This window comes from Caloramator mitchellensis (assembly GCF_001440545.1).
Lineage (GTDB): Bacteria > Bacillota > Clostridia > Clostridiales > Caloramatoraceae > Caloramator > Caloramator mitchellensis.
Map to the genome: position 1 here is coordinate 1 of NZ_LKHP01000014.1, position 45,966 is coordinate 45,966.

Consider the following 45,966-nt stretch of genomic DNA (forward strand, 5'->3'; position numbering starts at 1 on the left):
CTACCGCCGACACAAAGTTCGGCACACTCGGATAATTTTCAATTAGAAGAATTTATTATCCATGTAATATTACTTTTTTAACTGTTAGAATAGATGGTGCACTCATGCTTAGTTCATCTATTCCGTAATCTATCAACAAGGGAATCAAATTTACATCAGAAGCCATCTCTCCACACATTCCTGCCCACTTTCCCTCTCTATGAGCATTATCTATAACCATTTTAATCAATCTCAATACAGCTGGATGAGATGGTTCATAAAGGTTTGATACTTTTTCATTCATTCTATCTACGGCAATTGTGTATTGAATTAAGTCATTAGTTCCTATAGAGAAAAAGTTTACTTCCTTTGCTAATAAGTCTGAAATAATAGCAGCAGAAGGAATTTCAATCATAATCCCTATTTCTATATTGTTGGATATATTATATCCTTGATTAACAACTTCATTTTTACATTCTTCCAATATTTTTTTAGCCTTTATTATTTCATCCTGGCTAGATATCATTGGAAACATGATTTTTAAGTTCCCATAAAGGGAAGCTCTTAAGAGAGCCCGTAATTGTGATTTAAATAAATCTAACCTCTCAAAGCAAAGTCTTATGCCCCTTAAACCCATAAAGGGGTTCATTTCAGTTCCAACATCAATATATGATATTTTCTTATCCCCACCTATATCAAGAGTTCTAATTACTACAGGTTTATTATCCATCTTTTCTAAGACATACTTATAAGTTTCAAATTGTTCATCCTCTGTGGGGGGTGTTTCTCTATTCATAAATAAAAATTCCGTTCTGAAAAGTCCTATACCATCAGCTCCATATTTTAATGCTATTTCAATCTCGTCCTTTGATGAAATATTGGCTGCGATTTCAATTCGCTTGCCATCTCTTGTTATTGCTTCTTTATCTTTGTATATTAAAAGTTCATTTTTTAACTTGCTTTCTATTTCTACTTTTTCCTGATATTCATTTATTAACTTCTCATCTGGATTTATATAAATTATGCCATTAACTCCGTCTAAAATTATAAAATCCCCTGTTTTCAATATCTCTGCAGCATTTTCAATTCCTGAAACTGCTGGAATCTCAAGAGCTCTTGCAATAATAGCTGAATGGGATGTTTTCCCTCCAAGCTCAGTTATAAATCCCAAAACATATTCTCTTTTTAGTTGTGCAGTATCAGAAGGAGTTAAGTCCTTAGCAACAACAATACATCTTTCTTTCAAATCTTTTAAAAGATTCGAATCTTCTCCCTGCAATATCTTTATTACCCTATACCCTACATCTTTTATGTCTGCTGCTCTTTCCCTCATATATTCATTATCCATACTCAAAAAAATATTTTCGAAAATCTCGACTGTTTCTTTAATAGCATACTCTCCATTAATTCCCTCTTGTATTTTTCCTTCAATAGAACCTTTAAACTCTTCATCCTCTAAAATCATTAGATGTGCTTCAAATATCATGGCTCTTTCTTCACCAAAATTTTTTTCTGCATTTTCCTTTATTTCTGCTATTTCTTGCTTAGCTTTTTCTAGAGCTTTTTTGAATCTTAATAGTTCACTTTTAACATCTGTCACTTCATACTTTTCAATATCTTTTTTACCTTCCTTTAATACCAAAACCTTCCCAATTGCAATTCCAGTTGATGCTGCAACGCCTTTTAGCATTTCTATCGCTCCTTATTCAGTAAAAGTTGAAATTAGATTTACTATACTATTTATTGCATCATCTTCGTCGTCACCTATTGCTTTTATAATTATTTCATCTCCCTTTGCAACACCTAACGCCAAAACATTTAATATACTCTTTGCATTTGCAATTTTTTCATTTTTTGTTATAGTTATATCTGATTTATACTTATTAGCTTCCTTAACAAGCATACTTGCAGGTCTTGCATGAAGTCCAGTTGGATTATCTATTATAAATTTTCTTTCTACCATTTTATGTCCCTCCAAATCCTTTTACAATTTAAAAGGCAGGGGCTGCCTGCCTTTTATTTTGCTCTATCTTTTTGGTTTAAGTGCTGAAATCATAAGGCCTGTAACAATTGTTCCAATTATAATTGCTAAAGTGTAAAGCAAGAGTCCTCCAACTGCATTTGGTATTGGCAATACAAAAATTCCGCCATGAGGAACAGCAAGTGTGCACTTAAATGCCATTGAAAGTGCTCCAGTTACTGCAGAACCAACCATAATTGATGGTATAATTCTTAGAGGGTCAGCTGCTGCAAATGGGATTGCTCCTTCTGTAATAAATGAAATTCCTAAGAAGAATGCTGCTTTTCCTGCTTCTTTTTCTTCTACTGTAAATTTATCCTTTGCAAGTATTGTTGCAAGAGCAACACCTAATGGAGGAGTCATACCTGCTGCCATAACTGCCGCCATAATCATTGAAGGTTGTCCAGCAGCTAAAGTTGAAACTGCAAATGTATAAGCTGCCTTGTTAACAGGTCCTCCCATATCAAAAGCCATCATAAGTCCAAGAACAATTCCAAGTGTAATAGCACTACCGCCGCTCATGTTCTTGAGCCAGTTAGCCATTGCTGTATTAATTGCTGATACTGGACCGCCAATTATATAAATCATACCTAGTCCAACTATTGCTGTTGAAAGTAATGGTAATATAAGAACTGGCATCAATCCTTCCATAGTCTTTGGAAGTTTTATTACTTTCTTTAGCCAAGCAGCAACATATCCTGCTGCAAAACCTGCTATAATACCACCTAAGAAACCTGCCCCAAGTTTTCCAGCAAGAACACCGCCAACCATACCAGGAACTAAACCTGGTCTATCAGCGATTGAAAATGCTATATAACCTGCAAGAATAGGAACCATCAATGAAAAGGCACCACCGCCGCCGATATCCATAAGTGCTGCAGCCAATGTTCCTTTTTGTTCAAATGCCTTAATACCAAATACAAATGAAAGTGCGATTAAAATACCACCTGCAACTACAAATGGAATCATGTAAGATACGCCAGTCATTAAATGTTTGTAAGCACCTGTTAACTTTTGTTTAGATTCATTCTTAGCATCAAAAACCTTATCTACATACTCTTTCTTTTGCATTGCCATTGCCTTCTGAATTAAGCTCTTAGCATCCTTTATTGCATCCTTAACACTTGATCTGACGATTGGAAGATTAGAAAATTTTTCCTCCTCTACCTTGGTATCGACTGCTAAAATGACTGCATGTGCTTCTCTTAAGTCCTTTTCTGTGATTTCATTTTCTGCTCCTACAGAACCCCTTGTTTCAACCTTTATGTCTACTCCGAGTTCCTTTGCAGCAATTTGTAACGCCTCTGCTGCCATGTAGGTATGAGCTATACCTGTAGGGCAGGAGGTTACTGCTAAAATTTTCATAGTTTGAATCCCCCTTTTTATTTTAATTTAATTAAAAGCATTGACAACTTCTTCAAAAGTCATAGCATTTAATAATCTTTGTCGGACATCCTCATGCATCAATTTTCGAGAAACATAACTTAGTATTTGAAGGTGTGTATCTGATGATTCTTCTGGCACAGAAATTAAAAAGAAAATATGTGCAGGCTTCCCATCCAATGAGTCGAAATCTATGCCTTCCTTTGATATACCAAATGTTAAGCATGGTTCTATTACCGATGAATCTTTGCCATGTGGTATAGCAATCCCCATCCCAATACCTGTTGAAAATTCTTCCTCTCTTTTCAGAACAGCTTTAATAAATGCTTCTTTGTTTTTTAGCTTCCCATCATTGTCCAAAATAGATATTAACTCCTCTAAAACATCTGCTTTTGTTTTTGCCTTTAAGTTAAAGCTCATTCTGTTTTCAGAAAACATTGTTTTAATTTCCAATTTACATCCACCTTTCAATACTTACTTTTTTCATAAGTTCATCTACGTTCTCTCTACTAGGAGCTTTTGTTCCCTCTTCAATAATAGCAGCTGTAGCAGAAGAAACTGCTAATTTAAAAATTTCTTTATCCTCCATATATTTAGAAATGCCAAATGATATGGCAGCTACCATAGAATCCCCAGCTCCTACAGTGCTCTTTACTTCAACCCTTTGTGGCTTTGCATAAAAAACTTCATCCTCTATAATATAAAAAGCCCCCTTGTTTCCCATTGAAATTATTACTTTTTTTACCCCTTGTTTTATTATTTCCCTTCCAACAGAAACTATTGAATTAAAATCATCATCAAATTCATAAATCATTCTTAGCTCATTAATATTAGGTTTGACTATATCCGGCTTTGCCGCCAAACCATTTTTAAGTGCTTCACCATCAGCATCTAATATTATGATGGCCCCTTTTTCTTTTAGAATATTTATAAGGTTCATGTAAACATCATTATCAACACCCGCAGGAAGACTTCCTGATAGAACAAATATATCTCCTTCTCTGGCATAGCTTCTAAGTTTGCTTAAAAGTTCTTCTAAATCTTCAGGAGTAATAGAAAATCCCCTTTGGTTTATATCAGTATATATATTAGCCTTAGTTTCAACTATCTTAATGTTTGTCCTTGTTTCACCTGCTACAAAAACAAGATCATTCTTTATCCCCATAGAATTTAAACATTTAATAAACTTATCCTTGTTTTCATCACCTATAAAACCTAGAGCAATGCTCTCTCCACCAAGAGATTTTATAACCTTCGAGACATTTATCCCTTTACCACCTATGTCCATTATACTCTTTACACTTCTATTTACATGCCCCTTTATCAATTCATCCAAATAGATTGTCTTATCAAAAGCAGGGTTTAGCGTTACCGTATAAATCAAACTATCTACCACCTTTATTCTGTAATAACTTCAACACCTAATCTACTTAATTTATTTTTTTCATCATCTTCAATCTGATTTGTAACGATATAGTTTATTCTTGAAACTGGACAGATAAGTGAGAATGTAACTTCATTGAACTTTGAGTTATCTACTACAAGACAAACTTCCTTAGCATTTTCAATCATTGCTTTTTTAACGTTTGCTTCCTGCGAGTTAGGTGTTGTAACCCCATATTTAATAGAAACACCGTTTGCACCTATAAAGGCCTTGTCCACTCTAAATTGCCTAAGAGTATTCTCAGCAACAAAGCCAACCATAGCCTTTGTTTTTGGTCTAATTGTTCCTCCTGTTACAATCACTTCAATGTCATCTCTGTTTGAAAGTTCACTTGCAAGATTAACTGAATTTGTTATTATAGTAATATTTTTGGCAGTAATATATCTTGCAATATATTGTGTAGTTGTTCCAGCATCTAAAATAATTGTATCTCCATCTTTTATCAATTTTGCAGCAATCTTACCAATATAATCTTTTTCAAACAAATATTTATCCTGTTTTTCTATAAATGAAGGTTCAAAATTTGTATTTAGTGTATTTACAGCACCTCCATGGGTTCTTATTATTGTTCCCATGGTTTCAAGTTCATTCAAGTCACGCCTTATAGTCGATTCTGAAACATTAAAAGTCTTTGCAAGCTCAGAAACTTTTACGCTTTGTCCACTTTTTATCATCTCAGCAATCTTATTTTTTCTCTCTTCTGCAAACATTTAATCACCCTATCTCACTTTTGCTCATTTCAGTAATTATTTATGCTCATTTTTGCTCATTTATGATTAATTAAATTATAAATTGTCAAAAAATTTTTGTCAAGTAAAAAAACACGTCTTTTTTAAAAGACGTGCTTTTAATATTAATGCGTTGCACAAGATACATATGGGTCAAAGCTTCTGACTATTCTTCCGACTTCGGCAACATCATCCATTTTATCTACTCTTGTTCTTATTAATGCCCTTTCAACTATCCCATATGAATTATCATCTCGAGGAGATAAATTCCATGGGGAGGGCGTTATAATGTCGTAATCTTCTATTGTTTTATTTTCAATCTTAACATAGTGCATTAATGCTCCTCGCGTCGTATCTGTCAGACCTAGACCATCTGCAAAGTTAGGAATATTATACTCCCTTTTTTCAGTTGCCAACTCTATCCTGTTTAAAAGTTCATTCATTATTTCTAGAATCTTTTTTGTTTCAAGACTTCTTGCTACAATTCTATCCATTGTTGAATTGCCTCCTTTGTATTCGCCGCTTAGGACCATTCTTGCAAGGGGGCCCACCTCCATGGCCTTATTATTATACCTCGGCGATTTTACAAAGGAATATGCGTCAGGTTTATTAACGTCTGCTATTACTTCTCCATTTCTATTGACATACCATGAATATTTAATGTTTTCTTTTATTCTATCTACATTTAACTTATCTTTAACTCCCTCTATAATTACTGATGGTTTTACATAGTAATAATCATCATAATAATTAGAAATTATCCTTGCATCCTCTAATAAAAATTCATCTACAAACATAATCAGTTTTTTAACAATAGATTTTAACTCCTCTATTTTATATGCGTCCAAGATTATATTAACCATTCCAGGCAATGTCCCATGATTGTGTGGAGCTTTTCCCCCTAGAACTGCTAGTCCTTCATGGGCAAGTTTACTAAATTCTATGCTCCTAAAATAATCACTTGCTATCTTGTTGTTTATTTCAAATGGAAGCCTATAATCTGAATGGCATCTCCTATCTAAAGGACTTACTCCTTCAATTTTAACGTAATCTGGAACTGTAAAAAAATAAAAATGCCTTATATGGTTTTGTATTATATCAAATGCATGGATTAAATCTCTGATGAATATTGTATTTGGATTTGGGACTATGTTTAGTGCATCCTCAAGGGCAAGAGATGAAGCTATTGAGTGTGCTGCTGAACAGATACCACAGATTCTTTCAGTTATAAAGATTGCATCAAGAGGTGCTCTTCCTTTAAGAATCTTTTCAAAACCTCTAAAAAGATTACCATGTGTTTTAGCATCAATTATTCTATTATCATTAACCTCGACTTCAATACCCAAAAATCCACTTATTCTAGTTATTGGATCTATATTTATAACCCTTCCCATCTTGTCCTCCTATACCCTTACAAATGGTTCCATTCCGTCAGGGAAATGAGAATTTGCACATCCAATGCAGGGTGCATTATCACCTATAGGCCAATTAACGTAACTATTCCACTTTCTGGTAGGGCAATCAGTTCTCGTAACTAGACCTCTGCATTCCAACCTAAACATACAACTTGTTTCTCCTGTATTATTGGCAAATATTCTATTGTTAAAATATGTCCTTCTTGGACAAAAATCATGAATTGTCAAACCTCTGCTGCTTGCTTAATGGCCTCTAAAGCAGTTATTTTCCTTCCTTTATAATTAGCAATTACATTGAAAAATCCATCTTGCCTTGTTGCTATAGCCCCCTCAACAACCAAAATAAAATCCTTCTCCATTGCCTTTAAAAACAATTCAAAGGCTCCTTCACCTTCACAAGTCATTATGCTATTGCTGTATTCTAAATTAATCATCTCACTAAGTAAATACCCTAAATCGGGGTTTTTGCCATTCATAAGTGAAATCGTGTTTCCAAAACACCCCGTAGCTTCTATCCAAATAACATTTATCTTTTTTCTTCTACCGGTCTTTATTGCATTAACTGCTTCCATTGCTATATAATGAGCCATGTTATTCTTATTACTTAAAACTTCATTATAACAACCTAAATTGTCCCTCAAAATTTATCCCCCTAAAAATTACTAAAGGCTTAATGTGCCCACAACAGGAATTTTCTTTAACATATTTCTATCCCCATGGCAGTCGTTAAATTCCTTAGTAAAGTCGTTTCCTGCTAACAATCCAAAATGACTTGCCCCTCCCCAGGAGGCGATTAATGTTACATCATATACTATTCCATCAACTGCAACATATGCAGGTTTTCCATTTGTGCCATCAAAATTCTTTAACTCCTCTAGAGTAAAAATCTTATTTTCGCGAATACTTTTTTCTACTTCAACATATTTCAGCTTTTCTGATAACCCTTCAATAAAACGCATTGCTTCATATATCTTTTCTATTAACTTTTGTTGATAAAAGTTTCTTTGTATTGGGCAATAAGCTGTCCTCCAATTATAATGAAGTTCTTCAATATCATTCATAACTAATTTAAATTTTTGCTGATATTTCGATAAACTCACTTATACCCTCCGAAAAATTGATTAATATATTATATGAAAAAAACTAACAATAAATATCCTCAACTATTGTACTGTAGTTTATTAAATATTTGTTTGTAATTTAATGTTTATTTGGATAAAATATTATACGAAAAAACATTAAGGAGGACTAAGAATTGAAAAAGAAAGAGACATACGAAGTAATAATAAACGAAGTTCTTTTCCCAAACAAAGGAGTTGTTTACCTGGAGGATAAACCTGTATACATAAAAAATGCTTTAAAAGGTCAAAAAGTTCTTATAAGGATTGAAAAGAATAAAAAAGATTATGCTGAAGCCAAAATTATAGATGTTTTAGAAAAAGCATTATATGAAACATCCCCCCTTTGTAGTCATTTTGGTGAATGTGGAGGATGCTCTTATCAAACAATCCCTTATGATATGCAGCTTGAAATCAAAGCTAGTCAAGTTAAAAAACTTCTTGATGATGCTGGTATTAATTATGAATTTTTAGGAATACAAGGTAGTCCATTAGAAACGGCCTATAGAAACAAAATGGAGTTTACATTTGGTGACGATGGTAAAACCTTAGCACTTGGACTACATAAAAAAGGTAAATTCTATGAAGTTGTTGTCACAAGAGACTGCAAAATAGTTAATGATGATTTTAACAAAATTCTACTATCAACTTTAATCTATTTTGCCGAAAAAGAAATCCCACATTATAACAAAAGAACGCATGAGGGATTTTTAAGGCACTTAGTAGTTAGAAGAACTTCTAAAACAAATGAGATATTAGTAAACATTGTAACCTCTTCACAAATCAACTTCGACTTTTCAGAATATGTTGAAATGCTAAATGAACTTAAATTAGAGGGACAAATAAAAGGTATTCTACATACCATTAACGATTCACTATCTGATGTTGTCCAGAGCGATAAAACTCAAATACTCTATGGCCAAGATTTCATTACTGAAGAGATATTAGGACTAAAATTTAAAATTACAGCCTTTTCATTCTTTCAGACAAATTCACTCTCAGCCGAAAACTTATATTCATTAACAAGAGAATTTGCAGGTGAAACAAAGGATAAAGTTATTTTTGACCTTTATTCAGGAACAGGGACGATTGCTCAAATAATGGCCCCAGTTGCTAAAAAGGTAATAGGTATTGAAATAGTTGAGGAAGCTGTTGAGGCAGCAAGAGAAAATGCAAAACTTAATAATCTGGATAATTGTGAATTTATAGCTGGTGATGTTCTTAAAAAGGTTGACGAGCTTGATATAAAACCTGATATTATTATTCTTGATCCTCCAAGGGATGGAATACACCCAAAGGCAATAGGCAAAATAATAAACTTCAAGGCACCAAGGCTAGTTTATGTCTCGTGCAAACCAACATCGCTTGCAAGGGATTTGAAAATATTCGTTGAAAATGGATATGAGGTAAAGAAAGTAAAATGCGTTGATATGTTCCCACATACACCACACGTAGAAACAGTGGTATTGATTGAGAAGAAGTGACAATATTTAAAATGGGTTAGATTATTCTAACCCATTTTATTTTTTAAAAATGCGTATAACATAAAAAATTTGTTTATTTTCAATAATAATTTATTGATTTTCGATAAATACAGTGATAAAATATAATTAACAAAATATAGTGAGGTGCATTTTATGAGACGTGAAACACTATTTCTAAAAACTGTTATTTTTCTTATCGGAATTTTTGTTCTTGGGCTATGTGTAATTGGGTTGCCAATTGCTGCTATTGAAGCCGCAAGGATTTATCCAAAATTTATTTACATTCCAATCTTTGCAGGTTTATACTCTTCAGCAATTCCATTTTTATTTGCACTTTATCAGGCTATAAAAATACTTAATTACATTGATAAGAACAAAGCCTTCTCCGATTTATCGGTTAACGCTCTAAAATTTATAAAGCAGTGTGCAGTTATAATCAGCATTATTTATATTTCCATAATGCCATTTTTATATGTTATCGGAGAAAAGGATGATGCTCCAGGTATAATACTTATCGGGCTTATTATTATATTTGCTTCTTTTGTGGTTGCAGTATTTGCAGCAGTTTTGCAAAAACTTCTGGAAAAGGCAATAGAGATAAAATCAGAAAACGATTTAACGATATGAGGTGAATGAAATGTCGATTATAATAAACATTGACGTGATGCTGGCTAAAAGAAAAATGAGCGTCACCGAACTTGCTGAGAAGGTTGGAATCACTATGGCTAATCTTTCAATATTAAAAAACGGAAAGGCAAAAGCTATTCGCTTTTCAACCCTAGAGGCAATCTGTAAGGCGTTAGACTGTCAGCCTGGTGATATTTTAGAATACAGGAAGGATGATTAGTTTAAAATTTAAATTTGGGAGGTGTAACTGTGGGAACAAGTAATTTTATTCTAAAAAATATTGATAATCCTCATGAACTTGAGAGAATGTATAGAAATGACCCTGAACAATTTAGAAAGGAATTTCAGGACGCATGGAGTCAAAAAAATGATTCTGAGATTCTTTCTGTTTGGTATGAAAGATTGTATTTTAAGGATGATATAAGGATAGAAAATAAATTAACCGTTAAGAATAATTTTTGGGTTATGGGTATTCTAGCAATTTTATCAGGAATTAACATTAGGTTAATAATGCACTTTGTAGAAAAGGAAGCTATCGCTCCAGCAAACCTTGCTTTTGGATTAATTCCATTTATAGCTTTATATTTTTTATACAATACCTCACCTAAAAGAAGAATTGTTTATTCAATATTGTCCCTGTTTATAATTTCAATTATATATTTAAATTTGCTTCCGCTTGAAAATAAAGATAGCATAATTCTTTCTCAACTGCATCTTCCATTATTTCTATGGATATTATTAGGTCTATCATTTGCTGGAAATGAGTATAAATCAATAAGTAAACGTTTGGCCTATCTTAAATTCAACGGTGAATTCTGCATACTTTATGCCAGCATGGCAATCAGTGGTATGATTTTAGCTGCCTTAACAATACAATTATTTAATATTTTAGGAATGGATATTTCTGAAATATATTTTGAAAATGTTGTTTTATTTGGTGCTGCTGCTCTTTCAGTTGTTGCTTCGTATTTGATATTAAACGATATTAAGCTAACCAAAAATATTGCACCATATATAGCTAAAATATTTGCTCCCCTTTTATTAGCCACATTGATAGTTTACTTAATAGCAGTCGTATTAACCGGTAAGAATCCATTCCTGGACCGAAATTTCTTATTATCTTTTAATGGTGTTCTTGTTGTGGTATTAGCAGTCACTATATTTTCAATTACTGAAAATAGAACAGATGAAAAAAGGAACATTTCCGATTACATTAATTTTTGTCTAATTATCCTTGCACTATTAATCGATACAGTAGCTTTATCAGCAATAATATTTAGGCTTTCTTATGGAATTACACCAAACAGAGTTGCAGTTTTAGGTGCAAACTTACTCATTTATATAAATCTAATTTGGATTTTATCTTCCTATTTCCGTTATCTTAAGAATAAAACAGATTCTTCTCCAATAGAATATGCAATAGCAAAATATTTACCAATCTATGGACTATGGGCAGCTTTTGTTACCTTTGCATTTCCTTTAATTTTTCGTTAAAATTACTGCGTTCTAAAAAATAATTTAAAAACAGCAAATATTCCAAAGGAAATGATTGCAGTTCCTGAAAGTATGTTAATTATTTTTAAAGCCTTTATATTTATTTTTTCTTTAAAAATATTAACTCCATTGCTGAGAAGAAACCACCACGTTGTAGAACCTAAGAAAACCCCTGTTACCATTGTTGTTGCAGAAGCGTAATCAGCTTTCTCTCTACTTAAGCCCAGTCCTGCAAATATAGCCAAAAAAGACATTATCGTCATAGGATTTGTTAAGGTTAATAGGAAAGTAGATAAATAATCATCAATAAACTTTTCTCCTTCATTTGTTTTTTCAGGTTTTTCTGCAGGATTTGAAATAAAAGTTTTTATTCCAAGATATATTAAAAAAACTCCACCTAAAAGTCCTATAAGACGTCTTTGTCTAATTAGAAAATTTGATATAAATGTCAAACCAAAGGCAGCTATAAACCCATAGATTGCATCAGCTGTTGCAGCTCCAAGACCCGAAAAAAATCCTGATTTTTTTCCTTTGCTAAGAGACCTCTGTATGCAAAGAACACCAATTGGTCCAACTGGTGCAGCTACAGAAAAACCTACTATAAAACCTCGTATCAAATAGTTCATTAAACTTTACACTCCTTAAACTTTGATAGTTAACAATATTTTAAACAAAAAGAAGGATAAATTCAATTTATGTAGAAGAAATTAATTATTATTTATACTTCGAAAGGAAGATTTATATGGCTATCGAAAATGTTAGGGAACACCTAAAAAAATACAACAAAGATAATGATATTGTAGAATTAAAAACCTCAAGTGCTACAGTCGAATTAGCTGCTCAAGCACTAAACGTAGAACCTGCAAGAATTGCAAAAACACTCGCTCTAAGAAAGGGAGACGAAATTATTTTATTGGTTGCTGCAGGCGATGCTAAGATTGATAACACAAAGTTTAAGAATGAATTTAAGTCAAAAGTCAAAATGCTTGATGCAGATGAGACCTTTGAATGGACAGGACATAAGGTTGGGGGTGTTTGTCCCTTTGGATTAAAAAACAAATTACCCATATACCTTGATATATCATTAAAAAGATTTAATACAGTCTTTCCAGCATGCGGAAGCAGCAATTCTGTTATTGAGCTTACATGCGAAGAATTAAATATGCTTTCTTCAAGTGAAAAATGGGTGGATGTATGTAAAAATTGGGAACAAAAATAAGGGCAAATGCCCTTATTTTATTTATTTCTTAACACAGTTATAAATCCATCTAAGATTTCATAACTCATCTTAAATCCCTTGTTTAGGTAAAAATTAAGTGCATTTTCATTTCCATTTGAAACAAATATAAATATGTCATCAACATAATCAAAGGAATGTAACCACTCCATCGACTTGTCAAACAATACACTTCCAATCCCTTTATTTCTATACTCATCCTTTATATAAAACTGTGAAAGGCAACCGACATCTTCGCCCTTAACTGAATCAAAATCAAAAAATGCGTCGCAGTTTAAGGTTGCAAAATTGTTTGTGTAAATATACTTTGAAGCGATATTGCTATATGCATACCCTATAACATCTTCTCCATCTTTTGCAATGATTATAAAATTCTCTTTTGAACCCTTTAATGCAGGAATCATCCTTGTTTCAAATGACATACCGTCGAAAAACTCCGGATGAACCATTGCTAAAGATTTTTGATAAACCATAAGTTCATTGCACAAACCCTTTATTAACAGAATATCTCCTTCAGTAATCTTCTCGTATATAATGCCCATATTTATCCCCCCTAAATTGAATATTGATTTAACTTTAGCTATAATTATACCAAACGATATTATTAGAACAAGTATGCAGTATTTTCTGAGTAAATAATAAAAAACTGAGTATTGGAGTGGTTATATGTATAATAAACCATCATATAAAACTAAGTTTGAAAAATGCCCTTTAATATTTGCACTCGAGCTTATAGGTGGGAAATGGAGACTACCTATTATTTGGGCTTTGAGTAAACATGAAACCATAAGGTATAATGAATTAAAAAGAAATATTCCCGGAATTACAGATATGATGCTGACTCAATCATTGAAAGATCTTGAATCCTATGGAATAGTCATCCGTAAGCAATTTATAGAAATACCTCCACGTGTTGAGTATTCACTGACTGAAAACGGTAAAAATCTCATACCAGCGCTTAAAGCCCTTGCTAATTGGGGAAAAGATATGAAATCTTTTATCCTCAAGAATAATATAGAATAAAATAGGGGCATTTTGCCCCTTGTTGCTTTTATTAATTGATTAATCTTTTTACTTCTTCAGGTTTATTAGTCGGATTGTTGCAGACAAAATTTTTACAAATATACACCGTTGTTTTATCGTTTATCAAATTTTGATTTAAAGTATACTCTGCCAAGTTATGCACCCTTTGAGCTTCTTTCTCATCAATTGGTTTTAATAACATTACTTTGTTTGGCAAAAATTTTTCGTTAATAATTTTAACTATGTTCTTAGTTTCATTTGCTGATTTGTCCCCCACGATTACTATTTCTAAACCTTCTCCAATAGCAAATTCAACTCCGCATAGCAAAAATGAATATCCCATTGGCATTGATTTTATACTTTTTGAAAAGGCTCTATAAATTCCAAAGGCACTATCTTCCAATTCCGTCCTACCTGTTATCCTTGCAAGTCTTAATAGGTTCAGCATCATTACGGAATTACCCGATGGGATTGCACCATCATAAATCTCTTTATTTCTAATTAGGAGTTCCTCATTATCATTCGGAGTGAAATAAAAACCTCCTCTATCATAATCAGCAAAATACTTAAAAGCGTCCTCACTTAACTTCAATGCTGTCTCTAAATATCTAATTTCAAATGTTGCTTCATATAGTTCAATTATACCCCAAATCATAAAAGCATAATCATCGAGATTCCCATATACTTTCCACTGACCTTCTCTATACATGTGAAAAAGTCTTTTGTTTTTATCTAGGCCGCCCAAAATAAATTCCGTGGCATCCGTTGCTGCTTGTATATATTTTTCATTTCCTAATACCATATAGGCTTTAGATAAAGCTGCAATCATAAGCCCATTCCAATCAACAAGAATTTTATCGTCCAGAAGAGGCTTTTCTCTTTTTTCTCTTTCGTTAAAAAGTTTCTCCCTAATCTTTTCAAGCCTTTTTTCGATATCTTCTAATTGTAATTCTTCTCTAAGTTTATCTAAAGTCTGATTTTGATAAAAAATATTAACTCCCAATCTCCTTCCTGTAGCTTCATCTTCAAAATTTCCTTCTTCGCTTAAATTGTATACTTTTTCTATTATATCTGATTCTTCCTTATTAAGAACTTCCCTTATTTCTTTAATGCTCCATACATAAAATTTCCCCTCTTCACCTTCGCTATCTGCATCCTCAGCAGAAAAGAATCCTCCTTCTTTAGATTTCATCACCCTAAGAATATAGTCTATAATTTTTTCAACAGTATATTTATAGTCATCCTTTTTGGTAACCAAATAGCCTTCAGTATATGCCATTATAAGCATTGCTTGGTCATATAACATTTTTTCAAAATGAGGCAATCTCCAGAATCTGTCCGTAGAATATCTGTGAAAGCCATACCCAATATGGTCAAATATTCCTCCCAGTAGCATTTCATCCAGGGATTTTCTTACCATATCAAGAGCTTGTTTATTTTTTGTTCTATTATAATATCTTAAAAGAAACAAAAAATTATGCGGAGAAGGAAATTTAGGTGCCCTTCCGAAACCTCCATATTTTTCATCAAAGGAAGATATAAATTGATTAAGGGCAGAATCAGAAATCTCCTTATTAAAATCTTCGCCAGGACCTTCGTTCGAAAAAGTCTTTATACTTTCTGTAATATCATCGGCAGACTTTATTATTTTTGTCTTTTCCTTTTCCCACTTATCCTTAATTATAGCAATTAAGTCAAGCAGTCCCATTCTGCCAAATTTACTCTCCTTTGGTATGTAGGTAGCCGCATAAAAAGGTTTTTTATCTGGAGTCATTATAATCGTTAATGGCCATCCTCCTCCACCTGTCATCATCTGGCAAACACTCATGTAAATTGCATCAATATCCGGTCTTTCTTCCCTATCAACTTTGATGTTAACAAATGTTTCATTCATCAACTCTGCTACTTTCTCATCTTCAAAGCTTTCATGTGCCATTACATGACACCAGTGGCAGGTTGCATATCCTATTGATAAAAATATTGGCCTATCCTCAATTTTAGCCTTTTGGAATGCATCATCTCCCCACGGATACCAATCAACAGGATTATATGCGTGTTGTAGTAAATAAGGAGATTTTTCTTTTATTAATTTATTTGGAATACCCACTCTATCCATCATGTTTTCACCCCTTCAAAATTTTTACGTAATATCAAATTTATCGAATTTAGTTTGCCAAAATAAAAATTTTTAATTCTTTTTGAATTAACATTTTTAAATTAACATCTTGACTCAATCTATCATAAAATATTATTATGAGTATGTTTAAAGGAAAAAGGATATGTATTACCCTTATTTTTGCCCATATTTTTTCAATCAGACTAGGAACTCTAATGACTACTCTTTTACACCATTCATTTCATGTCCGTGCCCTTACTTAGCAAATATGTCCCCTTATGACTATGAATTCACAAATGAATATAATCCTGATGATATGCGCTTTGATGATTCAAGATCAGATTATTTACATCCTTCTCAGGATTATGGTTTAATTCAGCTTAAGGATTATGGCTCAAAGCCATATGTGGTAGACATTGAAAAAGCCACTAAACAAAATAATAATTTCCGTCTAGCTTTATGGACAGGAAAATATCTGCAGCTGACATTGATGAGTATTAACCCAGGTGAAGAAATAGGTTTAGAGCTTCATCCTGATGTTGATCAGTTCTTGAGCATCGAAGACGGTCAGGGAGTTGTAATGATGGGGGATAAGAAAGACAAGTTGGATTTTAAAGCAAACGTTTATGCAGACTATGCAATTTTGATACCAGCCGGTAAATGGCATAACTTGATAAACACTGGTGACAGACCTCTTAAGCTTTATTCCATTTATGCACCTCCAGAACATCCAAAAGGCACAATTCATAAAACTAAGAAAGATGCAGAGGCTGCTGAAAAGGAGCATAAATAGTTATGTTTAAATAGATAGGCTATTAAACCGTAACAAAACCTCTCACATGCAAGTATTATCTTGCTTGTTGAGGGGTTTTTTAACTTCTTAAAATCGAATATAATACACATATTTACTGCTCAATTATTAATAAAATTATTGGCAAAATGTTTAGTAATAAAGTAAGCCTTGATGTGCTGCATTTATTAACACCATCTATGAAAATATTAAATTATTTTCGAGAGTGAAAAAATAACTAGCTATAAAATTTAATATTTTATTGACTAACTGTTTACTAAACCAAAATACTTCCTAATATTCCTGATTCCTTAATGTCATTTATATTTTTTGAAGTTTTATTATATTAATTTAATTTTTAGTAAATAAAAAAGGGGCAATTTACCCCTTATAGTCAATCATTTCTTGTAAAAACTCCCCCTAAAATAGGTCTACCTGATGCTCCAGTTTTAGAATTACTCGGTATTATATATACTTGATTTCCTATTGATAAAAGAGGTGTAAGAATTATACTTCCAGTCCATAATCCCAGTGCTCTTTCTGATACTCTTGTAAGCCTAAAACCATAACCACCAATACCCGGAATACCCACAAATCCCTCATACTCATCAAAATTCCCAAATGTAGACGGCTCAGGTAAAGATGCTCCTGTAATAACAAGCTGATGTTGACCATTTAAAAGTCTTTGAACCATAGCTGAGCCAAAAGCATTTCGATTAACTTGATCCATCGGTTTTAACACTTGACAATAGGGGAATGTAAGTGCAACTGGAACACATAGCACATCACCAGGAAAAATAACACTAAAATCAGGAATGTGAGGATTATTTAAACTAATCAAATCTATTAAAACTCCTCTTTCTTGTGCTATTTTAAAAACTGTATCTCCTTGTTTTACCGTGTATCTTTCATATCCTAGAGGACAACTCTCGGGCACACGGATTTCTCCAGGTCCCGGCTTAACAGGAACACATAAAACATCCCCTGGAAATATTTTGTCTGGATCAGAAATATGAGGATTCTCAGCAATTAAAAAATCTACACTTACATTAAATTGCCTAGCTATCTTTTCCATCGTATCACCAGCAGCAACAGTATATCTTTGATAACCCACACGGCACCTTTCTGGGATTTGAGCACGCTTATTTTCTTTTGCATTATTGCTATTCTGATAATCCTTTTCTTTCTTCAAAATATCACCATAAATACTTTTTATACTCATTATATAATATGATAAAAGTTAATTTTATGTTTATATTTTTTTATTTTTCTATTGACAATTTAAAAAAACAAATTTATAATTTAAATCAATCCAGAGTAAAATAGTATGTTTTAAACGCAATGATCGGGAAAAGTAAGTTGTGCAAGTCATACAGAGAGGAATTCCTAGGCTGAGAGAATTCTATGATGCAGTATAACCGAAGTGCCCCCGAGAGCGTTAGGCCGAAATTCAGTAGGCTGAGACGGGTTCTCCCGTTATAGAGATATGGTGTGTTGGCACCTGAAGAATGAGATGGGCATTTTTTGCCTAATCAGAGTGGAACCGTGGAAGTAAACTTCTGCCTCTGTAATAGAGGTAGAAGTTTTTTTTATTTCATCCGTATCTAAAAAATAAAAGGGAGGAATTTAAATGAATGCATTAAAATATTTTGATTCTATAGCAAGCAATTGGAATCAAATGAGAAGCGAATATTTTGGTGAAGAAATAAAAAAAATTGCTATTGATACACTTGATATAGACAAAAAAATTTGTGCTGACCTTGGCTGTGGAACTGGATTTATGTCATTAGAAATTGCTAAAAAAGCCAACATCGTTTTCTCAATTGACATTTCAAAAAACATGTTGAAAGAATTAAAAGGAACAGCCGAGAAGAAAGGATTAAAGAATATTTATCCTATAAAAGGCAAAATGGACGATATCCCTCTTTTTGATAACTCAGTTGATGCTGCTTTTACAAATATGGCATTGCATCATATTGTTGACCCACAGTTGGCTATACTAGAAATGTATAGGATTTTGAAGCCAAATGGTGTTATTACAATTACTGATGTAGAAGAACATAATGGGTATTGGGCAAAAGAAGAGATGTTTGATGAATGGTTAGGTTTTTCTCATAGGCAAATTTATGATTGGCTTAAAAATTCAGGATTTGTAGATATTGAAGTGAAGAGCACAAATCTTTACTGCAAAGGTTATTCAAGTAAGGGTGAATTTACTCAAACAAAAATATTTATAGCAAGAGCAAGAAAGGAGAGATAATATGAAAATTGAATCATTATTGATACATGGTGGCGTTGACGGTGATGAACTTACTGGCGCTGTTAATGTGCCAGTTTACCTCACTTCAACTTACAAACAAGAATTACCTGGGGCTCATAAAGGGTATGAATACTCAAGAACAGGTAATCCTACCAGGTTTGCACTTGAAAAATTAATCTCTGACCTTGAAGGTGGCATAATGGGATTTGCTTTTTCATCTGGAATGGCTGCTATAACATCTGTGTTCATGCTATTGAATTCTGATGAAGAAGTGATCATTTCAAACAATGTTTACGGGGGAACTTACAGAGTATTAAACAAAATTTTTAAAAATCTTGGAATAAATTATAAATTGGTAAACACATCAGATTTAAATGACGTAAGAAACAGTATAACAGATAAAACAAAGATGATTTTTATCGAAACTCCTACTAATCCTTTGCTTTCCATTTCAGATATTGCTGAAATATCAAAAATTGCAAAGGAGCATAGCCTTTTGACAGTTGTTGACAATACATTTATGACTCCATACTTTCAAAGACCAATCTCATTAGGCGCTGACATAGTAGTCCATAGTGCAACAAAATATTTGGGTGGCCATAGTGATTTGGTTGCAGGATTGGTTGTAGTAAATAGTGACTATTTAGCAGAGAAAATACATTTTATACAAAACTCAACAGGCGGTGTTCTTGACCCATTTAGTTCATATCTATTAATAAGAGGTATAAAAACTTTAGCTGTTAGAATGGACAGACATGAACAAAATGCCAAGACAATAGTTGATGAAATAAAAAATATGACTGGCATTGATAAAGTGTATTATCCGACACTATTAGATGAAAAATCAATATCTATTCATAATAAACAATCATCAGGTAATGGTGCAATTATTAGTTTTTCAATTAATGAAAAATATGATTTAAAAAGGTTTTTACAAAACCTAAAAGTTATAACGCTTGGTGAAAGCCTTGGTGGTGTTGAATCTCTTATATGCCATCCTGCTACTATGACTCATGCATCAATTCCAAAAGAAATTAGAGATAGCCTTGGCATAACTGAAAATTTAGTTAGACTATCAGTTGGAATTGAAAACGTAGATGATTTATTAAATGATATAAAAAATGCTTTGAAGGAGGCTTTAATATGATTAAAGTAGAAAGTTTTGAACTTGACCATACAAAAGTAGTTGCTCCATATGTAAGAAAGTGTGGATTATTACAAGGAGAAAAGGGGGATTTGATTTCAAAGTTTGATTTAAGATTCATGCAGCCAAATAAAGAGGATATGCCAACATCAGCTATCCATACTATAGAACACCTTCTTGCCGGCTACATGAGGGAAGAGATGGATGGAATTATAGATATTTCACCTATGGGCTGCAGGACAGGCTTTTATATGATTGCCTGGGGAGATGTCTCAATTGATACAGTTAAGAAAGCACTAATTAATTCATTAAAAAAAATATTAGAAACAAAAGAAATTCCAGCGACAAATGAAATTCAATGTGGAAATTATAGAGACCATTCTCTTTTTTCTGCTAAAGAATATTCTAAATATGTGTTAGAAAGGCTGGTATAAATGAATTATTTAAATGATATCAAAGAGCTAATTGGCAATACACCTATTTTAAAATTGAATAACATAGGTAATAGAAAAGGTATAAATATATTTGCTAAACTAGAGTTTATGAACCCTGGCGGTAGCGTTAAAGATAGAATTGGAGAATATATGATTAAAGAAGCAGAAAATGAAGGTAAATTGAAAAAAGGTTCAACAATCATTGAGGCAACAGCAGGTAATACAGGCATTGGAATTGCAATGGCAGCATTAAATAGAGGATATAGATTAATATTTGTAGTTCCTGAAAAATTCTCAATTGAAAAGATAGCCGTAATGAAGGCCCTAGGTGCCGAAATTGTTTTAACTCCATTAGAAGACGGAATGAAAGGAGCAATGTCAAAGGCATCTGAACTTTTAAATTCAATTGATGGAGCCATAACCCTTAATCAGTTTGAAAACTTAGCAAATCCAAAAGCACACTATGAAACAACAGGCAGAGAAATTTATGATGCTCTTAATGGTCAAATAGACTATTTTGTTGCAGGTGCTGGAAGTGGTGGAACATTTAGTGGTGTTGCTAAGTATCTAAAAGAAATGAATCCAAATATTAAAACTTTTATCGCTGACCCAATAGGTTCAACAATGGGCGGAGGTGAAGAGGGTTGCTATAAAATAGAAGGCATCGGTAATAATTTTATACCTGCAACTTTGGATCTCAATTTAGTTGATGGATTTATTAAAATCTCCGACGATGAAGCATTTGAAATGTCTAAAATGCTTGCTAAAAATGAAGGGCTGCTAGTAGGTTCATCCTCGGGAGCTGCTTTATCTGCAACTTTAAAACTTGCTGAAAAAATTGAAGCTGGAAATATTGTAACTATTTTTCCTGATAGAGGCGATAGATATCTAAGTAAAGGCCTTTATTGATAAAAATAGCCTCTCAAACGCTATAAATAGCTTTTGAGAGGCTATTTTTCACTTAAATTTTACTGCTGTTCCATATACTATAACTTCAGCTGCCCCTTGCATAATATTGCTTGTTGCATATCTTATATTTATTACTGCATCTGCACCAAGCTTTTCAGCTTCCTCCACCATTCTTTTTGTTGCAATAGCTCTTGCCTCATTCATCATTTCGGTATAAGCTGTTATTTCTCCTCCAACTAATGTTTTAAGTCCGCTTAAAATGTCTTTTCCTATGTTCTTTGAATGAACAACTGAACCTTTGACTATGCTCAAAGTCTCCAATTCTCTCCCAGAAATAAAATCAGTATTTACTAATATCATCCTCTTTGCCCTCCTTTATTTCTTTAATTCTTTCTAAAGCAACATAAATCAATGCACCGATAATTGAAAACGCAATTAAGCCTATAATAATGCCTAAAAATTTTGGAGCTCCTGTAGAAAAAACAGCTGTCAAAATGCCCATAAAATAGGCTCCGATTATAATCGTTCCTAAAATAGCAATCAAAATAACAGCAAAAATACCCTTTTTCATAACTCACCACCTAAAACTTATTTATTACTCTTTTTATTAATTCCATTCCCTGTTTGTAATATTCAGGAGCAGCATTAAATGTCCAACTGCAAATTCCAAATCCCATTCTCAGCAAATAGTAATCTAGTCTTTCAAAAAAAACTGTATCAATACTACTATATTTATTATACCCCATTTATTATACCCCTTAAAAAATGATTTTTCGAGTTCTAAATTCTCCAAAAAATATCTAAAATACAACCGCGCAATATCCATTTCTTTATTTCCCGGGAAACTTTGTTCAAAATCGACAATGCCATTAACATTACATTGGTCTTTTTGACATAAAACAAGAATATTTCTTCCATCAAAGTCATTATGGCATAATCTTGACTCATTTATAGCTTTTATTAAACTATAGTTTTTTCTTATCTTATCAGCCACATCAAGTAAAAATCTTTTGTCATCAAATTCCTGCAAAATCAATTCACAAATCTGCATTTCGACGCTTCTTATAAAATATTCATAATAGCTTTTAATATTGTTAATGCTATTTCCTGATGCATCCCAATTTCCATAAAAATCAAATTTTTTCACAGCATGAATTTTGCCAAGTTCTTCACCAACTTGAATAAACAATGTGTTTAATTCATTTTGTGACAGCCTTTCTAAAATGCTGTCAAGTGATACCCCATCGATATAATCATAAATCATCCACTCATTTCCATCATTTAATATGCCATGTATAAAAAACTTTGGTGATTTGACGTTTGTATATTTTAAAAGATTTAGAGATGCAATCTCTCTGTTTATTCTGTTTTTCACACAAAATATCTTAAAAACAATTGGATTTAATTTTTCAAAATATACTATGTAAACACAATGTCTATTTAATTCATGATGTCCAATAGGAATGATTTTCACAACCTTAATTTTTAAAATGGATTCGATTATATCAATAATATTTTCTTTACTATACAATTTAATCATTCCTCCACAAATTAGTTATATTATACAAATTTTATCATATTGAAATAAATAAAACCACTGCTTTCGCAGTGGTTTTATGTGGGTGCCTATATATTAAATTGAGGGGTTATCAGTTAAAAAATCTCTTTAATAGTCCTCTGAAAGCTGAACCATGTCTTGCTTCATCTTTGCACATTTCATGAACTGTGTCATGTATAGCATCAAGTCCAAGCTCCTTTGCTCTCTTTGCAAGCTTAAGTTTGCCATCACATGCTCCATATTCAGCTTCAACTCTTAGCTCAAGGTTTTTCTTTGTGCTATCTGTTACAACTTCACCTAAAAGTTCAGCAAATTTAGCAGCATGTTCTGCTTCTTCGAAGGCAATTCTTTTATAAGCTTCTGCAACTTCTGGATATCCTTCTCTATCAGCCTGACGGCTCATCGCAAGATACATGCCAACTTCTGTGCATTCCCCCATAAAATTCATCTTTAAACCCTCTACAATTTCTGGGTCTACTCCCTTAGCAACACCTATTCTATGCTCATCAGCCCAAACTAGTTCTCCTTCTTCCTTAACGATGAACTTTTCCTTTGGTGCATTACATTGTGGGCACTTATCTGGTGCCTCGCTTCCTTCATGAACGTAACCGCAAATTGCACATACAAACTTCTTCATAGTCCCATCCTCCCTATCACAAAATTTAGATAAAATTTCATTTATTGCTTACATTTTATATATTATCATAATTTTTTATATTTGACAATAGTTTTTTGTAGAAAATTATTATTCTTCAATGTTGTCCTGTATTTTCTTTACCGAATTTTTTATAACTTTTCCAATGTAGCTTACATGGAATCCTAACTCATCTGCTATTTCCTGCATTGTTTTTCCTTCTAGAAAATATTTTTTAATTATCTCTTCCTGTCTATTGGTAAGATGTCTAAATGCCTTATATATTCTGTTTAAATCTTGTTCTTTTGTTATTTCCTCAAGAACTTTATGTTCAAATTCTTCATCTTTAATGTAATCACCAAGTGTTTTGTCGGAATCATACATCTCTTGATTCAAAGAAAGATATCCAAAATGTTTTTTTACTTCTCTGTAAAAATTTCTTATTTCATTTTTTATATAGGTATAAGCTATAGTTGAAAATTCATTTCCTTTTGCAATATCATAATCTAAATAGGCTTTGTATAGCCCTATACTACCAACCTGGAATATATCGCTATATTCCAGGTTATCCTTCCATTTTCTGCATATATCGTGAATCATGTATTTAAATTTTTCGTATATTTCTTCAAATGTAATAACTATATATTCACCCTCAATTTTAATGAGCTTTTCCTTCACCCTAATCATAATGAACTCCTTAAAAATATCTTTAATCACCATTTTACCATCTTTTTTGTTTTAGTAAATAAAAAAAAACGGATGACATCTGCCATCCGCTTCTTTTGTATTATCCTAAAAACATCTTCAAATCATCTTCCACATTAGTTATTCCACCGATTCCAAAGTTTTCAACAAGAACCTTTGCAACATTTGGTGAAAGGAATGCTGGTAGTGTTGGTCCTAAGTGAATGTTCTTTACTCCTAGGTATAAAAGTGCAAGTAAAACTGTAACAGCCTTTTGTTCATACCATGCTATATTGTATGATATTGGTAGTTCATTTACATTTTCAAGTCCAAATACTTCTTTAAGTTTAAGTGCAATAACTGCAAGTGAGTATGAGTCGTTGCATTGTCCTGCGTCAAGAACTCTTGGAATTCCTCCTATGTCACCAAGATCAAGCTTGTTATATCTGTATTTTGCACAACCTGCTGTTAAAATTACCGTATCCTTTGGAAGTGCCTTTGCAAATTCTGTGTAGTATTCTCTTGACTTCATTCTTCCGTCGCATCCAGCCATTACAAAGAACCTCTTTATTGCGCCACTCTTTACTGCTTCCACAACTTTATCTGCAAGTGCAAGAACCTGGTTGTGTGCGAATCCTCCAACAATTTCGCCCTTTTCAATTTCTATTGGTGCTGCACACTTTTTAGCATGCTCAATTATTGCACTGAAATCTTTGCCTCCATCTTCATTTTCTTCAATATGCTTAACCCCTGGGAATCCAACAACACCAGTTGTGTATACTCTGTCCTTATAAGAATCCTTTGGTGGAACTAAGCAGTTTGTAGTCATAAGAATCGGTCCATTAAAACTTTCAAATTCTTTATCCTGTTGCCACCATGCATTTCCGTAGTTTCCTACAAAGTGTGAATACTTCTTAAATGCTGGATAGTAGTGGGCTGGAAGCATTTCTCCATGAGTATAAACATCTACTCCAGTTCCTTCAGTTTGTTTTAATAATTCTTCAAGGTCCTTTAAGTCGTGTCCACTGATTAGTATTCCCGGGTTATTTCTAACACCAATATTTACCTTGGTTAATTCTGGATTGCCGTAAGTTGATGTATTAGCCTTATCAAGAAGCGCCATTGTATCAACAGCATACTTTCCTGTTTCCATAGCAAGTGCTACTAATTCATCAGCTGAAAGATTATCATCCAATGTTGCAGCAAGTGCCTTCTGCATAAATTTGAATATTTCCTTATCAGCATATCCTAACTGAAATGCGTGGTAAGCATAAGCAGCCATGCCCTTAACGCCATAAATTATAAGTTCCCTTAATGATCTTACGTCTTCATTAGTTGTTGAAAGAACGCCTATCGTCATTGCCTTATTATCAAATTCAATTTCAGAACCCTTCCATGTTGCTGCATCATGCTTTATATCGCTTATATCTATTCCTTTTGCATTTAGACTGTTTTTTATATTATCTCGAACTTCCAAGGCTGTATTAATCTTTTCAACAAAATATTTTCTATCGAAGTTTACATTAGTAATTGTTGAGAAAAGTGCCTCCATTATGAACTTATCAACATCATCAAATTGAACTCCATTTTCCTTCGCCTTAAGATTGTATAAGGAAATTCCCTTTAATGTATACATAAGTAAATCCTGCATTATTGCAACGTCGTCTGTTTTACCACAAACTCCTCTTAAAGAACAACCAGTTCCCTTAGCAGCCTCTTGGCATTGATAACAAAACATACTCATTATTATCCCTCCGTTTGATTTATTTTACATTTTAATGATAAAGGAAAAAAATATATAAATCAGTGATATTTGTCACAACAAAAATTTTTCACTGCTTTTTATTTATAGATTTGCTATAATTATTTTGTTGACACTTTATTACTATAAAAAAATTAAGAGGGGGACAATTATGAAGGGTGATTATGTCTGTTTACTCAAAAGAGAAGTTATTCCTGCATTAGGCTGTACAGAGCCTGTCGCAGTGGCACTTTGTTGTGCAAAAGCTAAGGACGAGCTAAAAAATATTCCTGAAATGGTTGAAGTTTATGTAAGCAAAAATATAATGAAAAACGGTATGGGAGTAGGTGTTCCTAATACCGGAATGGTAGGACTTGATATTTCAGCTGCTATTGGAAGTATTATTGGCAATTCTTCAAAGGGATTAAATGTTCTTGAAGATGTTACTCCAGATATTCTCGAAATGGCAAAAGGCTTTATAGAAGATGGAAAAGTTAAGGTCAGCCTGAAAAACACAAATGAAAAGCTTTATATTGAGTCTATTCTTTATTTTAAGAATGATTATGTAAAGGTCATAATAAAAAACAGACATAACAATTTTGTCTACATTAAAAAAAACGGTCAGGTGCTTTTGAATATAGAAGAGGATGAGATTGCTCCATTTGTTGAAGATATCTCTTTAACAGTTAGAGATATATTAGATTTTGCTTTGTCAGTCAATATAAAAGATATTGAATTTTTATTGGAAGGCGTTGAAATGAACAGAAGAATTAGCAGTGAGGGACTTAGCAAAGATTATGGTCTGAATGTTGGTAAAAAAATGCTGGAAAATATAAAAAAGGGGATTCTTTCTGATGATATTCATAACTATGCAATGGCTTTAACAGCTGCCGGAGCAGATGCTAGGATGGCAGGGGCAACCCTCCCTGTAATGAGCAGTGCTGGAAGCGGTAACCAAGGTCTCACTGCTATTTTACCTGTTGTTGCAGTTGCTGAAAAGATTAACTCTAATAATGAAACACTAGCACGTGCTCTTGTCATCAGCCATTTAATTACTTATCATATAAAAAGTCATCTTGGAAGATTATCTCCAGTATGCGGGTGCGGAGTTGCAGCTTCTACAGGAGCAAGCTGTGCTATAGCATATCTTCTTGGTGGAGGATATGTTGAAATTTGCAAAGTTATTAAGAATATGGTTGCCGACATTGCAGGAATTATCTGCGATGGAGCAAAACCTAGTTGTGCGTTAAAATTATCTACTGCAGCTTCTGCTGCAGTTCAATCAGCTCTCCTTGCTCTATCTGGAGTTGAAGTATCAAAGTATGACGGAATAGTAGAAGAAGATGTTGAAAAAACTATAATGAATCTTGCTAAAATAGGGACTTTGGGAATGAACACAACTGACGATGTTATATTAAATATAATGACAAACAAATGTTAAAAAGGATGGTCTTACCATCCTTTTATTTAATTATTACTTTTTTCAAGCCCTCATTTAAAGCAATAGATTTTAAATTGTTCATCATATCCTCAGAAGGAATTTGGGCTGATTGAAGAATTCCCTTTACTCCTAAAGGTCTAAATTTAATAATCTTATACCTTATTTCCTTGTTTATGCTAGCTAATATTTTACTTATTTCCCTTACGTTCCTTTCATTATCCAAAACTTCCGGCACTATAACAGTTCTCACCTCGTATAATTTATCAATACTCCCAAGAAAGTTTATATTTTCAATAACAGTTTTATTGCTTTTTCCAGTGAGCCAATAGTGTTCTTCTTCATCTATTGATTTTACATCTAACATAGCATCATCCATCAGATTAGTAAGTTCAGGCATTTCTTTAAAAGGAATATATCCATTAGTATCAACAAAACAAGTAAGTCCTAATCTTTTTACCTTTTTAAAAAGTTGTCCTAGAAATTTATTTTGTAATAAACATTCGCCACCAGATACGGTAATTCCCGATATAAAAGGTTTGAACTTTTCTATTTCACTTAATATTTCCTCTATATTCATTTTCTTTACCTTAGGTGAGCTGTTGCTAGGGCAAACCTCTATACATCTATCACATTTTACGCATCTTTCTTCCTGCCAATTTACTTTTCCATTTTCTATTTTTATTGCATTATATGGGCAATTTGTAACACAAGTTCCACAATCATTGCAGATGTTGATAGTTTCAGGGTTATGGCAATAAAGGCAATTGAAATTGCACCCCTGAAGGAAAATTGCCGTCCTGTTACCAGGACCATCAACACTGCTAAAGGGAATTATTTTATTGACTAATGCCTTCATATTTCTCTAACCTTTCTTTCAAGAACCCTCTGATTCTTTACAGAACCAAGACCTAAAACTACCGCATCATTATACACAGCTTCTCCCTTTTCAAGTTTTTCCATGTCAGAACGCTTTACAAGGTATCCAGTAATTCTTACAACATCACTGTCATTAGCATAGAATGAAATGTATCTAAGCCCTTTATAGAAAGAACCCTTTATTATATCCAGTATAAACTCAGGATTTTCCTTTGCTGTTATGTCAAAACTAAAAACATCCCCAATTCCTGATGGAAAATATTTATGGAATGGTGCCGACTGCAAAAGATGCATTGGCAGTTCTGGTTCTTCACCTATTGGTATTCTGCAGCCAGGACTAATATTTTTATCTGTATCTATGCCAACCTGTGCATGGAGTAAAAAATTTTCATTAGAAAATTTACAATATTTATTCTTATGTTTCTTAACTTCTTCATCCAGCTTCTGAATTATTCTAAGTCCTAATTCGTTTGCATATTCTCCATGTCCGAACCTATCAAAGGCATTATCAGATTTTATAAAGTGATTGACACATTCAGCAAGTCCAAACATCCCAAACATAGCCGTAAATCTATCTTGATTTATAAGACCTTCCTTAACTAAAAAACTGGTTTCAAAAAAGTTGCTTTCTTCAACTAAAAATCTTATTCTTTCATCCATATATTCTGCCATATTCTTTACCGCGTAAGGCAATACATATTCAATAAAATCATTTTCATCCTTAGCCTTTTTAGCAAGTGCTGCAAGGTTTAGTCTAACTAGAGTAAAACTTCCTCCACCTATTGGAAGTCCATTATAACAGCTTGCAATTGCATAGTTTTCTCCCAGGTCTCTTAAAAACATTTCGTGATTAGCAAAACTTGGCTTTGCAGTATCAAGAGAAGTTAATATTGCTTTAATTGCATATTCTTCATCTGTTTCACTGCTGTATTTAAGCGTAATATTAGGAACAGCATTTTGAAGTTCAGAAGACGCCTTTATAATCAATTCTCCAGCTTTAGTCCTTTTAGGACCTATGTTGGCATGACAGAATGAATCTGTAATTGTCCTATCTATATGATTTAAAAATAACTTTATGGCTCTATAGCTTTCATCCTCATCCTTTATGAATGGCTCTAGTAGATAGTCAATGTTTCCAATGTAAACAGGGAAAGTTGTTATTGAAGGTATATGCTTATACAATATTAAAAGATTATTAGTAGCCTCCCAAATATCTTTAGGTGGTTCAAGTCTTAAAAATCTACTTCCTTGCCTCATAAATTTTTCAAAATCAACGACGATGTATCGAGGTCTATATGGGGCATGTCCCTCGTTTAAATCGCATATAACTCCCTCTTTTTTTAATTTTTTAACTTCATCGCTAATTTTTAAAACATCCAAAGTTTTTTCTGCTGCCCTCGCAAGTGAAACTACTTTTTGTTGATATGTTAAAGTAATGTCTTTAATAATGCTTAAAATATTATTCATTTTATCAACTCCAACAATTTTTTATAATATAATTATAATTGTAGGCAGCTAAAAATAAAAGAGTAAAATATGGATATAACCTGTTAGCAAATAAACGACTATTAAAATAGCTGCCCTCCCGAGCAGCTAAATTTATTTAATAATCTTTTCGACAATAGGATTCATTAGTTTGTCAATTAATTCCTCATTTTTTTCATAGTTTTCAAGGTCATTTATTTCAGCAATCATCGGCAATTCCCCAAGCAGATCAACATCAAGTTCGCCTAAAAATTTCTCAATATTGCTTTCTTTAAATATATTTATCTTCTTGCCACAATCCGGACAAATAATATAACTCATATTTTCAATAACACCTAATACATTTATGTTCATTTTCTTTGCCATTATAATGGCCTTAGAGACTATCATTGAAATCAAATCCTGCGGAACTGAAACCATAATAAGTCCAGTTAAAGGAATAGACTGCATAACTGTTAAAGCAACATCCCCTGTTCCCGGTGGCATATCTATTATTAAATAGTCTAATTCCTCCCACAAAACTTCATTCCAAAACTGCTGCACGACTCCTGTTATAACTGGGCCCCTCCATATTACAGGTTGATTTTCATCTTCCATTAAAAAGTTCAGAGACATTGCCTTTATTCCATCATTTGTCTCAACTGGAAATATATATTGTTCATTGCCAGTTGCTCTTTTATCCTTTAGCCCTAATAACCTAGGAATACTAGGACCTGTTATATCAGCATCCAAAATGCCAACCTTCAAGCCCTTCTTTCTTAATTGCTTAGCAAGAAGAACAGAAACTGTTGATTTTCCAACTCCACCCTTTCCGCTCATAACACCAATAACATTTTTAATATTGTTATTCGTATTAAACCCAATTGTACATGAACCGTTATCTTTGCTACTGCATGTAGCTGCTGATGGACATGTATTACAATTTGACATAAAAATCACCTCATTTTGAGCATTTGTCAATTATATATTAACTCTATTTCAAGTTGTTGTCAAATGCCCATAACTAATATTTATTTCCCTTTACATTTATAGTATTTACATATTAATACTTGCACATACCCTGTTTTTTCCTTTATTCTTACATTCGCTATAAAGTATAGCATCTGCTCTTCTTATCAAATCTTCAATACTTTTAAATTTTCCTGGGAATGATACGACACCACCGCTTATTGTTATCCTGATGTAGTTATTCAAATCTTTTATTTCTGCTTTTTCAATTTTCTTTCTTATTCTCTCAGCAATTATTAATGCATCCTCTTCAGAAAGTTCCTTAAGAATTATAGCAATTTCCTCTCCTCCATATCTAAATGCCATATCAGTCTTTCTAATAGATTTTAATATTATATCCGATGCTAGTTTTAATGCCTTATCTCCTACAATATGTCCATGTATATCGTTAATTTGTTTAAAATCATCCAAATCAAAAAGTATAAAGGAAAAAGGGACATTAGATGAAGTAAGTTGATTTATCTGATTATCAAACATATTTCTATTGTATAATCCCGTAAGTGCATCTACTTCAGCTCTAAATTTTATATCTTTATAGATTAGGTTATTCTCAAATGCCAGAGCTAGTTGATTTGAAAGAATGCTAAGGCAATCTATAACTCCCTGAGACAAAAATTGTGAAAACTTTGTTCCTCCTGCAACTGCAATCAATCCATTTACACTATTATCAATAATTATAGGAACAAATACAATTGATTTAGCGTAATTACTTAACTTACCAGTAATTTTTATTCTGCTGTCCTTTGCTACGTCTTTACTAATATATATTTTCCCTTCTCTTACAGTCTTAGCAGTTACAGCAGAAGAAGAAAGATTAAATTCTAATTCCGAAATATCAAGCTCCGAAGGTGCCCTATATGCTATAGGTAATTGTGTTTCTTCATCCTGAGATTGAAAAAAGTATATTGCACAAATATCATAAGGAATTAAATTTTTTAAATTATCTACAAGCCTATTAATTTTGTCAGAAAAATCCCCATAAATAACTATGTCTCTTGTTATTTTTATTAAACTATTCATTAGCTCTGTTTTCCTAATTAGCTCGCTATAAACATTCATAAAATAATGAATTATTACAAGAATAAATAATACAAGTATAGTTCCTGTATACCCAGAAACAAAATAAATCAGCCATAAAATACTTGAAATTAAAGCCGAAACAATAAAATTAATCCACAGGTATTTCTTGATTTCCGTGCTGAAATTAAACTTTTCACCATCAATGAAATAGTAATCAATTTTCACAAATGCAATATTGACAAGAAGATATAATCCTACGAAAATACCAGACATAATATAATATCTTAGCAAATATCCTACTTTAAAATTTAATATAAAATATAGGCATGCATTTGAAGCAAGGTATGACGCTATAGAAAAAATAGAGGCATGAAAAAGAGCCTTATTAATATCTATTAATTCATATCCTTGTCTTGCCCTCAAAAGGTCTATAACTATCCAGTAAACAAATGTAAAAATTACCGCATATTGCCATCCCCAGATAAAAAATACAAAAGCGAAAACCGCATCAGTTAATTCTACTTTATTTCTATCAGCAGCAATTTGTTTTAATCCCATAATTATTGTTGCAACAAACAAGGTAATTATCATTAAGGCCGTGCTTTGATGATATAAAAAGCTTTCGTTAAATGCCATAGATAATATATACAGAGAAGCTAATAATGTTGCTAACCTAAAAACAGCATGTCTCTTGTTCAAATTCCCCACCCTCTTTAGAAATCTCAATATTTTTTGCTAAGCTCAATATAATGCTCCGCAGATTTTTTTAAATATTCTATTTCCTCCACCGTAAGCTCTCTAACAACCTTAGCTGGTGAACCCATAGCTAAAACACCTGATGGAATTTTTTTGCCTTGGGTAACTAAAGAACCTGCACCTATTATGGTGTATTCTCCTATTTCTGCATCATCAAGAATTGTTGAGCCCATTCCAATCAATGAAAAATTGCCTATTTTGCACCCATGTATTATACAGTTGTGACCTACAGTGACATAGTCTCCAATAACAGTTGGACTCTTATTGGTTGAAACATGAACTGTTGCATTGTCCTGTATATTAGTTCCCTCACCTATTTTAATGCTCCCTACATCGCCTCTGATAACCGCGTTAAACCACACATTTGAATCCCTCTTTATTTCAACATCTCCTATAATTCTTGCTCCTTCAGCTATAAAAACTGATTCATCAATTTTAGGGGTAATCCCTTGATACTTATAAATCATGATTATTCCTCCAGTAAAATATAATTATTCTTAAGTTCTCTCTAAAAAATACGATATAATAAGTAAGGAAAAAAATCAACAAAAAGTTTACATATAAAAATGTTGAATTTTGTCGATTTAATGTTATAATCAGTTTATCAAGAGAAATTTTGAAAGGATGAACCATTGTGAAAAGAATAAATATTGGTTCTTTGAGAATAGTTTTAGTATATGTCATAATTAGCTTTATATGGATTTTATATTCAGATGCGTTGATAATGAATAATCAAAACAACCTAACATATATAAAAGGCATATCTGTTTTTAAAGGATTTATTTTTGTTCTTACAACTGCTGTTCTTCTTTATGTGTTGATTAAAAAAGAAACCGAAAGAAGAATTAAGCTGTGGAAATATTACGCAACATATGATATTATGACCGGAGTATACAATCGAAGAACTGGATTAGATTTGCTTGAAAAATTATTTACAAAATATAAAAAAGAAGATAGAGATTTAACAATTATATATGCTGATATTGACAATCTCAAGCAAGTAAATGACACATTAGGTCACTCCGAAGGGGATAGATTAATAATTAATATTTCTAATATTCTTAAGAAAAATATTAGAAATACAGATTATATTATAAGGCTTGGGGGAGACGAATTTTTAATAGTTCTTCCTGATTGCGATATGAATAAAGCACAAAAAATTGTTAATAGAATTAACGATGGTTTAGCAGAATTAAATTTAATATTTTCAAGGTATGAACATAAAGTTAGCTTTGGTTTTGCAACTATTGAGGAGTTGTATAACAATGCTGACGAAATGGTTGCATGTGCAGATATTAAAATGTATGAAAATAAGAAGATTAATAAGCAGCTAAATTGTAGGTTAGCATAGATAAAGGTTGTCTTTTAGACAACCTTTATCTATGCTTTTTTCTTTTAGGAAGCAATTCCTTTAATTCATTTATAAGCGTTATAATCATGCTTATTGTTGAGAATATGTCTACTTCGTCTTTAGAGGTTGCAGTCTCATCGGATTTAATGAATTTGTCAATAAAATCCATTTTGCCTTTTGCAGAACTTGTAATTGCGTTTACGTTTGCCAGTGACTCATCAATATTGCTTTTATTCTCCTCAATAACTTGGTTTACATTATTTAAAAGTTTGTTTAAACTAATCAGGGTTTTTACCAAGTAAACAGTTATTAAAACAAGTGAAATGCTTAGAAAAAAATACATAACCCCTTGAGGTGTTATCGTTAGTGTCATTTTTTCACCTCTTATTCATTAGATTCTTTGCTTTCGGTATCTTTAACTTCATCTATAACGTCGTCAAACACAACTTCTTCTGCTACATCATTGTCCTTCTTTATTTTTTCCTTAATCATCGTTACAGTTTTAGCTGCAACTTCCTTTGCAGTTTCGACAACTTTACCTGAAGCATCGATTACGCCGTTTTTTATTTCTTCTCTTGTTTCTTTACCAGACTTAGGTGCTGTTAAAATTCCAGCTACTGCTCCAACTACTGTTCCTAAGGCTGCACCAATGGCTAAACCCTTCTTAAGATTTTTCTTGGCCTTCTTTTTTCCATGAAAATCAAAATTTATTTTTACATTTTTCATAAAACGTCCCCCCTTCCTTTTTGTTAATTATAGCACTATAAGAAATATTTTACAATATTTCGACAAATTCTTTATGTGTATTTTGTCAGAATATTTATTCTTTTCTAATTGTTATGATATAATATAATATGTGAAAATTACAAAAAGGTTCATAAAAAATAGGTTAAGCATTTGCTTAACCTATTGCATTTAGAGCGGCAATATTCAAAAGATTCCATGGTTTATTAAAATGTGGCTGGAAGAAGAAATCAACAAAGGCAAGTTCTTCGATTGTCATATCGTTTTGAACGCATACAGATGCTGTATTCATCATTTGAGTTAAATCAACCTTTGAAAGTATCTGAGCTCCGATTATTCTTCTTGTTTGCTTCTCGTAAACAACTTTTAATAACGCTTTTTCGTGAGTTGGCATAAATTCCGGCCTATAGCTGTCTTCTATTAATACTGTATCATATTCTATTCCATAGTAATTTGCTAATCCTTCATTAAGTCCTGTTGCAGCAATGTGTAAATCATAAATTTTAATGCCCGATGTTCCTTGAGTTCCTAAATACTTTGTAGTAGGCTTAACCAAGTTTCGTGCTGCTAAAGTTCCCATTCTAACTGCATTGGTAGCTAGAGGAATATATTCATGCTTTTTAATTGGATTGTAGAAAACAGCACAACTGTCGCCTGCCGCAAAAACATCTTCTTTGCTTGTTCTCATATACTCATCAACTATAATAGCACCATTTGGCAGCATATTTAATTTGCCTTTGAACAAGTCAGTATTCGGTCTGAATCCAATGCAAAGGATTACTAAATCTGCTGTATATTCTCCTTTATCAGTTATAACTTTCTTAACCTTTCCGTTTTCTCCTTCAAATTTTACAACTGATTGAGAAAGCGCAAGTTTAATTCCTCTCTTTTTCAACTCTTCTTCAGCAATATCAGTAAATTCCTTGTCAAGATATTTACTCAAGATTCTATCCTGTGTATCTATAAGAGTAACATTCTTACCATTTGTTTCAAAGGCCTCTACAAGTTCAACTCCTATGTAGCCTGCCCCCACAACAACAATATTTTCTGCATCTTTTGCTTTATCTATTATTGTATTTGAATGGTAGAAATTTTTCGCTAAAACTATGTTCTCCAACTCTATCCCTTCAAATTTTGGGACTATTGGCCATGAACCCGTAGTAATTATTAACTTATCAAAATCGTCCTCAAAAATTTCATCTGTTTCTAAGTTTCTTACCTTTAAAATTTTTCTATCTAAATCAACATCGATTACATCATGTCTCATTTTTGTAACTGCACCAAGCTCTTTTAGTTTTTCTGGTGAACTATAGAATAGCCCTTGAACATCCTTTACAACACCTCCAACATAAAGAGCAATACCACATGATAAAAATGAAATATTGTCGTTTCTTTCATAAACCGTAATTTCAGCATCCTTGTATAATTTTGCAGTGTTTACAATAGCTGCAGTTCCTGCATGTGTGCAGCCTATAACAGCAACCTTCATACTATTTCTCCTCTCTATTTTCTTTTTCTATATTATATATCTTTAAATAATTATTTTCAACTAATAATTAATATTTATTTAGCTTTTAAGCTTATAGATTTTTCCTATTTAAATTATTGCTACTATTGTTATTTTTTATTTCTTTTCTTTAACTTAAGAAACTATAATCTAATTAGATAAATAAAAATACTTCTCAATTAAGGAGGACTGACATGAAAAAAATAAGCACGTTACTTTTAATTTTATTCTTCCTATTTAATTTTGTATCTTGTTCAAATAATTCCTCAAAGGAAGTTCCAACTTTTAAGATAGGTGCCCTTCCTGACCAAAATGCTTCTGATTTAACAAATACAATGAATAAATTTGCAGATTATTTAAGCCAAAAAACTGGACTAAAAGTAGAATATGTTCAATCTGTAGATTATGCTGCTCTCGTGACAGCCTTTGAACGCGGAGAAATACACCTTGCCTGGTTTGGTGGATTAACTGGGGTTCAAGCAAGAAACAAAGTTCCAGGGGCCGAAGCTATTGCACAAAGGCCAAGAGATGCAGAATTTCATTCTGTATTTATTGTGCAAAAAAATATAAATGTTAATTCATTAAAAGATTTAAAGGGGCTTACATTCACTTTTGGCAGCGAAAGTTCTACTTCTGGACATTTAATGCCAAGGTATTTTCTTTTAGAATCAGGAATTGACCCTGATAAGGATTTTAATGGGCAACCAAATTACTCAGGTTCACACGATAAAACCTATAAGCTTGTTGAATCTGGTGCCTTCCAAGCAGGTGTCTTAAATGAAGCTGTATGGCAAAAGGCTGTAAAAGAAGGTAAAGTTGATTTAAATAAAGTAAAAGCTATATACACTACTCCTGCATATTTTGATTATAACTGGACTATCAACGCTAATGTTGATTCTACTTTTAATAAAGGAACTAAAGATAAAATTAAAGAAGCCATACTTAGCATGAACGGTGAACAAAAAGAAATATTAGATTTCTTTCAAACGGATAAATTTATAGAAACTAATAACTCAAATTATTCAGCAATAGAGACAGTTGCTAAAAAACTTGGAATTATTAAATAGGGTGAGTATATGAAAAAAATAGTTGAACTAAAAGATATACAAAAAAGATTTAAAGAAATGGAAGTATTGTCTTCCATTTCTTTTAGCGTTGAAGAAGGTGAAATCGTAGCAATTCTTGGACCATCTGGAGCTGGTAAGACAACACTTTTAAACATAATTTCAGGTTTCACACATCCTGACAATGGCTCTGTTACAATCGATGGAATTAACATAGTGAATTATAAATCCAATAAACAATTAGCAAAGAAAATTGGTATCATAAGACAGCAATTTGACCTTATAGACGATTTAAAAGTCATCCACAATGTTCTTGCCGGAAAATTGCATGAATGGGGATTTATCAAATCTCTTTTTTCTTTATTTTTCCCCCAGGGCAAGGATGAAGCATTGGATGCTCTTAATAAAGTGGGTATTACAGAAAAATTCGACGAAAAAACAGCGAATCTCTCAGGCGGCGAAAAACAGAGGGTTGCAATCGCAAGAATTCTACTTCAGCACCCTAAAGTTGTATTAGCTGATGAGCCTGTATCATCGCTTGACCCTGCGAGAGCTGAAGATATATTATCAATCCTTGTAAATCTAGCAAGAAAAGAAAAAATATCATTAATTGCAAGTATTCATTCAATAGAATTTGCCAAAAAATACTTTGACAGGCTTATTGGTATCAAAGATGGAAATGTAGTTTTTGATTTGCCTTCAAATGAAATAACAGATGAGATTATAAAAGACTTATACAATTATCAGGAGCTGAAGTAATATGGAGGGATTTACTTATAAAAAAAGGATTTTAAGTTTACTGCTTTTATTGACCTTTTTAATTTCTCCTTTTCTATTAGATTATAAAAATGGTCTTGTGCACACAGGTGGTAAAGAAATTATTGTGCAAATATTTAAAGCAGCACTTCGTCCAGATATCTCAAGTGAGATACTATCTCTTGCAGTGATTTCAAGCATAAGAACTTTATCCTATGCTGTTGCTGGAACTACAGTGGCTATCGTTTTAGGTTTTATATTTGGAACTTTATCATCGGGAGTATTGATAAGCAATTCATTAGTTGCTAATGCATCTAAAAATATACTCGAGTTTATGCGAACTATCCATGAACTTGTTTGGGCTTGGTTATTTGTTACTGCTTTTGGGCTATCCCCTTATGCCGCAATTTTAGCCATAGCTATCCCCTATGGAGGAATTTTAGGAAGAATATATTCAAATAATTTTAAAAGTGTCCCTATTGAACCAATTCTACACCTAAAATCTTCAGGTGCATCAAAATTACAATGCCTCTTTTACGCTTATCTGCCAATGGCAAGTAAGGATATAATAAGTTATAGCTTGTATAGATTTGAATGCGCTGTAAGGTCATCAACAGTAATGAGTTTTGTTGGACTTGGTGGTCTTGGATATCAAATTCAATTAGCCCTTGATGACTTAAACTTTAGCAGGATGTGGACATATTTTATATTTCTCTTGTTAATGATTATAATAATTGAGTTGTGGAGCAATGCGCTTCGAAAGAGGTTGATAGAATGAGATTGCGCAAAATTGACTTTCTTTTTATTAATAAAATATTAGTTTTAGCCTTAGTGATATTTTCTTGGGGATTTATTTTAATAGCTGATGACGCAAACTTGTTTTCATTAATTAATCAACAGAATATTAATAATGCCAAAAAATTTGTATTAGGAATGTTGGGCTTTAATGAATCAAATTCAGCATTATTAAGCTTTACTTCATGGAAAAACATTATATATTTAACTTATGAAACTTTCCTGATGAGCGTTATAGCAATTGGACTTTCTTCAATAGGCGTAATATTAACTGTAGCTTTTGCTTCAAGAAATATAGCTGATGGAACTTTAACACATAAAAAAGGATTATTAAATTTGGGACTATTTTACTTTACAAGATTTATGTATATTTTTACAAGAGCTGTTCCTGAACTTCTATGGGCTATGATAATTATTTTTTTCTTTAAACCCGGGATTTTACCTGGAGCCTTAGCTCTTGCATTGCATAACTACGGAATACTTGGCAAACTTTGTTCTGAGGTTATTGAAAATTTGGATTATAAACCTTTTGCTAACTTATCATCATGCGGTGCCTCTAAATGGCAAATTTTAACCTATGGCGTATTCCCTTCAGTTTACAATAAATTTTTAGAATACATTTTATATAGATTTGAAATAATAACTAGGACGACCATTGTCGTAGGATTTGTCGGTGCGGGCGGATTAGGCAAACAATTTAGACTTAGTATGAGTTACTTTAACTACTCTGAAATAAGTATTATACTCATTTGCTATTTTCTACTTGTAAAGCTTTCAGAATAAAATTTGACATATACCCCTATTAGGTATAAAATATGATAGTAAAATCATTTTAAAAGGGGAAGTTTGTATGATATTATTAAGGACTAATGATGAAATATCACAGTTTATTCAATCAAATCAAATGGCAGTAGTTTATTTTACAACAGAAGGATGCAATGTTTGTAAAGTATTATTGCCAAAAATTGAAGAAATGCTGAGGGAATACCCCGAAGTTAGCCTTGCTAAGGTAGATATATCGAAGACTCTGGAAGCTGCCGGTGCATATTCAGTATTCGCATATCCAACAATCCTTTTATACATTGACGGTAAAGAATTTTCAAGGGAATCAAGATATATAAGCCTTGAAACATTTGAAGAAACAATAAAGAAGTATTATAAACTATTATTTGATTAATTTAAGGGGCCGTCATATTTTAGACAGCCCCTCTTATATTTCTTTCAAATCTTTTAAACCATTCCCCTTGATAAGTTACAATTCCTTCATCTCCTTCTACTATTAGACCATAGTCACTAGGGCCTACCCTCAGTTCAAACCTTTGCCCTGCCTCATTTTCGAAAGTTATATAATAAGTTGTTGAACTAGTAACATGTGTTGTGTTTTCTGAAGCTGCATGGTGAGTATGTCTAACATCAAACCTTTTTGATACCACTCTTACCTTTTCACTTAAAATTGGAGAGGAAGAATTTTTAATGTAATTTTTTACGTTAATTATCATTGTAATTACGAACATTGTTATAATGATTACAGGAATAATAAAAAATAAAGAATCCAACCAGAAACCCATGTGCATAAAACTCACCTCAAATCAAATAATAAACCTCTTACTTATAATATTCTTCACAAACTCAAAAATTCCTTTTCTTGTAATAATTTTATATCAAAATATCTTCTTTCTAAATATAATATTATGAGAAAAACTTAGGGGTTGATGTTATGAATTTCAGGCATCTAGTTCTTGGAACAGACACTTATATTCCTTTAAAAAATAGAAAGTGGACAAAATATATAAATTTTGATAATGCTGCTACTACCCCACCATTTAAATCAGTAATGGAAGCTATTAATTACTTTGCTCCCTGGTATTCTTCCATTCACAGAGGAACAGGTTATAAATCAATCGTTTCCACTGAATTATATGAAAACTCACGAAATAAAATTTTAAGATTCGTTGGGGCGGATATAGAAAATTATACTGCCATCTATGTAAAAAATACAACAGAAGCAATAAATAAACTTTCAAACAGATTATGTAAAGATGATAAGTGTGTAGTTCTGTCTACTTCAATGGAACACCATTCAAATGATTTACCCTGGAGAAATAAGTTCATAGTGGATTACATTGAAACCGATGAGTGTGGCAGATTCTCGCTAGATGATCTTGAGAAAAAGCTTATAAAATACAATAGAAAAGTCAAACTAGTTACAGTAACTGGAGCATCTAATGTTACAGGATACATTAATCCAATTCATCAAATAGCAAAACTTGCTCATAAAAACGGTGCTATGATTCTAGTCGATGGAGCACAGTTAGTTCCGCACAAGAAAATTAATATGGACGGGTATAGCTCCTATGATCAAATAGATTTTCTTGCTTTTTCTGGGCATAAAATGTATGCCCCGTTTGGAGTCGGTGCATTAATAGGACCTAAAAGGTTTTTCGAGAGAGGAGAACCTGACTATAAAGGAGGCGGAACAGTAAAACTGGTATCACGTGATTTTGTAATATGGGATGACCCGCCCTCAAAGGATGAAGCTGGAACACCAAATTTAATGGGGGTTTTAGCCCTGACTGCTGCTATTGATACACTTGAGAAAATAGGCATGGATAGAATAGAAGAATATGAATATTCTTTATTAGAATATGCAAATGAAAGATTATCACATATTGACGGCATTGAATTATATTGTAACGATACTTCTAATAAAGTCGCCATTATCCCCTTTAACGTTAGAGGAATTTATCATGAGAAAGTAGCACAAACTCTTGCTGAAGAAGCTGGAATTGGAGTTAGAAGCGGATGTTTTTGTGCCCAACCTTATGTTCAAAGACTATTGAAAATAAACAAAGATGATATAGAGAAATTTAGAAAAAACCCTGACCTAAAAAGACCTGGTATGATACGCTTGAGCTTTGGCCTTTACAATACTTTTGAAGAAATCGATTGCCTTATATGGGCTTTAAGAAAAATAAAAAACAGATAACCTTTAGGCATTACCTAAAGGTTATCTGTTTTTTATTTGTTCAACTTTGTTTTTATCGTATCCCAATATGCAGCGTTTTCAAGTCCAAGTCTCCAAATTGCTATACCTGATAGGTTGTAACTATTAACTAAATCAAGCTTATATGAAATGCTCACTTCATTCTCAAACCATACGCTGTGGGTTAATCCAGATGCATCCTTGTAGTTGAAATATGGTGACTTTGATGCATCATCCCAAAGTATAGTAGCACCATTGTTTGCAGCAAGATTATATATTCCGTTTATGCTGTATGCCTTCGTTCCATTTGATGACCAATCATATCCATAGGCCGCAAGTCCAAGTATTACTTTATCCTTTGGAACTACACTTATTGTATATTCAATTACCTTTTGAACCCAACCTATAGATGCTATTGCTCCTGGTGTTCCTCCTGGATAGTGTTCATCGTAAGTCATAAGAACGAATTGGTCAACATATTTTGCTAGTTCCGCATAATCATATGCACCATTCCAGCTGTTAGTTAAGCTATCGGATGTCTTTGCCGGAACTGATATAGTTATTATATATCCAAGTGGCTTTAAAACATCATAAAGTTCCTTAATAAACGTTGATAAATATGCTCTATCGTAGTAATAAACCCCTTCTAAATCAATATTAACACCTTTATATCCATTAGACTTTATCGCATTTAAAATATTACCTATAAGATTTTGCCTGTTTGAAGGTGATTCTAACAACTGTTTTGCAACTTCTCCGCTAAAATTGTTGCTAACCATTACTAATGGAATAATTGAATTATTGTTTGCATAATTGATTTGCTCTGCTGGAACAAGCCCTGAAACATTACCTTGTCCATCTGTTATATATGTGTGAGTTATTATAGTATTCAAATAGTTTCCGTAATTTAGCATCGAGTTATATGAAGATTTGTCTCCAGAATAGTAATAGGTTGCAAAACCAATTACATTTTTGCTCGAATTTACTATTACATTAGGGGTTACAACATTTATATGTTTTGAATCCCCTGAAGTTCCATAAGAATTATATGCACGGACAAAAAACCAATAGGATGTAGCTGGTTTTAAATTAGAAACATTATAGCTTGTCCCAGATAAAGTTGCAATCTGAGTATAATTTGCATCATTTGGTGTTGCCATATAAATCTTGTATCCTGTTGCTCCTTTACTGCTCGTCCAAGTTAAAGTTAAACTATTACTTGTAATATTCTGGGCACCAATGCTTGATGGCGGCAACGGTGGTGTTTTGCTTGGCTTTGCTGCAAATACTGCAATATTTCCTATAGCCATTACAAACAAAATAATAGCTGTATATATTTTCTTGATTTTAGACATAAAATCGCCTCCTTTACTTTATATATCGGAGGCTCTTATTAAATATTAACAAGTAATTATTACATGGAATTCCATATCTACCCTGAAGCTTTAATTATTTTTACCTTTGATATTATTTTTATTGCTGTTTTTATTTTCGTGCTTTTTATTCATATTTTTCTGTTTGTCCCTGTCTTCTTCAAATTCAATTTTTTCTCTTTTTTTATTGCTTGGTATTTCTTTTTTATTTTTCAAATTATTTTTTTCTATATACTTCTCTTCTAATCTTTTTGTTGTAGTATCACTGTTATTCTTATTATTATTTTTTCTTATTTTAACGTTTTCTTCTACAGTTTTAATATTTATGCCTCTATTTTCAATTTCCTTATAAAAAGAATCAAGCTTTAGCGGTTTTCCTTCAGTCGTAACTTCAACTGCCTGAGAACTTCCCTTTTTATATTCGTCAGTTATGATTTTTTTCTCCTTTGCCTTTTCCACGACCATCATCAACCCATCTTCTATTTTTTTGTTTTTCAAATTAATATCCCTTATTAGCTCCTTTGCATCATCATTTAAGGGCATCACATTAATAATTCTTTCAAATCTATTTACCTCAAGTTTAACCTTTGGGTTTATACTTACAATTACAGAAGCGTAAACTGTGTAATACATATTGTAAAATAAAGTTGAAAAGATAAATAAAACCATTGACGCAGCTATTAACAATTTATTGTAGCTTAAGTACTCATTTGTCTTATAAACATATTCCTGACCTAATTCAATTTTTCCCTTAGTGTTTATCTTTATAAATTCACCTGAGCTGGTCATTAAAATCCCTTTTTTGCCGTCATGTTCGATAACTATTCCCTTTTTAATCAATCTTATCACCTACCTTTATATTGAGATAGGACTTAATATATTCAAATTCATCATTTGATAACAATATAATAAGAGCTATCAAATATCGTCTCCACTTTTCAACAAATTTTTCTTTTTTTAAAGTTATCTGACTAATTTTTTTTATAGGAAGCATTTTCGTCTTATTTATATTTTCAATTAATTCAGAATCCCCAGCTATAACCATTGCTAAATTTAACAATTCATCTCTTGTATCTTTGTGTTTAGGCGAATTATTTACAAGGTCTTTAAGCTCAATTCCAAACTCCTGCAATCTTTTTGAAAACTCTATTATTTCCAAAGTCATCATTTTTCTCTCATTTTCAGCTTCATAATCGTTAATAGAATTTTTATAATCGAGTTCAACTATTTCATCTTCTTGAAATGCAAGTATATACTTTTCTTTATTTTTTCTGAAATAATCGATTATGGAGTTTTTAATGAGCATTTTTGCATATGAATAAAAGTTACCCTTTTCTTTTTCAAATTTATCTATAGCCTTATTAAAGGCAATTAATGCAATGCTAAGCTCATCATCGTTTTCCCATTCCATCCTTCTTTTACATATGCTCGAAACAACATTATATATAAACTTCTTGTTTTCATTTATTAACTCTTCCTTATTGTTCTTTTGCCACATCTCCTTCCCCCTCTCATTTATTTATACGAAATAAATACTTTTTTTAAGTGGGTACCCCCTTAAATTATTTTCAGCTTGCGTATTAATTAGTGAAAACAATCAAAAGGAGGAATCTAGGATGAAAAAAATTATCGTATTTGCTGTTTCACTTATCATATCATTTAATCTTACTATTGCTCATGCTGAAACTCAAGAAGTAAATGCTGGAATTACCCCTGACAGTATTTTATATCCAATTGACAAATTAGTAGATGAAGTTAAAATTGCTCTAGCTGATGATTCACAAGAAAAGATAGAAGTTATAACAACTGTTGCAGAAGAAAGATTATCCGAGGCACAAGTCATGGCTGAAGAAGGAAAAGAAGAATTAACAAAAACAACCGTAGAAGAATATCAAAGTAAAATGGATGATGCACAATCTGAATTTAAAACAATTATAGATAATGAAAATCAAACAACTGAGGTAAAGTCTGAAGAAATAGACAAGATAAAAGAACAAATAGATGCTAAATATAAAAAATCTATTGAAGTGCTAACAAAAATACAAGAAAAGGTTTCTGAAAATGCAAAGCCTACCATTCAAAAGGTTATTGAGCTTCAAACTGCAAAAAAAGAAGCTGTAGTTAATATGGTTGAAAAGAGACATGAATTAAACACCGCTAGAAAAGCTCTCAATGAAGCTGAAGAAATGCTAAAAGCAGCAATAGAGTCAAATAATGAAGATGAAATTAAAAAAGCTTCGGAGCTATTAAATACTGCAAAGTCATCCTTTGAAGCTAAAAAAGCTGAATTAAAGAGTGCAATGGAAGCTAAAAAGCAAGTAATGAAAAATAAAGAGTTGAAAAAGGAAGTTAAAAACACATTAAAACAAGAAGTAAAAAACGGAACTATAACTAAACAAGAAGCTAAAGAAGTTAGAAAAATGGTTAATGGGAACTTAGAAAATAAAGAAAAGAACCAAGAAAGAAATAAAACAGAAGAAAATAATAATTCAAAAAACAAAAAAGGAAAAGGCAAGAAATTCTTGGATACAATAAACAAAAACGTTGTAAGTGAGTAATTGAACAAGCAATCTGTAAGAAGGTAG

50 protein-coding genes, 1 pseudogene and 1 other annotated feature are annotated in these 45,966 nt (G+C 32.3%); of the genes and pseudogenes, 20 read left to right on the forward strand and 31 right to left on the reverse strand.

All coding sequences use genetic code 11. The features are described from left to right. Nucleotides 1–55: 55 nt before the first annotated feature. From ptsP to ABG79_RS09895, 9 genes and pseudogenes are all read right to left on the reverse strand, one after another. Nucleotides 56–1,669 carry a phosphoenolpyruvate--protein phosphotransferase gene (ptsP, locus tag ABG79_RS09850; protein ID WP_057979310.1) on the reverse strand — a complete coding sequence of 538 codons (1,614 nt, stop codon included), beginning with the start codon at nt 1,667–1,669 and terminating at the stop codon, nt 56–58. 12 nt (nt 1,670–1,681) lie between these two features. Continuing rightward, nucleotides 1,682–1,942, reverse strand: a complete 261-nt coding sequence (locus ABG79_RS09855) for an HPr family phosphocarrier protein (protein ID WP_057979311.1) — start codon at nt 1,940–1,942, stop codon at nt 1,682–1,684. A gap of 63 nt (nt 1,943–2,005) precedes the next feature. Next, nucleotides 2,006–3,364 carry a PTS fructose transporter subunit IIC gene (locus ABG79_RS09860; RefSeq protein WP_057979312.1) on the reverse strand — a complete coding sequence of 453 codons (1,359 nt, stop codon included), beginning with the start codon at nt 3,362–3,364 and terminating at the stop codon, nt 2,006–2,008. Between the two features lie 27 nt (nt 3,365–3,391). Continuing rightward, nucleotides 3,392–3,835, reverse strand: coding sequence for a PTS sugar transporter subunit IIA (locus tag ABG79_RS12700; RefSeq protein WP_057979313.1), 444 nt, complete (start codon nt 3,833–3,835; stop codon nt 3,392–3,394). 1 nt (nt 3,836) lies between these two features. Next, nucleotides 3,837–4,766, reverse strand: a complete 930-nt coding sequence (gene pfkB / locus ABG79_RS09870) for a 1-phosphofructokinase (RefSeq protein WP_057979314.1) — start codon at nt 4,764–4,766, stop codon at nt 3,837–3,839. Between the two features lie 14 nt (nt 4,767–4,780). After that, nucleotides 4,781–5,536 carry a DeoR/GlpR family DNA-binding transcription regulator gene (locus tag ABG79_RS09875; RefSeq protein WP_057979315.1) on the reverse strand — a complete coding sequence of 252 codons (756 nt, stop codon included), beginning with the start codon at nt 5,534–5,536 and terminating at the stop codon, nt 4,781–4,783. 143 nt (nt 5,537–5,679) lie between these two features. After that, complete coding sequence (locus tag ABG79_RS09880; RefSeq protein WP_057979316.1) at nt 5,680–6,948, reverse strand: nickel-dependent hydrogenase large subunit; 1,269 nt, start codon at nt 6,946–6,948, stop codon at nt 5,680–5,682. Between the two features lie 9 nt (nt 6,949–6,957). Beyond that, nucleotides 6,958–7,559, reverse strand: a pseudogene (locus ABG79_RS12850) (hypothetical protein). Between the two features lie 72 nt (nt 7,560–7,631). After that, nucleotides 7,632–8,069, reverse strand: coding sequence for a cytochrome b5 domain-containing protein (locus ABG79_RS09895; RefSeq protein WP_057979319.1), 438 nt, complete (start codon nt 8,067–8,069; stop codon nt 7,632–7,634). 155 nt (nt 8,070–8,224) lie between these two features. Here ABG79_RS09895 and rlmD point away from each other — a divergent pair, with 155 nt between their 5' ends. The 4 genes from rlmD to ABG79_RS09915 all read left to right on the forward strand — a co-directional run bounded on the left by rlmD (nt 8,225) and on the right by ABG79_RS09915 (nt 11,692). Then, nucleotides 8,225–9,571: a 23S rRNA (uracil(1939)-C(5))-methyltransferase RlmD gene (rlmD, locus tag ABG79_RS09900; RefSeq protein ID WP_057979320.1), complete on the forward strand. Its 1,347-nt coding sequence runs from the start codon at nt 8,225–8,227 to the stop codon at nt 9,569–9,571. A 153-nt stretch (nt 9,572–9,724) separates the two neighbouring features. Next, nucleotides 9,725–10,198, forward strand: a complete 474-nt coding sequence (locus ABG79_RS09905; protein WP_057979321.1) for a DUF2975 domain-containing protein — start codon at nt 9,725–9,727, stop codon at nt 10,196–10,198. A gap of 10 nt (nt 10,199–10,208) precedes the next feature. Next, nucleotides 10,209–10,418, forward strand: a complete 210-nt coding sequence (locus ABG79_RS09910) for a helix-turn-helix domain-containing protein (protein ID WP_057979322.1) — start codon at nt 10,209–10,211, stop codon at nt 10,416–10,418. Nucleotides 10,419–10,447: 29 nt separating this feature from the next. Further along, complete coding sequence (locus ABG79_RS09915; RefSeq protein ID WP_057979323.1) at nt 10,448–11,692, forward strand: hypothetical protein; 1,245 nt, start codon at nt 10,448–10,450, stop codon at nt 11,690–11,692. A 2-nt stretch (nt 11,693–11,694) separates the two neighbouring features. Here ABG79_RS09915 and ABG79_RS09920 read toward each other — a convergent pair whose 3' ends face one another. After that, entirely contained in the window at nt 11,695–12,318 is a 624-nt protein-coding gene (locus tag ABG79_RS09920) for a LysE family translocator (RefSeq protein ID WP_057979324.1), read from the reverse strand. Nucleotides 12,319–12,434: 116 nt separating this feature from the next. On the opposite strand from ABG79_RS09920, the gene ABG79_RS09925 reads away from it, so the two are divergent. Then, nucleotides 12,435–12,911, forward strand: coding sequence for a YbaK/EbsC family protein (locus tag ABG79_RS09925; RefSeq protein ID WP_057979325.1), 477 nt, complete (start codon nt 12,435–12,437; stop codon nt 12,909–12,911). A 17-nt stretch (nt 12,912–12,928) separates the two neighbouring features. Here the strand turns inward: ABG79_RS09925 and ABG79_RS09930 are convergent, their stop codons facing one another. Further along, nucleotides 12,929–13,471 carry a GNAT family N-acetyltransferase gene (locus tag ABG79_RS09930; RefSeq protein ID WP_057979326.1) on the reverse strand — a complete coding sequence of 181 codons (543 nt, stop codon included), beginning with the start codon at nt 13,469–13,471 and terminating at the stop codon, nt 12,929–12,931. Nucleotides 13,472–13,595: 124 nt separating this feature from the next. Between ABG79_RS09930 and ABG79_RS09935 the strand changes: the two genes are divergently transcribed. After that, a complete protein-coding gene (locus ABG79_RS09935; protein ID WP_057979327.1) occupies nt 13,596–13,952 on the forward strand; it encodes a winged helix-turn-helix transcriptional regulator in 357 nt (118 codons plus the stop codon). A gap of 31 nt (nt 13,953–13,983) precedes the next feature. Here the strand turns inward: ABG79_RS09935 and ABG79_RS09940 are convergent, their stop codons facing one another. After that, nucleotides 13,984–16,071, reverse strand: a complete 2,088-nt coding sequence (locus tag ABG79_RS09940; RefSeq protein WP_083490411.1) for a thioredoxin domain-containing protein — start codon at nt 16,069–16,071, stop codon at nt 13,984–13,986. 160 nt (nt 16,072–16,231) lie between these two features. On the opposite strand from ABG79_RS09940, the gene ABG79_RS09945 reads away from it, so the two are divergent. After that, complete coding sequence (locus ABG79_RS09945; RefSeq protein ID WP_057979328.1) at nt 16,232–16,861, forward strand: cupin domain-containing protein; 630 nt, start codon at nt 16,232–16,234, stop codon at nt 16,859–16,861. Nucleotides 16,862–17,252: 391 nt separating this feature from the next. On the opposite strand, the gene ABG79_RS12305 is transcribed toward ABG79_RS09945, so the two are convergent. Then, nucleotides 17,253–18,050, reverse strand: a complete 798-nt coding sequence (locus ABG79_RS12305; RefSeq protein WP_242859332.1) for a LysM peptidoglycan-binding domain-containing protein — start codon at nt 18,048–18,050, stop codon at nt 17,253–17,255. Nucleotides 18,051–18,190: 140 nt separating this feature from the next. Next, nucleotides 18,191–18,428 (forward strand) — a binding site (T-box leader). Between the two features lie 60 nt (nt 18,429–18,488). On the opposite strand from ABG79_RS12305, the gene ABG79_RS09955 reads away from it, so the two are divergent. From ABG79_RS09955 to cysK, 4 genes are read left to right on the forward strand one after another with little or no spacing between them, the layout of a single operon-like run. After that, nucleotides 18,489–19,118 carry a class I SAM-dependent methyltransferase gene (locus ABG79_RS09955; protein ID WP_057979329.1) on the forward strand — a complete coding sequence of 210 codons (630 nt, stop codon included), beginning with the start codon at nt 18,489–18,491 and terminating at the stop codon, nt 19,116–19,118. A 1-nt stretch (nt 19,119) separates the two neighbouring features. Beyond that, nucleotides 19,120–20,265 (forward strand): trans-sulfuration enzyme family protein, encoded by a 1,146-nt coding sequence (locus ABG79_RS09960; RefSeq protein WP_057979330.1) that lies wholly within the window; start codon nt 19,120–19,122, stop codon nt 20,263–20,265. After that, nucleotides 20,262–20,696, forward strand: a complete 435-nt coding sequence (locus ABG79_RS09965; protein ID WP_057979331.1) for an S-ribosylhomocysteine lyase — start codon at nt 20,262–20,264, stop codon at nt 20,694–20,696. Before ABG79_RS09960 ends, ABG79_RS09965 begins: the two co-directional genes overlap by 4 nt. Continuing rightward, entirely contained in the window at nt 20,697–21,605 is a 909-nt protein-coding gene (gene cysK / locus ABG79_RS09970) for a cysteine synthase A (RefSeq protein ID WP_057979332.1), read from the forward strand. It begins immediately after the preceding gene. Nucleotides 21,606–21,653: 48 nt separating this feature from the next. Here the strand turns inward: cysK and ABG79_RS09975 are convergent, their stop codons facing one another. From ABG79_RS09975 to hcp, 6 genes are all read right to left on the reverse strand, one after another. Continuing rightward, nucleotides 21,654–21,965, reverse strand: coding sequence for a YbjQ family protein (locus ABG79_RS09975; RefSeq protein WP_057979333.1), 312 nt, complete (start codon nt 21,963–21,965; stop codon nt 21,654–21,656). Continuing rightward, nucleotides 21,946–22,176: a hypothetical protein gene (locus tag ABG79_RS09980; protein WP_057979334.1), complete on the reverse strand. Its 231-nt coding sequence runs from the start codon at nt 22,174–22,176 to the stop codon at nt 21,946–21,948. The genes ABG79_RS09975 and ABG79_RS09980 overlap by 20 nt, the downstream gene beginning before the upstream one ends. Nucleotides 22,177–22,299: 123 nt before the next feature. Continuing rightward, nucleotides 22,300–23,145 carry a phosphotransferase family protein gene (locus ABG79_RS09985; RefSeq protein ID WP_057979335.1) on the reverse strand — a complete coding sequence of 282 codons (846 nt, stop codon included), beginning with the start codon at nt 23,143–23,145 and terminating at the stop codon, nt 22,300–22,302. Between the two features lie 109 nt (nt 23,146–23,254). Continuing rightward, nucleotides 23,255–23,800, reverse strand: coding sequence for an NADH peroxidase (locus ABG79_RS09990; RefSeq protein WP_057979336.1), 546 nt, complete (start codon nt 23,798–23,800; stop codon nt 23,255–23,257). Nucleotides 23,801–23,908: 108 nt separating this feature from the next. Beyond that, nucleotides 23,909–24,484 (reverse strand): sigma-70 family RNA polymerase sigma factor, encoded by a 576-nt coding sequence (locus ABG79_RS09995; protein ID WP_160318234.1) that lies wholly within the window; start codon nt 24,482–24,484, stop codon nt 23,909–23,911. A 100-nt stretch (nt 24,485–24,584) separates the two neighbouring features. After that, nucleotides 24,585–26,225 (reverse strand): hydroxylamine reductase, encoded by a 1,641-nt coding sequence (gene hcp, locus ABG79_RS10000; protein WP_057979338.1) that lies wholly within the window; start codon nt 26,223–26,225, stop codon nt 24,585–24,587. Between the two features lie 169 nt (nt 26,226–26,394). Here hcp and ABG79_RS10005 point away from each other — a divergent pair, with 169 nt between their 5' ends. Continuing rightward, complete coding sequence (locus tag ABG79_RS10005; RefSeq protein ID WP_057979339.1) at nt 26,395–27,663, forward strand: L-cysteine desulfidase family protein; 1,269 nt, start codon at nt 26,395–26,397, stop codon at nt 27,661–27,663. A 22-nt stretch (nt 27,664–27,685) separates the two neighbouring features. Here ABG79_RS10005 and ABG79_RS10010 read toward each other — a convergent pair whose 3' ends face one another. The 5 genes from ABG79_RS10010 to ABG79_RS10030 form a co-directional block, all read right to left on the reverse strand. Next, nucleotides 27,686–28,519, reverse strand: coding sequence for a YjjW family glycine radical enzyme activase (locus ABG79_RS10010; RefSeq protein ID WP_057979340.1), 834 nt, complete (start codon nt 28,517–28,519; stop codon nt 27,686–27,688). Then, nucleotides 28,516–30,006 carry a YjjI family glycine radical enzyme gene (locus tag ABG79_RS10015; protein ID WP_057979341.1) on the reverse strand — a complete coding sequence of 497 codons (1,491 nt, stop codon included), beginning with the start codon at nt 30,004–30,006 and terminating at the stop codon, nt 28,516–28,518. Before ABG79_RS10015 ends, ABG79_RS10010 begins: the two co-directional genes overlap by 4 nt. Nucleotides 30,007–30,138: 132 nt before the next feature. Next, on the reverse strand, nt 30,139–30,954 hold the full coding sequence (locus ABG79_RS10020; protein ID WP_057979342.1) for an Mrp/NBP35 family ATP-binding protein: 816 nt from the start codon (nt 30,952–30,954) through the stop codon (nt 30,139–30,141). Between the two features lie 105 nt (nt 30,955–31,059). Continuing rightward, nucleotides 31,060–32,751 carry a sensor domain-containing diguanylate cyclase gene (locus ABG79_RS10025; protein WP_057979343.1) on the reverse strand — a complete coding sequence of 564 codons (1,692 nt, stop codon included), beginning with the start codon at nt 32,749–32,751 and terminating at the stop codon, nt 31,060–31,062. Between the two features lie 23 nt (nt 32,752–32,774). Next, nucleotides 32,775–33,275: a gamma carbonic anhydrase family protein gene (locus tag ABG79_RS10030; RefSeq protein ID WP_057979344.1), complete on the reverse strand. Its 501-nt coding sequence runs from the start codon at nt 33,273–33,275 to the stop codon at nt 32,775–32,777. 167 nt (nt 33,276–33,442) lie between these two features. On the opposite strand from ABG79_RS10030, the gene ABG79_RS10035 reads away from it, so the two are divergent. Next, the gene (locus ABG79_RS10035; protein WP_057979345.1) at nt 33,443–34,159 is read left to right on the forward strand and encodes a GGDEF domain-containing protein; all 717 of its coding nucleotides are present in this window, start codon (nt 33,443–33,445) and stop codon (nt 34,157–34,159) included. A 25-nt stretch (nt 34,160–34,184) separates the two neighbouring features. On the opposite strand, the gene ABG79_RS10040 is transcribed toward ABG79_RS10035, so the two are convergent. From ABG79_RS10040 to ABG79_RS10050, 3 genes are all read right to left on the reverse strand, one after another. Beyond that, nucleotides 34,185–34,532 carry a DUF948 domain-containing protein gene (locus ABG79_RS10040; RefSeq protein ID WP_057979346.1) on the reverse strand — a complete coding sequence of 116 codons (348 nt, stop codon included), beginning with the start codon at nt 34,530–34,532 and terminating at the stop codon, nt 34,185–34,187. An 11-nt stretch (nt 34,533–34,543) separates the two neighbouring features. After that, complete coding sequence (locus ABG79_RS10045) at nt 34,544–34,885, reverse strand: YtxH domain-containing protein (RefSeq protein WP_057979347.1); 342 nt, start codon at nt 34,883–34,885, stop codon at nt 34,544–34,546. Nucleotides 34,886–35,060: 175 nt separating this feature from the next. Beyond that, on the reverse strand, nt 35,061–36,392 hold the full coding sequence (locus tag ABG79_RS10050; protein WP_057979348.1) for an FAD-dependent oxidoreductase: 1,332 nt from the start codon (nt 36,390–36,392) through the stop codon (nt 35,061–35,063). Nucleotides 36,393–36,604: 212 nt separating this feature from the next. Between ABG79_RS10050 and ABG79_RS10055 the strand changes: the two genes are divergently transcribed. The 5 genes from ABG79_RS10055 (at nt 36,605) to ABG79_RS10075 (ending at nt 40,202) form a co-directional block, all read left to right on the forward strand. Further along, nucleotides 36,605–37,477 carry a putative selenate ABC transporter substrate-binding protein gene (locus ABG79_RS10055; RefSeq protein ID WP_057979349.1) on the forward strand — a complete coding sequence of 291 codons (873 nt, stop codon included), beginning with the start codon at nt 36,605–36,607 and terminating at the stop codon, nt 37,475–37,477. A gap of 9 nt (nt 37,478–37,486) precedes the next feature. After that, nucleotides 37,487–38,233 carry a phosphonate ABC transporter ATP-binding protein gene (locus ABG79_RS10060; RefSeq protein ID WP_057979350.1) on the forward strand — a complete coding sequence of 249 codons (747 nt, stop codon included), beginning with the start codon at nt 37,487–37,489 and terminating at the stop codon, nt 38,231–38,233. A gap of 1 nt (nt 38,234) precedes the next feature. Beyond that, the gene (locus tag ABG79_RS10065) at nt 38,235–39,008 is read left to right on the forward strand and encodes a PhnE/PtxC family ABC transporter permease (RefSeq protein WP_057979351.1); all 774 of its coding nucleotides are present in this window, start codon (nt 38,235–38,237) and stop codon (nt 39,006–39,008) included. Continuing rightward, nucleotides 39,005–39,808, forward strand: a complete 804-nt coding sequence (locus ABG79_RS10070; RefSeq protein WP_057979352.1) for a PhnE/PtxC family ABC transporter permease — start codon at nt 39,005–39,007, stop codon at nt 39,806–39,808. The genes ABG79_RS10065 and ABG79_RS10070 overlap by 4 nt, the downstream gene beginning before the upstream one ends. A 67-nt stretch (nt 39,809–39,875) precedes the next feature. Beyond that, nucleotides 39,876–40,202, forward strand: coding sequence for a thioredoxin family protein (locus ABG79_RS10075; protein WP_057979353.1), 327 nt, complete (start codon nt 39,876–39,878; stop codon nt 40,200–40,202). Between the two features lie 19 nt (nt 40,203–40,221). Here ABG79_RS10075 and ABG79_RS10080 read toward each other — a convergent pair whose 3' ends face one another. Further along, entirely contained in the window at nt 40,222–40,599 is a 378-nt protein-coding gene (locus ABG79_RS10080) for a DUF2500 domain-containing protein (protein WP_057979354.1), read from the reverse strand. A gap of 143 nt (nt 40,600–40,742) precedes the next feature. Between ABG79_RS10080 and ABG79_RS10085 the strand changes: the two genes are divergently transcribed. After that, nucleotides 40,743–42,011 carry an aminotransferase class V-fold PLP-dependent enzyme gene (locus ABG79_RS10085; protein WP_057979355.1) on the forward strand — a complete coding sequence of 423 codons (1,269 nt, stop codon included), beginning with the start codon at nt 40,743–40,745 and terminating at the stop codon, nt 42,009–42,011. 32 nt (nt 42,012–42,043) lie between these two features. On the opposite strand, the gene ABG79_RS10090 is transcribed toward ABG79_RS10085, so the two are convergent. From ABG79_RS10090 to sigI, 3 genes are all read right to left on the reverse strand, one after another. Next, on the reverse strand, nt 42,044–43,363 hold the full coding sequence (locus ABG79_RS10090; protein ID WP_057979356.1) for a glycosyl hydrolase family 18 protein: 1,320 nt from the start codon (nt 43,361–43,363) through the stop codon (nt 42,044–42,046). A gap of 90 nt (nt 43,364–43,453) precedes the next feature. Continuing rightward, nucleotides 43,454–44,221, reverse strand: a complete 768-nt coding sequence (locus tag ABG79_RS10095) for an anti-sigma factor domain-containing protein (protein WP_057979357.1) — start codon at nt 44,219–44,221, stop codon at nt 43,454–43,456. Beyond that, complete coding sequence (sigI, locus tag ABG79_RS10100; RefSeq protein WP_057979358.1) at nt 44,214–44,879, reverse strand: RNA polymerase sigma-I factor; 666 nt, start codon at nt 44,877–44,879, stop codon at nt 44,214–44,216. The genes ABG79_RS10095 and sigI overlap by 8 nt, the downstream gene beginning before the upstream one ends. Nucleotides 44,880–44,997: 118 nt before the next feature. Between sigI and ABG79_RS10105 the strand changes: the two genes are divergently transcribed. After that, nucleotides 44,998–45,939 carry a DUF5667 domain-containing protein gene (locus tag ABG79_RS10105; RefSeq protein WP_057979359.1) on the forward strand — a complete coding sequence of 314 codons (942 nt, stop codon included), beginning with the start codon at nt 44,998–45,000 and terminating at the stop codon, nt 45,937–45,939. Nucleotides 45,940–45,966: the final 27 nt, after the last annotated feature.

Coding starts and splice junctions, on each gene's coding strand:
- ABG79_RS09995 (WP_160318234.1), bottom strand. CDS start 24,484: ATGATTAGGGTGAAGGAAAAGCTCATTAAAATTGAGGGTGAATATATA.
- ABG79_RS09925 (WP_057979325.1), top strand. CDS start 12,435: ATGGCTATCGAAAATGTTAGGGAACACCTAAAAAAATACAACAAAGAT.
- ABG79_RS10105 (WP_057979359.1), top strand. CDS start 44,998: ATGAAAAAAATTATCGTATTTGCTGTTTCACTTATCATATCATTTAAT.
- ABG79_RS10050 (WP_057979348.1), bottom strand. CDS start 36,392: ATGAAGGTTGCTGTTATAGGCTGCACACATGCAGGAACTGCAGCTATT.
- ABG79_RS10065 (WP_057979351.1), top strand. CDS start 38,235: ATGGAGGGATTTACTTATAAAAAAAGGATTTTAAGTTTACTGCTTTTA.
- ABG79_RS10070 (WP_057979352.1), top strand. CDS start 39,005: ATGAGATTGCGCAAAATTGACTTTCTTTTTATTAATAAAATATTAGTT.
- ABG79_RS09935 (WP_057979327.1), top strand. CDS start 13,596: ATGTATAATAAACCATCATATAAAACTAAGTTTGAAAAATGCCCTTTA.
- ABG79_RS09930 (WP_057979326.1), bottom strand. CDS start 13,471: ATGGGCATTATATACGAGAAGATTACTGAAGGAGATATTCTGTTAATA.
- ABG79_RS09940 (WP_083490411.1), bottom strand. CDS start 16,071: ATGATGGATAGAGTGGGTATTCCAAATAAATTAATAAAAGAAAAATCT.
- ABG79_RS09860 (WP_057979312.1), bottom strand. CDS start 3,364: ATGAAAATTTTAGCAGTAACCTCCTGCCCTACAGGTATAGCTCATACC.
- ABG79_RS10015 (WP_057979341.1), bottom strand. CDS start 30,006: ATGAATAATATTTTAAGCATTATTAAAGACATTACTTTAACATATCAA.
- ABG79_RS10040 (WP_057979346.1), bottom strand. CDS start 34,532: ATGACACTAACGATAACACCTCAAGGGGTTATGTATTTTTTTCTAAGC.
- sigI (WP_057979358.1), bottom strand. CDS start 44,879: ATGTGGCAAAAGAACAATAAGGAAGAGTTAATAAATGAAAACAAGAAG.
- ABG79_RS09980 (WP_057979334.1), bottom strand. CDS start 22,176: ATGAAAAAGGGTATTTTTGCTGTTATTTTGATTGCTATTTTAGGAACG.
- ABG79_RS09960 (WP_057979330.1), top strand. CDS start 19,120: ATGAAAATTGAATCATTATTGATACATGGTGGCGTTGACGGTGATGAA.
- ABG79_RS10075 (WP_057979353.1), top strand. CDS start 39,876: ATGATATTATTAAGGACTAATGATGAAATATCACAGTTTATTCAATCA.
- ABG79_RS10005 (WP_057979339.1), top strand. CDS start 26,395: ATGAAGGGTGATTATGTCTGTTTACTCAAAAGAGAAGTTATTCCTGCA.
- ABG79_RS10010 (WP_057979340.1), bottom strand. CDS start 28,519: ATGAAGGCATTAGTCAATAAAATAATTCCCTTTAGCAGTGTTGATGGT.
- ABG79_RS09965 (WP_057979331.1), top strand. CDS start 20,262: ATGATTAAAGTAGAAAGTTTTGAACTTGACCATACAAAAGTAGTTGCT.
- ABG79_RS10020 (WP_057979342.1), bottom strand. CDS start 30,954: ATGTCAAATTGTAATACATGTCCATCAGCAGCTACATGCAGTAGCAAA.
- ABG79_RS10090 (WP_057979356.1), bottom strand. CDS start 43,363: ATGTCTAAAATCAAGAAAATATATACAGCTATTATTTTGTTTGTAATG.
- ABG79_RS09920 (WP_057979324.1), bottom strand. CDS start 12,318: ATGAACTATTTGATACGAGGTTTTATAGTAGGTTTTTCTGTAGCTGCA.
- ABG79_RS10055 (WP_057979349.1), top strand. CDS start 36,605: ATGAAAAAAATAAGCACGTTACTTTTAATTTTATTCTTCCTATTTAAT.
- ABG79_RS09955 (WP_057979329.1), top strand. CDS start 18,489: ATGAATGCATTAAAATATTTTGATTCTATAGCAAGCAATTGGAATCAA.
- ABG79_RS09855 (WP_057979311.1), bottom strand. CDS start 1,942: ATGGTAGAAAGAAAATTTATAATAGATAATCCAACTGGACTTCATGCA.
- ABG79_RS09990 (WP_057979336.1), bottom strand. CDS start 23,800: ATGAAGAAGTTTGTATGTGCAATTTGCGGTTACGTTCATGAAGGAAGC.
- ABG79_RS09945 (WP_057979328.1), top strand. CDS start 16,232: ATGTATTACCCTTATTTTTGCCCATATTTTTTCAATCAGACTAGGAAC.
- ABG79_RS10030 (WP_057979344.1), bottom strand. CDS start 33,275: ATGATTTATAAGTATCAAGGGATTACCCCTAAAATTGATGAATCAGTT.
- ptsP (WP_057979310.1), bottom strand. CDS start 1,669: ATGCTAAAAGGCGTTGCAGCATCAACTGGAATTGCAATTGGGAAGGTT.
- ABG79_RS09975 (WP_057979333.1), bottom strand. CDS start 21,965: ATGATATTAGTAAATACTGATTTTATTTCTGGGAGAGAATTGGAGACT.
- ABG79_RS10085 (WP_057979355.1), top strand. CDS start 40,743: ATGAATTTCAGGCATCTAGTTCTTGGAACAGACACTTATATTCCTTTA.
- ABG79_RS10080 (WP_057979354.1), bottom strand. CDS start 40,599: ATGCACATGGGTTTCTGGTTGGATTCTTTATTTTTTATTATTCCTGTA.
- ABG79_RS09880 (WP_057979316.1), bottom strand. CDS start 6,948: ATGGGAAGGGTTATAAATATAGATCCAATAACTAGAATAAGTGGATTT.
- ABG79_RS10045 (WP_057979347.1), bottom strand. CDS start 34,885: ATGAAAAATGTAAAAATAAATTTTGATTTTCATGGAAAAAAGAAGGCC.
- ABG79_RS09985 (WP_057979335.1), bottom strand. CDS start 23,145: ATGATTAAATTGTATAGTAAAGAAAATATTATTGATATAATCGAATCC.
- cysK (WP_057979332.1), top strand. CDS start 20,697: ATGAATTATTTAAATGATATCAAAGAGCTAATTGGCAATACACCTATT.
- ABG79_RS09910 (WP_057979322.1), top strand. CDS start 10,209: ATGTCGATTATAATAAACATTGACGTGATGCTGGCTAAAAGAAAAATG.
- ABG79_RS09875 (WP_057979315.1), bottom strand. CDS start 5,536: ATGTTTGCAGAAGAGAGAAAAAATAAGATTGCTGAGATGATAAAAAGT.
- ABG79_RS10060 (WP_057979350.1), top strand. CDS start 37,487: ATGAAAAAAATAGTTGAACTAAAAGATATACAAAAAAGATTTAAAGAA.
- ABG79_RS09905 (WP_057979321.1), top strand. CDS start 9,725: ATGAGACGTGAAACACTATTTCTAAAAACTGTTATTTTTCTTATCGGA.
- hcp (WP_057979338.1), bottom strand. CDS start 26,225: ATGAGTATGTTTTGTTATCAATGCCAAGAGGCTGCTAAGGGAACTGGT.